Annotated in this window: 43 protein-coding genes, 5 tRNA genes and 2 rRNA genes (2 of these 50 cut by a window edge); 7 read left to right on the forward strand and 43 right to left on the reverse strand. The window is 38.6% G+C overall.

Annotated elements, in window-relative coordinates; translation table 11 throughout:
• The 5 genes from KKD45_04980 to KKD45_05000 all read right to left on the reverse strand — a co-directional run.
• A protein-coding gene (locus KKD45_04980) for an ABC transporter ATP-binding protein (protein MBU4309844.1) crosses the window boundary here: on the reverse strand, window positions 1-593 show its beginning. Its footprint begins 1,777 nt before the window's first position; the window shows 593 of its 2,370 coding nt (coding positions 1-593); the start codon lies at window positions 591-593; its stop codon lies off the left edge, out of view.
• A 134-nt stretch (window positions 594-727) separates the two neighbouring features.
• Window positions 728-10,204 carry a fibronectin type III domain-containing protein gene (locus KKD45_04985; protein MBU4309845.1) on the reverse strand — a complete coding sequence of 3,159 codons (9,477 nt, stop codon included), beginning with the start codon at window positions 10,202-10,204 and terminating at the stop codon, window positions 728-730.
• A 102-nt stretch (window positions 10,205-10,306) separates the two neighbouring features.
• Entirely contained in the window at window positions 10,307-10,720 is a 414-nt protein-coding gene (locus KKD45_04990) for a hypothetical protein (protein ID MBU4309846.1), read from the reverse strand.
• The gene (locus KKD45_04995) at window positions 10,717-11,262 is read right to left on the reverse strand and encodes a nucleotidyltransferase domain-containing protein (protein MBU4309847.1); all 546 of its coding nucleotides are present in this window, start codon (window positions 11,260-11,262) and stop codon (window positions 10,717-10,719) included. The genes KKD45_04990 and KKD45_04995 overlap by 4 nt, the downstream gene beginning before the upstream one ends.
• Before the next feature lie 275 nt (window positions 11,263-11,537).
• On the reverse strand, window positions 11,538-11,915 hold the full coding sequence (locus KKD45_05000; protein MBU4309848.1) for a response regulator: 378 nt from the start codon (window positions 11,913-11,915) through the stop codon (window positions 11,538-11,540).
• 164 nt (window positions 11,916-12,079) lie between these two features.
• Between KKD45_05000 and uvrA the strand changes: the two genes are divergently transcribed.
• Entirely contained in the window at window positions 12,080-14,977 is a 2,898-nt protein-coding gene (gene uvrA / locus KKD45_05005) for an excinuclease ABC subunit UvrA (GenBank protein ID MBU4309849.1), read from the forward strand.
• A 749-nt stretch (window positions 14,978-15,726) separates the two neighbouring features.
• Here uvrA and amrA read toward each other — a convergent pair.
• From amrA to KKD45_05070, 13 genes are all read right to left on the reverse strand, one after another.
• Complete coding sequence (gene amrA, locus KKD45_05010) at window positions 15,727-16,281, reverse strand: AmmeMemoRadiSam system protein A (GenBank protein MBU4309850.1); 555 nt, start codon at window positions 16,279-16,281, stop codon at window positions 15,727-15,729.
• A 64-nt stretch (window positions 16,282-16,345) separates the two neighbouring features.
• On the reverse strand, window positions 16,346-16,837 hold the full coding sequence (locus KKD45_05015) for a YfcE family phosphodiesterase (GenBank protein MBU4309851.1): 492 nt from the start codon (window positions 16,835-16,837) through the stop codon (window positions 16,346-16,348).
• A gap of 57 nt (window positions 16,838-16,894) precedes the next feature.
• Entirely contained in the window at window positions 16,895-17,464 is a 570-nt protein-coding gene (locus KKD45_05020) for a hypothetical protein (GenBank protein MBU4309852.1), read from the reverse strand.
• A gap of 24 nt (window positions 17,465-17,488) precedes the next feature.
• On the reverse strand, window positions 17,489-20,512 hold the full coding sequence (locus tag KKD45_05025) for a GspE/PulE family protein (GenBank protein ID MBU4309853.1): 3,024 nt from the start codon (window positions 20,510-20,512) through the stop codon (window positions 17,489-17,491).
• A gap of 17 nt (window positions 20,513-20,529) precedes the next feature.
• The gene (locus KKD45_05030) at window positions 20,530-21,507 is read right to left on the reverse strand and encodes a hypothetical protein (protein MBU4309854.1); all 978 of its coding nucleotides are present in this window, start codon (window positions 21,505-21,507) and stop codon (window positions 20,530-20,532) included.
• A 228-nt stretch (window positions 21,508-21,735) separates the two neighbouring features.
• On the reverse strand, window positions 21,736-23,139 hold the full coding sequence (locus tag KKD45_05035; GenBank protein MBU4309855.1) for a glycogen synthase: 1,404 nt from the start codon (window positions 23,137-23,139) through the stop codon (window positions 21,736-21,738).
• A 56-nt stretch (window positions 23,140-23,195) separates the two neighbouring features.
• A complete protein-coding gene (locus tag KKD45_05040) occupies window positions 23,196-23,789 on the reverse strand; it encodes a hypothetical protein (protein ID MBU4309856.1) in 594 nt (197 codons plus the stop codon).
• On the reverse strand, window positions 23,773-24,636 hold the full coding sequence (locus tag KKD45_05045) for a PHP domain-containing protein (GenBank protein ID MBU4309857.1): 864 nt from the start codon (window positions 24,634-24,636) through the stop codon (window positions 23,773-23,775). Before KKD45_05045 ends, KKD45_05040 begins: the two co-directional genes overlap by 17 nt.
• Before the next feature lie 99 nt (window positions 24,637-24,735).
• Window positions 24,736-25,755 carry a phosphotransferase gene (locus KKD45_05050; protein MBU4309858.1) on the reverse strand — a complete coding sequence of 340 codons (1,020 nt, stop codon included), beginning with the start codon at window positions 25,753-25,755 and terminating at the stop codon, window positions 24,736-24,738.
• Window positions 25,756-25,858: 103 nt separating this feature from the next.
• Window positions 25,859-27,031 carry a hypothetical protein gene (locus tag KKD45_05055; GenBank protein MBU4309859.1) on the reverse strand — a complete coding sequence of 391 codons (1,173 nt, stop codon included), beginning with the start codon at window positions 27,029-27,031 and terminating at the stop codon, window positions 25,859-25,861.
• An 89-nt stretch (window positions 27,032-27,120) separates the two neighbouring features.
• Window positions 27,121-28,587, reverse strand: coding sequence for a glycogen synthase (locus tag KKD45_05060; protein MBU4309860.1), 1,467 nt, complete (start codon window positions 28,585-28,587; stop codon window positions 27,121-27,123).
• Between the two features lie 32 nt (window positions 28,588-28,619).
• Complete coding sequence (gene ruvC, locus KKD45_05065) at window positions 28,620-29,114, reverse strand: crossover junction endodeoxyribonuclease RuvC (GenBank protein MBU4309861.1); 495 nt, start codon at window positions 29,112-29,114, stop codon at window positions 28,620-28,622.
• 2 nt (window positions 29,115-29,116) lie between these two features.
• A complete protein-coding gene (locus KKD45_05070; protein MBU4309862.1) occupies window positions 29,117-29,842 on the reverse strand; it encodes a YebC/PmpR family DNA-binding transcriptional regulator in 726 nt (241 codons plus the stop codon).
• Window positions 29,843-29,993: 151 nt separating this feature from the next.
• On the opposite strand from KKD45_05070, the gene KKD45_05075 reads away from it, so the two are divergent.
• The gene (locus tag KKD45_05075; GenBank protein MBU4309863.1) at window positions 29,994-31,061 is read left to right on the forward strand and encodes a polyprenyl synthetase family protein; all 1,068 of its coding nucleotides are present in this window, start codon (window positions 29,994-29,996) and stop codon (window positions 31,059-31,061) included.
• A gap of 93 nt (window positions 31,062-31,154) precedes the next feature.
• Window positions 31,155-31,868: a di-trans,poly-cis-decaprenylcistransferase gene (uppS, locus tag KKD45_05080; protein ID MBU4309864.1), complete on the forward strand. Its 714-nt coding sequence runs from the start codon at window positions 31,155-31,157 to the stop codon at window positions 31,866-31,868.
• 72 nt (window positions 31,869-31,940) lie between these two features.
• Here the strand turns inward: uppS and KKD45_05085 are convergent, their stop codons facing one another.
• Window positions 31,941-32,648: an NERD domain-containing protein gene (locus KKD45_05085; GenBank protein ID MBU4309865.1), complete on the reverse strand. Its 708-nt coding sequence runs from the start codon at window positions 32,646-32,648 to the stop codon at window positions 31,941-31,943.
• Window positions 32,649-32,734: 86 nt separating this feature from the next.
• On the opposite strand from KKD45_05085, the gene KKD45_05090 reads away from it, so the two are divergent.
• Entirely contained in the window at window positions 32,735-33,808 is a 1,074-nt protein-coding gene (locus KKD45_05090; protein ID MBU4309866.1) for an SIS domain-containing protein, read from the forward strand.
• Window positions 33,809-34,022: 214 nt separating this feature from the next.
• Window positions 34,023-36,239 carry a type I DNA topoisomerase gene (topA, locus tag KKD45_05095; protein ID MBU4309867.1) on the forward strand — a complete coding sequence of 739 codons (2,217 nt, stop codon included), beginning with the start codon at window positions 34,023-34,025 and terminating at the stop codon, window positions 36,237-36,239.
• A gap of 56 nt (window positions 36,240-36,295) precedes the next feature.
• Here topA and KKD45_05100 read toward each other — a convergent pair whose 3' ends face one another.
• Window positions 36,296-36,502, reverse strand: a complete 207-nt coding sequence (locus KKD45_05100; protein ID MBU4309868.1) for a hypothetical protein — start codon at window positions 36,500-36,502, stop codon at window positions 36,296-36,298.
• Between the two features lie 165 nt (window positions 36,503-36,667).
• On the reverse strand, window positions 36,668-37,021 hold the full coding sequence (locus KKD45_05105; protein MBU4309869.1) for a hypothetical protein: 354 nt from the start codon (window positions 37,019-37,021) through the stop codon (window positions 36,668-36,670).
• A 579-nt stretch (window positions 37,022-37,600) separates the two neighbouring features.
• On the opposite strand from KKD45_05105, the gene KKD45_05110 reads away from it, so the two are divergent.
• Window positions 37,601-38,785, forward strand: coding sequence for a hypothetical protein (locus KKD45_05110; GenBank protein ID MBU4309870.1), 1,185 nt, complete (start codon window positions 37,601-37,603; stop codon window positions 38,783-38,785).
• A gap of 84 nt (window positions 38,786-38,869) precedes the next feature.
• Here KKD45_05110 and KKD45_05115 read toward each other — a convergent pair.
• The 15 genes from KKD45_05115 to glmS form a co-directional block, all read right to left on the reverse strand.
• Window positions 38,870-38,942: transfer RNA gene (locus tag KKD45_05115), tRNA-Lys, on the reverse strand.
• A gap of 36 nt (window positions 38,943-38,978) precedes the next feature.
• Window positions 38,979-39,052, reverse strand: a tRNA-Met gene (locus tag KKD45_05120).
• A gap of 18 nt (window positions 39,053-39,070) precedes the next feature.
• Window positions 39,071-39,144: transfer RNA gene (locus KKD45_05125), tRNA-Arg, on the reverse strand.
• 201 nt (window positions 39,145-39,345) lie between these two features.
• Window positions 39,346-40,041: a class I SAM-dependent methyltransferase gene (locus KKD45_05130; GenBank protein ID MBU4309871.1), complete on the reverse strand. Its 696-nt coding sequence runs from the start codon at window positions 40,039-40,041 to the stop codon at window positions 39,346-39,348.
• Between the two features lie 74 nt (window positions 40,042-40,115).
• Window positions 40,116-40,310, reverse strand: a complete 195-nt coding sequence (locus KKD45_05135) for a hypothetical protein (GenBank protein MBU4309872.1) — start codon at window positions 40,308-40,310, stop codon at window positions 40,116-40,118.
• 43 nt (window positions 40,311-40,353) lie between these two features.
• Window positions 40,354-40,468 (reverse strand): 5S ribosomal RNA (gene rrf, locus KKD45_05140).
• Between the two features lie 75 nt (window positions 40,469-40,543).
• Window positions 40,544-43,583 (reverse strand): 23S ribosomal RNA (locus tag KKD45_05145).
• Between the two features lie 570 nt (window positions 43,584-44,153).
• Window positions 44,154-45,206 (reverse strand): type IV pilus twitching motility protein PilT, encoded by a 1,053-nt coding sequence (locus tag KKD45_05150; protein ID MBU4309873.1) that lies wholly within the window; start codon window positions 45,204-45,206, stop codon window positions 44,154-44,156.
• A 188-nt stretch (window positions 45,207-45,394) separates the two neighbouring features.
• Window positions 45,395-46,087, reverse strand: a complete 693-nt coding sequence (rnc, locus tag KKD45_05155; protein MBU4309874.1) for a ribonuclease III — start codon at window positions 46,085-46,087, stop codon at window positions 45,395-45,397.
• A 72-nt stretch (window positions 46,088-46,159) separates the two neighbouring features.
• Entirely contained in the window at window positions 46,160-46,639 is a 480-nt protein-coding gene (gene nusB, locus KKD45_05160; GenBank protein ID MBU4309875.1) for a transcription antitermination factor NusB, read from the reverse strand.
• Between the two features lie 24 nt (window positions 46,640-46,663).
• The gene (gene rpmF / locus KKD45_05165; protein MBU4309876.1) at window positions 46,664-46,864 is read right to left on the reverse strand and encodes a 50S ribosomal protein L32; all 201 of its coding nucleotides are present in this window, start codon (window positions 46,862-46,864) and stop codon (window positions 46,664-46,666) included.
• Window positions 46,865-47,104: 240 nt separating this feature from the next.
• On the reverse strand, window positions 47,105-47,800 hold the full coding sequence (gene pyrF / locus KKD45_05170; GenBank protein ID MBU4309877.1) for an orotidine-5'-phosphate decarboxylase: 696 nt from the start codon (window positions 47,798-47,800) through the stop codon (window positions 47,105-47,107).
• Window positions 47,801-47,936: 136 nt separating this feature from the next.
• Entirely contained in the window at window positions 47,937-50,909 is a 2,973-nt protein-coding gene (locus KKD45_05175; protein ID MBU4309878.1) for an ATP-dependent helicase, read from the reverse strand.
• A 140-nt stretch (window positions 50,910-51,049) separates the two neighbouring features.
• Window positions 51,050-52,270, reverse strand: a complete 1,221-nt coding sequence (locus KKD45_05180; GenBank protein MBU4309879.1) for an endonuclease Q family protein — start codon at window positions 52,268-52,270, stop codon at window positions 51,050-51,052.
• Window positions 52,271-52,358: 88 nt separating this feature from the next.
• Window positions 52,359-54,212, reverse strand: coding sequence for a glutamine--fructose-6-phosphate transaminase (isomerizing) (gene glmS, locus KKD45_05185; protein MBU4309880.1), 1,854 nt, complete (start codon window positions 54,210-54,212; stop codon window positions 52,359-52,361).
• A gap of 199 nt (window positions 54,213-54,411) precedes the next feature.
• Here glmS and KKD45_05190 point away from each other — a divergent pair, with 199 nt between their 5' ends.
• Window positions 54,412-55,110, forward strand: coding sequence for a 16S rRNA (uracil(1498)-N(3))-methyltransferase (locus tag KKD45_05190; GenBank protein ID MBU4309881.1), 699 nt, complete (start codon window positions 54,412-54,414; stop codon window positions 55,108-55,110).
• A 2-nt stretch (window positions 55,111-55,112) separates the two neighbouring features.
• On the opposite strand, the gene KKD45_05195 is transcribed toward KKD45_05190, so the two are convergent.
• From KKD45_05195 to rny, 7 genes are all read right to left on the reverse strand, one after another.
• Complete coding sequence (locus tag KKD45_05195) at window positions 55,113-55,502, reverse strand: hypothetical protein (GenBank protein ID MBU4309882.1); 390 nt, start codon at window positions 55,500-55,502, stop codon at window positions 55,113-55,115.
• Window positions 55,503-55,510: 8 nt separating this feature from the next.
• Window positions 55,511-55,849, reverse strand: a complete 339-nt coding sequence (locus KKD45_05200) for a phage holin family protein (protein ID MBU4309883.1) — start codon at window positions 55,847-55,849, stop codon at window positions 55,511-55,513.
• 97 nt (window positions 55,850-55,946) lie between these two features.
• Window positions 55,947-56,020, reverse strand: a tRNA-Val gene (locus KKD45_05205).
• Window positions 56,021-56,027: 7 nt separating this feature from the next.
• Window positions 56,028-56,111 (reverse strand) — tRNA-Leu (locus tag KKD45_05210).
• Between the two features lie 60 nt (window positions 56,112-56,171).
• Entirely contained in the window at window positions 56,172-56,543 is a 372-nt protein-coding gene (rplS, locus tag KKD45_05215) for a 50S ribosomal protein L19 (protein ID MBU4309884.1), read from the reverse strand.
• Window positions 56,544-56,810: 267 nt separating this feature from the next.
• Window positions 56,811-57,092, reverse strand: a complete 282-nt coding sequence (locus KKD45_05220) for an HU family DNA-binding protein (GenBank protein ID MBU4309885.1) — start codon at window positions 57,090-57,092, stop codon at window positions 56,811-56,813.
• Window positions 57,093-57,283: 191 nt separating this feature from the next.
• Window positions 57,284-57,671, reverse strand: partial view of a ribonuclease Y gene (rny, locus tag KKD45_05225; protein ID MBU4309886.1) — the 3' end only. Its footprint extends 1,130 nt past the window's final position; the window shows 388 of its 1,518 coding nt (coding positions 1,131-1,518); its start codon lies off the right edge, out of view; the stop codon is at window positions 57,284-57,286.

Here is a 57,671-nt window from a genome sequence, read left to right on the forward strand (position 1 = left end):
CTAATCTCTTTTCGACGCTCAATCCCAATTTTAAGATATTCTTCCCGTAAGCCTTCCTCGAAAACTTTTTGCACCCTCTTGACCAAGGGCAAACCATCATCATCTTTATAATCACTCGATTTAGCATTAAAAAATTTACTTGCTAATTTCTTGAAAAAAGAGGTTTTTTTCTTGTCGACTGTAGCCATCTGCGCTACACCTGCCGAAACATCAATCTTTTTTTCGACTTTTTGCTCAACCGCCTTTTCAACTTCTCGTTCAACAGGCGGTTTATTTATTTTAATTTTAAGTACTGTTGGCTCCTGAACTGAATCCGCATCTTCAATTTTAATATGAACTAGCCTAATCTTTTCATCATCCTTTACCACGGTCTTAACAGGAGAAGCCTTCATGTTGTCATTGCCACCAATTCTTTTTATAATCTCTGCCTTATCTTCAGCGTTAATAATAAAATTATCCTCTTGCACAATTTGCTTATATGGCAATAATAACCGCTCTTCTTTTGGCAGCGAAAAACAGAGCTCATCATTTGTTAATGGCTCTTTTCCGGCTAAATCGGAAGTGTTATCTTGTGTTCCTCCTTGATTAGTCATCAAAGCTAAAATATAGTTTTAAAAACTGTGTATATCAGATTATATTATAACATTTTTTTCTTTTTTTACAAAATAAAACCCGGGACTTTGCCCGGATTTTATTCTTAAATTATCTTATTTTTATTTCGCAAATTTTACTTCATCTTCAACCAGCCAAAGGTATCTTCAAAAGTCTTGATAATGATTTGCAGTACGGATTCCTCCTTAGATGGAGCAAGGACAGTGTAGTCTTTGGAATAAGAGACGTTGCCAGCCTCATCAATACTTCGTGCCTTGAAGGTATAAACAGTGGATGGCTTGAAGTCGGTGATGACAAGAACATGCTTACTAGTTAGACTACCACCATCTTTAGCAATGGTAAATTTATCATTACCAACACTAACCTCTTCAGTGGAGACTTTCTTCCCTGTACTACTGGCGGCATTATCAGTTGAATCTAGAGTTGGTAAATTTTTTGCGCCCCCTTCGGCATAAATAATCTCACTCGTTGATGGCTCATTAGTTTTCCAAGTAACCACCGCCTGGACGCTGTTTTGATCACCCTTGCTAATCAAGGCCATGTCGGTTTGCACGTATTCAATAATTGGAGCCTGGGTATCGATTAAGGTTGAGAATTCAAAACCCTTACTTTCGGTAGCTTGATCGTGTTTATCTTTACCCTTGATTTTAAAGGTATACCTAGTACCAGGAAACAAGTTAACTAATTTGATCTCATGGTCCTTGGTAAAATCACCTGACCTCATTGAATCAGTCACCTTGGAGGTAATATTGGTATATTCAATTTCCGAAGTAGACTCATTAGTTGTTTTCCAAGTGACATTTGCTGATTTATCGGTGATTTTATTAATACTATAAGTAAGGACATCAAATGAAGTTAGTGTCGTGAAAGTGTAGTCATCAGAAGAGATAACATCACCCTTTCGACTCGCCCCCTTGGCTTTAAAGTGATAAGTTTGACCAGACTTCAAATCACTCAATCTCAGGCTATGATTAACAACGGAGTTATTTGAATCTGCTTTAGCAGTTTGACCATAAGCCGGCGTGGAGCCATAATCTAATTCCGAAGTAGTTTCCGTATTAGAGAGCCAAGAAATTTCGATACTCGTATTAGTTATATTAGACATTGAAACTTCAGAAACAAACGGGATACCGGTAGTCTCAAATGATTTTTGATCAGAAGCACCAATATTACCAAGAGCATCGACACTTTGAGCCACAAAAACATATTTGCGTCCCGGCGCTAAGTTGGAAATATTAACAGTGTGATCCGTAACCAGGGCGGAATAATTACCAACTTGCTCCGCGCTATCACGGCCCATTGATTCGATGTAATAGGAAATAATACTATTAGACTTGCGATTTGTCTTCCAGGCGATAGTCACTGACTTCGCGGTAACATTGCTAATCTCAGGTCCGGCGCCAGAAATCATTGGCGGCTCACCAGTTTTTTGAATTGCTGCCCGAATATCTTCAGGATTAACCTTACCGGATGACAACAACTCATTAATCATTTCCTGAATCTTGGTTAAAGTATTTTCTGCATCCTTCTTTACTTCTGCCGCAACATCTTTCTTAGCCTCTTCGCCGGCCGCCAACGTAGTCAAGGCAAAGTCTGGTGATGCAGACATGTTACCCCAAGAGTCAGCAGAAACCGCCGAGAAATGATAAGTAGTATTTGGAGAAAGTTTTTTCAAATAAATTACATGATTCTTAATTCTTTTTAGATAACTCTGATAATCAGATTCGGCCGAATCATAATCAGACGACAAGCCATAACCGACCATTGAGCTCGATTCTTCATTTGTGCTCCAAACTATCTTAGCATAGACATCTCCTTGCTCAACTATTTTAACATTAGAAATAACCGGTGCCGTCTTATCGGTTTTATCAATAATTAAAGCGCCACCACCGCTCTTACTGTTAACAAGATTTAGTTGACTTTGCAACTCATTAATTTTGTTTATTTTTTCTTGTAATTCAGCATCTGTATGCATTCCAGCGGTAGCATTAGACAATTGCTCGCTCAAACTATTAATCTCAGCAATCCTTGCCTGCATTTCCACCTCAGTATAAGCTTTGTCCTGCAAACTTAATAATTGCAACTCAAGACTATCAATTAAATTTTGTTTTTCTGCCAAATCATCACCCGTGTATCTAATAGCTAATGTCTTAAAACTTACTTCATTTGATGTAAAATTCTTATTACCATCCTCTGAATCAATTGTTTTAGTTTTAATATAATAAGTAGTGCTAGCAATTAAATTAGTTAAATAATAACTATGGGTTCTTGTCGGTGTAAGAATCGTTAGTCCAGTACAAGTGTCCATATTGATACCGACCAAGGTTGAGTAACAAATTTTCGAAGTGGCCGTAGTGTTAGTATTTGGAATACTAACAATTGCCTCCGTATCTGATTGAATCACTGTCGGATCGCCAGGATTAACCAACTCTTCATGAGTTACTTGCGTGGCTAGCGTGGTAAAAGAATATTCTGAACTGGTAGCCAGATTGCCTCCACCATCTTGTGATTTAGCATAGTAATAATAAGTTGTACTCGCAGTTAGTCCACTTAATTTCAAAAAGTGTAAAGTGCTTAAGCGACTTGAGTTTTCAGAGACATACGGACCACCAGTTGTTTCGCCATAATGAACAACTGAGTCAGAAGTTTCATTTGTTTCCCAAAATATGGTAGCCGTAGTATCGGTAATTATAGAAACTTGCGGACTTGTTTCAATCACTGGCACAGTCTGGTCTGTTGTTGAAAATGTATAGACTGGTGATTCTTGCGAGTAGCCATCTTTAACAGATCGCACTTTATAATAATACACTGTACCGTCACTCAAGCTAGAAAGTGTAATAATGTGCGTTGTTGTTGCTGTAGCATCGGTTGAGAAATTACTACCAATAAAATTAGCATTGGTTGTATATTCAACTTGCGAAGTAGCCGCTTGATCCGTGTCCCAAGAAATAATAGTTGTCGTTGTGGCTGCACTGGCAAAAACATTAGTAATTTTTAAGTTACTGGTCTTGAGAGAATACTCCGCGCTGGTGGTTGCATTGCTATTCGTATCAAATGAAGTAACTCGGAAGTAATAATCAGTAAAGGCATTTAAACCGGAGATATTAACACTATGTGTTCTGGTCATAATATCGTCACTAGTGCTAGCAAGATAATTTGCCGTGCTCGTACCCCATTCCACTATCGAATTAGCTGTTTCGTCGGTCTGCCAATTAATTGTCGCACCATTACTACTGACATTGATTGCAATCACTCCGGAAATGACCGGTGCGATTAGATCGCCGGAAGTGAAATAATAAAGTGGCGATTGAGTAGTATAATTATCGGCGGTAGTGGAAATAACGCGATAATAATATTTTGTAGACTGTACCAATCCACTAATTTCTATTTCATGATTCTTAGTTGAGTCACTAGGATACATTGGCTCAAATGCACTAGTCAATGTCGGAAAAGCTGGATCGGAATTATATTCCACCTGTGAACTTGTATTCTCATTTGTACTCCAAGTAATTTTCACAGCCGTCTCGCTAGTTGTGGAGGCAATTACATCAGTCAAGCTGATTCCCTCGGTTGTAAATTCACCCGTTGTCGTCGCTGATACATTGCCACTGGCATCAACCGAGAATAATTGATAATAATAGGTAGTATCCGATTTCAAATTTGCAAGATCAACCAGATGTGTAGTCGTTAATATATCATTACTAATACCAATGGCGTAATCATTTGTACTGGTGCCATAACTAAATATCGATCTTGAAACTTCATCGGCTTGCCAAGTAACCACCGCACTTGTTCGTTTAACTTGACTATTGATATTAGTATTGCCTGGCGGAGTGGCATCACTGGTTGTCATATCGGAATAGTATTGACCAAGGTTGTTATCCTTGCCTGTGCCCGATTTAACATAAAAATAATATCTAGTACCTTGCTTTAAACTATTTAAAGTAACTGAATGGCTAGTTTCGGAATCATCCTGTCCCACCTCCACTGGTGCCGGACTAATCATATTAGGATCAAGAGAATAGCCAACAAACGAATTCGCTGGTATATCCGTCGCCCAGACAATCGTCATGCTATTATTGGTTTTGCCAGTGACAATAATAGTACTGGAAGCAATTTTCGGACCATCGAGTGTGGTAAAATGATAGGTCTCATCAAGACTAGAGCCCTCAGTGCCATCAGCACTTGTTGATTTAACCCGGAAATAATATTCAGTATTAGAGTCCAGACCGTCAATAACAACTCGATGTTTGCCCAAGCCATTATTATCATTCAACATGGTGGCAATACCTTTGAAAGGCGCATTGGCAAAACCAGCAAGCACTGGCACTGTGGTTGTAGCAATATATTCCACACTAGAATTAGACAAGACACTAGTATTCCAAACAATCTCAGCCTGAGTCGTTAAAATTTCTATAATCTCCACGCTAGTGATTACTGGCGGAACACCAACTGAAGTACCGCCGCCGCCCTCGCCAAAATCCTGGATTCCGTTTGGCACCCCGTGCATGACGATATTGGTATCGCTCTTACTGGTGTAGTATGAATAATTACCAACACCATCTTCGAGATAAACACGATAATAATAATGATAATCTTTTACAACATTACTATCGGTGAAAAAATTAACATGCCGATCCGTACTGATTCCAAGCGGCGCAAAATCACTATTTAGTGGCGTAAAATTTACTCCTGGGTCAGTCGCATACTCGGCTCGTTCCACGTGATAAGCTTTGAATTCGCCAACATTAACTCCCCCCACTGGCATCACTGACTCTTTCCAGGCTAGATACAGATGAACATCACTTGGCGTAATGTAAGTATTGGTTACATCTTGAACCATAATAGAGGTTACCCTCGGCGGAATTATTGCGTCATAAAAATTCTGATCAAAATTATTCAAACTATCTTTATATTGAATATAAACCGCTGTTGTGCTGGCTATAACCTTAATAGTCGTACTCGCTCCACTTTTAATACCATTATCCAAAATCCATTGACCGGAATCAATATTAAGACCATCCGCTAGCAATAAACCATTTACAGTTGAAGAGGATAAAGAATAACGATAATACGTATCAGAAATATCCGTCGCCTTAAACGTAATTTTCACTTCATCAGCAGCCATGGCTCCCGTTTGACGCGCGTCAACTTTGAGAACATTATATGAATCAGAATCAGTATCCACGGTTGGCGCCTTAGCATCAACTGGGAAAATTAGTGAACTGGAAGTGCCGATACTATTAGCTGCCTCTTTATCACTGGCCACAATTTGAATTTTAAAATCAATATCATTTTCATGATTATTAAATCCATCACCGGGATTCCAGATTAAGTTAAACGTGTGTGGCGTTGAGGTACTCACCTGATCAAGATAGTGCGTGCTAACAGAGTCACTAAGTAATCCCTGAACTGCCGAGGTGGCAATATCCGTCCAAACACCGGAATCATAATATTTCAAACTTACTTCAACCCTATTACGCATCGCTCCACCCGCATACGAGCCTTGGTCCGTATCGACATCAACAACGCTGGCATTTATAACCACAGAGCCTGCCGGCGCCAAAATATCTCCCTGTGGAGTCGTGGTTGTTGCGTTAGCAGTAAGCTGTTCAGCTGTAACACTAGACACCGTCGGTGCAGCATTAATAACATATATCATATTAACCGCTGAAATTGATGGTGCGCTAACACCGTCGGAAATTAAAGTAATCTTATACTGAAACCATTGATCATTGTCACCAGTTTGAAAATTAACTGGCATAATATCTAATCCATCATAATTAATAAAATAGGAGTCACTGGTTCCGTCCGGACCTTCCCAGCTTGTCCAAGTCCCAGGCACAATTCCGGAATTTGGAGCAGTTCGAATTTGAAATTTAATATCCGTCCCCGCCGGCTTACTGCCCTGTGCCCAAGTAATCTTACTTAACATATTCGTCGCATCAGAAGAGTTATATGGTGATGAAATTAAAGAGGCAGCTGTGGGGAAATTAATAAAGCCAATCGTCACATCATTTAAAATAGGTGTCGCCGTTTCGTCTGTCGATGAAAAAGCCGCTTGATATTGAATGTAGCGATCGCCACTATTAACACAACCCCCTGTCGATAAATTTTGACCGTTAACTATAGACGTACAAGTAGTCCAAGCTGTCGCTCCAGCACAATCACTGGTCGCACACGATCTAGCCTTCATGGCAATAGTCTGACCATTCGGTGTCGCATTCCAACCAAGATTGCCCCAAGCATTGTTTTTTTGGCCAGTGTTAATAAAACCAGAAGTAAAAATACCAGAAGTTTGATATAAAATATCTAATAATGACGAAGCAATAACGGAATTAAGGGTGAAAATTTGACCATAATCACTCAGTGATAGTGCAGTTTGACGAGATCCGTCGGCGGACATAGCCACAGATTTCCAATTTCGAGCTGAATCTTTCGCGGTCCAAGTATTGCCATAATCTGTGGAGATATAAATTTGACCATTGTCAACGACTGCCGTTTGACGAGAGCCGTCGGCGGACATAGCCACGGAAGACCAATTTCGAGCTGAATCTTTCGCGGTCCAAGTATTGCCATAATCTGTGGAGATATAAATCTGACTACTCAAAGCAGTAGCCGTTTGGCGAGAACCGTCGGCAGACATGGCCACGGAAGACCAATTTCGAGCTGAATCTTTCGCGGTCCAAGTATTGCCATAATCTGTGGAGATATATATTTGACCACCATTAACGACTGCCGTTTGGCGAGAACCGTCGGCAGACATGGCCACGGAAGACCAATTTCGAGCTGAATCTTTCGCGGTCCAAGTATTGCCATAATCTGTGGAGATATAAATCTGACTACTTAAAGCAGTAGCCGTTTGACGAGAACCGTCGGCAGACATGGCCACGGAAGACCAAGCATTGGTAGCAATTTTTTCTATCCAGTTTTTGCCGTAATCAGCCGAAACATAAACTTTGTCGTTTGCGGCAACTGCAGTTTGATAAGATCCATTAGCAGACATTGCGCTGGCTTGCCAAGACTTGCCACCCTTTTTTACTGCCCACGTATTTCCATAATCAGCAGAAAAGAGAATGTTTTTATTAAACATACTGCCAACCGTAACTTGCGTCGCCCCATCTGACGTCATAGATATTGATGTTAAATAGCTAATATTTTTTGTCGTCCAGGTGTTGCCATAATCAGTTGATATTTGCATTTGTGCCCCATAGCCCACTACAGTTTGACGAGAGCCGTCGGCAGATATATCAACAGAACGCCAAGTTCCGGATAAACCTTTCGCTGTCCAAGTATTACCAAAATCAGTGGAGATATAAATTTGACCATTGTCAACGACTGCCGTTTGACGAGAGCCGTCGGCGGACATAGCCACAGATTTCCAATTTCGAGCTGAATCTTTCGCGGTCCAAGTATTGCCATAATCTGTGGAGATATAAATTTGGCCATTCAAGGCAGTAGCCGTTTGACGAGAGCCGTCGGCGGACATGGCCACGGAAGACCAATTTCTAACGGAATTTTTCGCAATCCAGGTGTTGCCAAAATCGGTGGAAATATAGACTTGACCATTGTTAACTACGGCCGTTTGCTTGGCACCATCTGCCGACATAGCAATAGCCGACCATTTATTTTTTAAGCCTTTAGCCGTCCAGGTATTACCATAATCATCAGAAATATAAATTTTATCATCATATGTTACCGCTGTTTGGTAGGACCCATCAGCTGACATTGCCACAGAAGTCCAATATGCATTGACACCTCTTTTAGCCCACGTATTACCAAAATCACTAGACGTATAAATCTGACTTCCATAAGCCACTGCGATTTGGCGAGAACCATCACCGGAAATTGCAACCGAGGTCCAGTCAAAATTTGGCTCATTTGAGCTCAAATTATTAGTATAATTGCTAGTTCTATCATAATCTCCCGAAAAATTATTAGATTTTAAAAACACCCGACCGCTTCCGCCGGAACCATTTTTTATATGATCACCAATACCGCCCGCAACATTGACACTGCTCACTGCTAAATTTAGCGAATTACCGGCTAAATAAATTGAACCGCCACCACCACCTGCACCTGTGGCTAGCGTTGTTCCATTGGCCGACACAGAACTAGTCAAAGAAATAGCATCTGCCATTATGTAAATAACTCCTCCACCGTTGCCACCGCTTGTTACTGGCGTACCGGAATTAAAACCTCCAGCACTTCCCAAATAAAGCTTGGTCAGACTATCATCTCCATAAACACCTCCACCGGTATATAAGGCATCACCAACAATCTCGCCAACATTGCTATGACTACCGCCACCAGCCAAATAACTATACACCGTCCAGCAATCAAATTCGTCACACTCGATATAACTCTTATAATAACTTCCGCCACCGCCTAAATTATTGAAGCCATCTATGCCGCCGCCTAAACCGCTATAAGATTCTCCCTGTCTCGTTGTTAAATCACCACCTCGATATCCCTTTCCAGACATTGTAATACTCCCGCCACCCTGGACGTTCACCGCCCCATTGGCAAAAAAAGTTAAAGCACCACCATTAACACCATTCCAATTATTAGCTGTCAAGCTACCACCGGACTGAATAGTAACATTGGAATACTGCGGAATCCGCTGTACAATTAATTTTTGATTAGTAGTCGCTGTTCCAATATTCGTATCACCATTTATCTTATTGCCGTAATATTTCTTCTTATTACTAGTAAAGGTAATAATATTAGTCGATATTGATTGTATGCTAAGAATCTCATAATTTCCGACATTATCGATATTAACGCCATCCCCTTGAATATTTAAAAGCATTATTTTATCACCAATGGCATAACAACCAGCCGTCGGCGTAGCAGAAAGCGTAACCGTCGTCGTTGACACAGCAACAGCATTATAGCTAACACCATCAGCACAGACTCTTCCCCCATTGCCATTGCTATCAACATTTATATTTTTTGCACTTAAAATTGTCCATGATCCATCCACGCCATTTCCACTTTGCCCTGGTAAAACTGATAATTGTACACTACTTGTCGCACCCACGGTCCCCACCGGCAAAACACTAACCTTACCAGAATCAGTATCAACACCCGCTAAATTAAATCCAGTAGTCGTCGTACTATTATTTGTCTGAGTTATCGAATTAGTCGAAGATGCTAAAGAAATCTGCCCTGCCCCAGCCATAATTCCCGCCTCCTTTGATGAATATTTTGTCCAGCCACTTTGACTAAGTGCATGACTAGCTAAAGCCGCTGGATCTTCAGTCAACCACCCACCCTGACTAAAATCATAAGACGCCGCAAACGAGCTCAGCACCGGTCCGGTCGACAGATTAATAATCAGCGCTGCAATCACCGTTGTCGTCACTACCGTGCCTAAACCAAGAGAAATCTTGCGTAATTTATCCTGAAATTGGCGCAAAGCAGAATAGGAATCAAAGGTAATATCGCAATGAATCTTACCGCTCTCGTCTTTTTTATAAGATTCAATCCGGTAATAATTATAGTGTGTTGATTTAAAAATAAGATGAAAATAATCTACCATCTTGATTTTAAGCTTATTCAGCTTAAGCATTAAACTCTCCTTAGACATAGGAATTGTCGCACAATCACGCCATCATTGCTCACCTGGGGAGGAGTGCCAATTTGCGAGTTGTGAAGGTTATGTTATTTTATATAAATTTTAAATTATATTTTAAAGAAGTTTAACTACTCCTTTTTTCTGATTCAAGAAATCCTCAGCCTTACTAAAAACATCCTTCACCCAATTACAGTATTCACGTGCTTCTTTTTCTGAAACCACCAAGCCACCACTATACAAATCAAAGTTTCTTTTCTTTCTCATTTCATTACCGATAATGCTAACATCTGGCTCATGCAAAATTACCGCCAATTTATCAACCAACTCAATATGATGCCCAGCTTTTGACTTCACTCGCAAACCTTCGTGAGCGCAAACAGTAATCGCTAATTTCAATAATGCATCATAGCTAAATTTAAATTGCACATCAATAATATCAGAGCCAATGGCAATTTTTAAATCCCTTTTGGCCGAAAGAAAATATTTCTCGGTTTGACTTGGCTTAAATTCAAATTTCTCAAATGTCATAAGATTTTGATTATTTTATTTGCAAAAATATTGCTTATAAATTCATCTTTGTTGCTTTTTTTCTTAATCAACTCTTTCTTGGTTAAATTAACAATATTTATCTCCCGTCCAATCTGCTTTTCAATCTTGGCTAATTTTTTCCGCGCTCCGATTGCCGATTGATCACCGACCAATAATAAATCAATATCACTCTCGTCGCCAAAGCCACCTTTGGCATAAGAACCAAAAATATAAACCTCTTTCACTCCATCAACCTCCATGATCGCATCGGCAATAATCTTGCCAAAGCCGTATTTAAAATTATAAAGCCGTTCGACTTCTTTCAGTAAGGAAAAATCTTTGTTTAAAAAGTAGTATTTCTGATTACCCCTTAATTCGCTAGCCAAAATACCCTCTCGCTCCAATTCCTTCAACTTCTTATCAATATTTCCCGGATCAATCTCTAATATTTTCGCCAATTCATTGATGTAATTCTGCTTATTGCGATTCAAGAAGAAATAACCCAATATTTTGACCGTTACCTGTGATTTTATTTCAAACATATTATTGTAATTGTTTACTATAATTATAGTTAAATCTTACCATAATATTAATATTTGTCAATGGATTATGGGTGGTGATAAATTGTCATCTCCCTTCAGTATCAACCGGTCACAATTTGTGACCACTTCAGTTTCTATCAATTTTTTAGTCAGTTCTATCTAGGGACAATTTGTCCCTAGATACTTATATGCAATAAAAAAACTAAAAACAATAATAAAATTTCTTTTGATAAAAATTTACTTTTGTTTTTAGTTTTTATTTTTAGCTTTAGTTTTTACTTTAGTATTTCCTCTATTTTTTTCACCAAATCACTGGGCGTCATCGTTGTTTTCAATAGAAACAAATCTGCACCCAGTTCCATAGCTTCTTTTTTGTCCTCCTGACTATCCAGATTTGAAAAAGCAATCAAGGGAATTGCGGAAACATTTTTGTCTTTTTTGACTTTTTCAATCAAATAAAAACCATCATACCAAGGCATGACAATATCTGTGATAATCAAGTCTGGTCTCTGAGCTAGAATTTTTTTGTAGCCCTCCTTGCCATTATTTGCTGAGATTACTTGAAACCCGGCAAAAAATAATCCCTTTTTATACAAATCTACTATTAAAAGATCGTCATCAACGATAATAATCTTTTTTTCTCGATTGCTCATAGATTAGTATTTAAATAAGTTATTAACACTTTAGTATATTATAACATTTTTTCACTTTTTTTTGAAATTTTTTAAATCGGCAGAGCGCGCTCGCCCTTGCCTTATCCCTTTTTATTATGTATAATAATTTTGTTCTAAAAAATTTTATTCAATTACTATAAAATATGGCTAAGAAAACTATAAAAGAGACAGAAGTCGCTTTGACAAATAGCACACCAGGAAATTTTATTCGCGTCAAAGGTGCGCGTGTGCACAATCTCAAGAATATTGATATCAATATCCCCCGCGACAAATTTGTCGTAATTACCGGCCTATCCGGTTCGGGCAAGTCTTCTTTGGCCTTTGACACTATTTACGCCGAAGGACAGCGCCGTTATGTCGAGTCTTTATCTGCTTATGCCCGTCAATTTGTCGGTCTCATGGACAAACCTGATGCGGACTCTATCGAGGGTCTCTCCCCTGCGATTTCCATTGATCAAAAAACCGCCCCTCACAATCCTCGCTCAACCGTCGGCACCATTACCGAAATTTACGACTACTTACGCTTATTATACGCCCGCATCGGCGTCCCGCACTGTCCAGAATGCGGCAAAAAGATTGAGCAATTCACCATTGATGAAATCAACGAACAAATCACCAAAAATTATTTAGGCAAAAATATCATCATTTTAGCGCCGATTATTAAGGACAAAAAAGGCGAACACAAAAATCTTTTGACCAGCATTGAGAAAGCCGGCTACTCCAAGGTCCGTTTTGATAATGCTATTTATACTATTGAAGAATTTGCTGACAAAACAGTTGACAAGAATAAGAAACACACTCTGGAAATCGTCATTGACCGCCCGACCGTCTCCAAAGACAAGGAAGATAAGGCGCGTTTGGCGGAGGCAATTGAACATGCGACTAAATTCGGTGAGGGCTTGGTCAATGTTTTAGACGTTGATACTGACAAAACACGCACCTATTCTCAATTATATGCCTGCCCGACTTGCGACATCAGCTTGCCAGAATTGGAACCCCGCAATTTCTCTTTCAATTCTCCCCATGGCGCATGTCCTGAATGTGGTGGCCTGGGCACAAAACTAGAAATCGAACAAAAACTGATTTTCAATCCCAATTTAACCATCGCCCAGGGCGGCATCAAACCTTGGTCGCACAATAGTGCTTCGAATCAAACCTGGCTCATGCGCATCCTAGGCACTGTTGCCCAAAAGAATGGTTTTGATTTAAATACACCCATTAAAGATCTAACCAAAAAACAATTAGAAATCGTGATGTACGGCACCGGTGATAAAAATTATGATATTGAATACGAGAGTAACCGCTTCTCCGGCGAAATGGCAACTAGTTTTGAAGGTGTCATTCCTAATCTTGAACGACGTTACAAACAAACCGAATCGGATTACACTCGCAAGGAAATCGAGCAATATATGCGCGTCTTGAAATGTCCTGAGTGTAATGGCAAACGTTTGAAGCGCGAAATCCTCGGTGTTAAGGTGGCCGACTTGTCTATTTCCGACGTCAGTGGCATGCCCTTGGGCGAGGCAAAAACTTTTTTCGAGACCTTGAGCGAATCAACTACCCTATCCGCCCGTGACAAGAAAATTTCGGTGCAGATTTTCAAAGAAATTATCTCTCGTTTAGAATTTTTACTTAACGTTGGTTTGAGTTATCTAACATTAGATCGTTCCGCCAATACTCTATCCGGCGGTGAAGCCCAACGCATCAGATTAGCCAATCAAATCGGCACAAAACTAGTTGGTGTCTTATATATTCTCGACGAACCATCAATCGGTCTCCACCAACGAGACAACCAAAAATTGATTCAAACCATCAAAAACCTACGTGATATCGGTAACACCATCATCGTGGTCGAACACGATGAAGATACTATGGAAGCTTCTGACTGGCTCATCGACATCGGACCTGGCGCTGGCGTTCACGGTGGCGAAGTAATGGCGCAAGGCACACCGGCCGAAGTCATGGCCAACCCCAATTCCATCACTGGCCAATACTTATCTGGCAAAAAATCTATTCCCGGACCAAAAACTTATCGCCCAGGCAATAAAATGGCCATCAAAATCACCGGCGCGCGCGAACACAATCTTAAAAATATAGATGTCAGTTTTCCATTAGGTAAATTTATTGCTATCACTGGTGTTTCCGGCTCAGGTAAATCAACCTTGATGACTGACATCCTAGCCACTGCCTTGAATAAAAAGTTCTACCGTGCCAAAGCCGAACCGGGAGCCCACACCAGCATCGAAGGTTTACAATATATTGATAAAGTAATCAATATCGATCAATCCGCCATCGGCCGCACTCCCCGCTCCAACCCAGCGACTTACACCGGCGCCTTCACTCCAATCAGAGATTTATTTGCGAGCCTACCCGAAGCCAAAATCAAAGGCTACAAAGCTGGTCGCTTCTCCTTCAACGTCACTGGTGGCCGCTGCGAAGCTTGCGCCGGCGATGGCATGGTCAAAATCGAAATGCAATTCCTGCCTGATGTTTACGTCGAATGCGATGTTTGCCATGGACACAGATACAACAAAGAAGCCTTAAGCATCGAATACAAGGGCAAGAATATTTCCGATGTCCTTAATATGACCATCGAAGAAGGCATGCGCTTCTTCAAAAATATTCCCGCGATTCACCAAAAATTAGCGACACTAAATGAAGTCGGACTTGGTTATATTAAATTAGGACAATCAGCCACCACTCTGTCTGGTGGTGAAGCCCAACGCGTGAAGCTCTCCACTGAGTTAGCCCGCCGCTCAACCGGCAAGACTTTATATATTCTCGATGAGCCCACTACCGGTCTTCACTTTGACGATATCAAAAGATTATTAGAAGTTCTAAATAAATTAGTTGACAAGGGCAACACCGTCCTCGTCATCGAACACAATCTCGATGTTATCAAATCTGTTGACTGGGTCATCGACATGGGTCCGGAAGGTGGCAACAAAGGTGGCTACATCGTCGCCCAAGGCACGCCGGTTGACGTGACGAAAGTGAAAGAGAGTTATACGGGACAATATTTGAAAAAGGTCATCAAGTAATTCCCTCTCCTTGCCAGGAGAGGGTTAGGGTGAGGTAGATTTTCGGCGAGGGAGAAATCTAATCCTCTACTTATATAATAAAAAGCGCGATTTCCCAGTCGCACTTTTTTGTTGGCAATTTTGCAAAAAAAAGAAGGCTATATGAGATTTTCGAAAAAATCTCATATAGCCTCTTGCAAACGGAAATCGTGTTTTAGTTACCGGTGTTGAGTTTTTTGTCAACACCTAGCCAAAGGTACTTCGGCCACGCATGCGGAATTTTCCGGTCATTTTTTTTGGCCTCTTGGTGGGCTCTTGTCCAAAATGGACGTGTATGTTTTTTCCGGCCCCCTCACTACTCGGTCAGCTGTACTAAAACACATTCTTACTACTGGGGCCGAGTTCTTCATGTCGGCCAGGCGGTTGCCGATCAGCCGGCGACGCAGGTCAGGGCGGTGCGAGTCAGAGCATCATCAATAAGGGCGCACTTGGCGCTTGCGGTTACGACTACGGGCTTTCCTTTGTTTCGGGGCATCGTTCGTCCTCCTGGTGAATTTTTACCGTTCCGGTCGTCGGCACGGTTACTGCATTCTACTTCTTTTTTATTGTCAAAAATCAACTTCGTAAAAACATCATAGCACACAACAAAAAACTTGTCAAGCCTTTCGGCGACAAGTTTTATTTTTGTATCTAATATTAGGATAATTTATCAAACTTTCCCCTCACCCCGACCCTCTCCCGCCGGGGCGAGGGAGATTACTTATTCTCTTTTAATTTTCTTCCCCAAACACTTCCGCCTCAAATACTTCAATCACCGCCTCCGAATCTTTATAACAATCCTTTCCTAGTCCAGCTTTCTGTTTACACAATTCTTCCAAAAATTTCTTCCGACCCCAACCCGTTTCCGTGGCTACTTGGGGCAAAAACAGACCGGCGCAAGTGCCTTTACGAATTATCACGCCATGTTTACCTAGTTCAATCTTTTTCCAATCAGCAATTCTGGTCGGCGCAGATAAAACACTAACTTCATAATGCAACTCTACTAACTCATCGACTGCCACTGGATCAAAACGTGAATCTTCGCAACAAGCCGCCATCGCCATCTCGCTCACAACACGCCAAAGCGGTTTTTCTGAGGCAATAATTTGACCGATGCAGCCGCGCAATTTTCCATTTTTTGACAATGTTACAAAAGCCCCCTTCCATTCCTTCAAACCTTCATCGGTGATTTTAAATTCAGCCACCTTACCATCACGCACCAAGCTCTCAGCCGACGCGCGCGCAATTCGTAATAATTCTTTTTTTTGAGTTTTATTTAATTTCATATCCGTCGTCTATTTTCCTAAACGCCCCCTCACCCCAACCCTCTCCCGCGGGGCGAGGGAGACTTTAAATTTGTTCCAAAATTTTCAATTCAAATGTCCCAGTCTCTATTTCCCAATAAGCAAAGGTGGCCATAAAGAAGTTACCCCCCAGTGTTCCCGGATTTATATATTGAGTATTGCCTTTTTTTTGAATATGCGGTCGATGCGTGTGCCCGTAAAAAACTAAGTTACAAGTGCACATTTCTTCCGTTTGACTAAAAAATTCCGGCTCATGGCACATGCCAATATTAAATCCCTCCAATACAAACTTACCAAAACGACCATGGTCGGTATAATTTTTATAATATTCCAATTCCTCTTCATAATAAATATCCGCATTACCTCGGATAATGTGGATATTATTTTTGAAACCTTCTGATAAATATTTTATTGTTTCACTATTAGCTACATCACCACAACAAATAAGCTGATCGATGGTATTGTCACGGCACCACTGCAAACATTTTTCGAGATTAGGGATATTGTCGTGAATGTCGGAGATGATGACTATTTTCATGTGGCATATAACCCGAATCCGCCGTGGCGGATCCAAATATTACAAATAATTATGTGACTATTTTCTAAGATTAACTTCGTAGGCAACTTGCTCAATTTTGCGCAGATTACCTTTTGCTTGATCATATTTTGTTCGCAAATAACCAGTCATGTCAAATTCTACCAATTCGGCCATAATGTCATTAATAATATTTTTAATCTTATCGACTTCTTTAAAATTACCCTTAGCCGCCTCATTTACTGCACGTCGCACCAGCTCACCAGTGGTGTCACAAATGCCGCCTAAGTAGCTATCATATTTTATACTTAATCCCTTGATCTTGTCAATCTTATCACCGGAAATAATCAAGTAGTACATTTTGGCCTCCACATACTCCTCCATCCCCGCCTTATATGATCCTTCCTCTAGTAATCTAGTAAAGCTAAACTTTTTTTCCAAATTCGCCAAGATTTTTTCAATCTCAGTTAAGCTCTCATTAGCTTTCTTCATATCACCACGATGCATTGAAAAAATTGCTCGCTTTGAATCATGTAAAACCACATTGGCTAAAGCAATAATTTGTCTGCGCTGACTATTCTGATCATCATATTCTTTTTTTAACTTCTGAATGAATTTCTTGTTTATCATTTTCTTATATCTTAAATAAATTAATTATCGTGCCACACGCAAAACCTCCTCTACCGTTGTCTCGCCTTCTAGCGCCTTAAGAATACCATCTTGAATCATCAAGACCGTTCCATTTTTAACAGCGTTCTCTTCAATGTCAGCATTAGTCACATTATCAATTTGAATAATTTTTTGCATTTCGTCATCCATGCTAATCGCCTCATAAATACCAATTCTACCCTTATAGCCAATCCCACTACACTCAGGACAGCCCTCACCTTTATAAAATTTCAACTCAGTCGGAATCTGAATATTTAAATCCTTATTAATACCAGCCAAAATATTCTGAACTTCTTTCAAAAGAACTTCATCTAACTCAATTTCTTTTTTGCATTTTTGACAAACCCTGCGCACTAATCTTTGACCAATGGAACACTCCATGGAGCTGGCTAAGGCTTGGCGATCCATGCCCAAGCCGACAAAACGAGCAATCGCACCCGCGGCACTATTGGCATGGATCGTGGACAAAACTAAATGTCCAGTCAAGCTGGCCTCAATAGCCACCTTGGCTGTTTCTGCATCCCTGATTTCTCCCACCATGATAATATTTGGATTTTGGCGCATAAATGACCGAATTGCCATCCCAAAAGTATAACCACCAGCACTATCAATTTGAGTCTGCAAAATGCCATTCAAGTGATATTCAATCGGATCTTCAATGGTCATAATTTTCACATCAGGACTATTTAATTTATTCAAAGCACTATATAATGTTGTTGTCTTACCAGATCCAGTCGGACCAGTGGTGATAACAATGCCCTTACTCTTGTGAATTGCCTTATTAATCTTTTCTAATGAATATGGCCTAATACCCAAATCTTCCATTTTTAATTCAGCTGCTTGGCTAGTCAACATTCTAATTACAACTGTTTCACCATAGGCACCAGAAATTATCGACAAACGACAGTCAATATTTTTTGAATTGAACGTAATACTAAAACGTCCATCGATGGTTGGTTGCTTAATATTTGTAGCAATACCAGCTGTTGATTTTATTTTAGATAAAATTTGAATATAATTCTCCTTTGTTACATCAGAAACATCGGACAAAATACCATCAATTCTAAAACGCACCTTAACGCCGTTTTCTATCGGCTCGATATGAATATCACCTGCCTCCACCTTTATCGCTAAAGCTAAAATGTAATTTAACATCTCGCCAGAAGAGGAGTTTTTGATAATACCCCCTGACTTTAGAATATCGCTAGACACTCCGCCCATTTTTATCAATGTCTCGTCTGACAAAACAAAGCCCCGTCCAAGTGTCTTGGATACAACTACGTCATACAAGGCATCAACATATTCAAACTTGCCAATCACACGATAAACTTCTTCCAAACTAGTAACACCGTCCATACACTTCAAAACTCCGTCTTGCAACATCGTCACCATTCCATTCTCAATCGCCTGATACAATATCTTAAACGCCGGCGCCCCATTATCAGCCAGTTCCTTAACATCATCACTCATAGTCAAGATTTCATAAATACCTATTCGCCCCTTATAGCCTGTCCCGCCACATTTCTCACAACCAGCTCCCGCCTTAAAAATCTTTGGCAATTCGTTGGGAATATTCACTTCCGCTTTCGGAGATATTACCGCTAATATTTTTTGTACCAATTGCTTCTCTTCCGCCGTTAAGACATGTTCAACTTTGCAATTATTACAGACCTTTCTAATCAATCTTTGTCCGATTAAAGCATTAATAGATGGCGTCAAAAAATAAGATTTAACTCCCATGTCAATCAAGCGTGGAATTACACCGGCTGCGTCATTAGTGTGCAAGGTCGACAGAACCAAATGCCCGGTCAAGCTCGCCTGAATGGCAATCTCAGCTGTTTCTAAATCACGAATTTCTCCAACCATCACCACATCCGGATCTTGACGCAAAACCGAACGAAGACCATTTGCAAAAGTATAACCCTTCTTTTCATCAATCTGACTTTGGTTAATACCCTTCAATTGATATTCAATCGGATTTTCCAAGGTAATAATCTTTGTATTCTCTGTATTTAAAGTATTTAAAATCGCGTACAAGGAAGTTGTCTTACCAGAGCCAGTCGGACCAGTAGTCAAAATCATTCCATTCGGCTTGACCATTTCTTTTTTTAAAATTTCAAACTCACGCGCACGTAAGCCTAATTGCTCAAAACCAAGCGTAACTGAATCAGAAAACAACAAACGCATTACCACGCTCTCTCCATAAGACGTTGGCAAAAAAGAAGCACGTACGTCTATCTTTTTTTCATTCAAAAAAATCGTAAACCGTCCATCCTGTGGTTTGTTTTCAATATTTATTTTCACCTTTGCCAATAACTTCATTCTAGAAATTATCTTTTTCCATTTATCCTTATCAATCACCGCTGCATCATGCAACACCCCGTCAATTCTATAACGAATCACAATGCCTTTTTCTTCTGCCTCAATGTGAATATCACTGGAGTTCATTTTTATCGAAGCTGCTAAAATTAAAGTAACAACATCAGAAATATTTACTTCATTGATTTTTTTATCTAAACTTTTATAATCATTTATCTCTTGTTCGAATTTTTCTACATCCGCACCCTTAATTTCTACACCATTAACTAATTTTTTTATTTTAGGCAAGCTGGCATATTGCTTTAAAGCATAAATCAAACTATTATCAGAAATCAAATAAATCGCCCCTTTACTATATTTTTCTGCACAGATTTCTTCCATTTTTTTAAGTACTACCGGATTGTCAGGATTGGTTGCAGCAATGCGGATATTTTCACCATCATAAAAAAAACAAACTATCTTTTCTTGGATAGCTATTTTCTCGTCAATCAGGCTCAAGGCCTCGGCACTGATTGGAAAACCGAAGAGATTAATGTAGGGCACGCCAAGACCGACGGCCATCTGTTCCGCGACTCTTTCTTTTTCTTTTATTTTCATCCCTTTTTGTTTCTTAGCAAAGACACCCTCTGTGCTATCTTCGTCAACAAAACCACCGCTCGATGATGAAATTAAATCTTCAATTGATTGCATATTGTCTGATTAACTTATTATCTCGTAAACATTCTCACTAATTTACTCTTTGCACCCTTGCCAATTAATTCGACGAACAAAGAAGTCCAAGCAGAAATCTGAAAAGTGGCCACTAATGAGCCGGTCACAATTAAAAAAGCAAAGAAGAAAATAATGCCCACACCGATAATAAACAAGAACATACCAGTCATAGACAATCCTGAAGCCAAGAAAGCCAACAAGGCGAAAGGGGTCGCAAAAACTAAAACAACTATAATAAATAATAGCGCAATCACAATGTTCAAAAAATACAAGATGAACGCCATTTCTAAGCTAATCAACCAATTTTTTCTAAAAAGCTCCCAGCCAGATTTAAAGGCATTAACGAATTCAACATTATTAATTACGGAATAACCAATACTATATTTCACGATAAACGAAAAAGACATTGCAACCGGAATAAACAATAAAATAACAAAAGTATAAACAATAAGAGACATGGTTGATCCCAAATTATTACCCATAACCACAATAAAAGAAATTATCGCCAATGAAATTATCGTAATAAGCTTGGAGACAAAATTAAAGCCAAAAACTGGCCAAAACTTTTTCATTCCACTCTCTAATGCCTCCCTAAAAGAAGTCTGCTTATTATCAATTTTTAATAAAGTATTATTAACCAAGGCAGCCTGCGAAACATTAACCAGCCAAATTACAAACGCAAACAAGGCTAAGAAAATAACTAGCACCAAAAGGGCCACAATCACTGAAATCGGCTGTGTGATTAACAAATTACCAAAATTGCGTAATCCCTGCCAGGAAAAGACACCAGTCTGAGCAATCATCCTAAAGCCAGAAAAAAAGTCATTGTTAAAATTCCCAGATAAAGCTCGGAATAAAATTTCATACTCACCACCATTGCCCAATAAAGCTGCAAACAACCCAAAAAACCAAAGATACTTACTCTTCCAGGTAACATCCAGGGCTTGTTTTATAATTCCTCGATATAGTTGCATAAATTTAAATTTGTAGAATTTGAATTTTTTAATAATCCACTTGCTCGCCAAGTGCGAGAATACTACAAAATAATAATGAAGTTAATTTATACAATTATTATAACATATTATTTTATAAAAGCCAAAGACTTTTTGAGTATTTAATTTAGCTATAACAGATTCCGTAACTGCAAAAAACAAAAAACAGGAATAACTAATTTGTATTCCTGTTTTAAATAATTAAATTCTCTATTTTAGGGCCTTTTTATACAATTCTATATACCTCTGGGCTGAATGATTCCAAGAAAAATCAGTTGTCATGCCAGTCCGTTGAATTTTTTTCCACTCATCACTATTGGAATATAAGGCTATTGCTCTTTTTAATGCATCTTTCAGGCCTTTTATCGTCATTGTCTCAAAAGAAAAGCCATTCATCTGACACCTTACATGCCTTGCCTCACATTCAAATACCGTATCCACCAAGCCACCGACTGCGCGCACGACGGGCACAGTCCCATAGCGCATCGCAATCATTTGGCCTAAACCACATGGCTCAAAGCGTGACGGCATCAAAAATATGTCCGAACCGGCATAAATAAGCTGGGCTAATTTTATATCAAATTTATTTTGTACACTAACCTTTTGTGGATATTGTTTTGCTAATTTTTTCAATAAGTCTTCGTATTTTTTATCACCAGTTCCTAAAAAAACAAACTGACAATCAAGATTGATAATTTCCTCCGTAATTAATCCCAACCCCTTTTGTTCCACAAATCTTGAAATAAGCCCAACAAGGGGCTTGCTCGACATCTCAAGTCCAACCAATTCTTGAAGCTTTGTTTTGTTTATTTTCTTACCAGTCAAATTATCACTTGAATATTTTTTTGCAATCAATTTATCCTTGGCTGGGTTAAAGAAATCCATATCAATGCCGTTTAAAATACCAGATACTTTATTTTTATTTTTTAGCAAAAGTTTTTCAAGCCCAGCTCCGAATAGCTTTCCAAAAATTTCTTTGGAATATGTCGGACTCACCGTGTTTACTTGATTGGCATAGACAATACCCTTTTCCATAAAATTTAAAGTCTTCTCCCCTACATCACGATCCAGTCCAATTAATTCTAAAACTTTTTGACTTGTCTTGCCTTGATATTGTAAATTATGAATAGTTAAAACTGTTTTGATGTTTTTAAAATATTCATAATTAGAGGATTTTAACAAAAGCGGTATCATGGAAGTGTGATAATCATGACAATGAATAATATCAGGCTGGAATTTTAAAACTGGCAAGACATACAGACTAGCCTGTGAGAAAAATAGATATCTCTCTGCATTGTCGTCGTGGATATAAACATCTTTTTTCCCAAAATATTTTGAGTACTCAATAAAATAAACCTTAACACTTTTAAAACTAGTTTCCCAGACATTAACTTTAACCATCTTGTCCGCAAAAGGCACGGCAATATTGGCAAATTTTTTTTGGATATTATATTTCTCCTTGTCAATTAAACCATAAAGAGGCATGACGATGCGCACATCGCAATTATTTTTTTTCAAAGCCATTGGCAAGCTTCCCAAAACATCTGCCAGACCACCTACTTTAGCAAATGGCGCCATTTCCGCGGTCACCATTAAAATTTTTAATTTTTTCATAAAAGTAAATAACTAGGCGACCAGCTAACTGGGCAACCAGAATAATAAGTTAATTATTATTGCTCCCCAATCCAATGTAAAATGTCTTGCACTAATTTATCATCGGGCAGGGTATTTGTTTCCACCACCAATGATGGCAGTCGAGACTCCTTAACAGCTTTTATATATTTGTGTTGCTGTTCGATATACCAAGTGGCACTATGTAGAATATTTTTATAATTAGGATAAATATTCAAACGATCCTGAATTCTTTTTTCCAAAATATTTTCATCCTCCGGAAATTTGATTAAAATTATTTTAAAATCTAAATTTTGCAAACGATCTTCCACCAGTGAATAATCCAGCTCTAAATTATTATAAATCTGATTATAAACCTTGTCGGAAATATGCAATTTTTCTACGATTAAATTTTTTTCTCGCAGTTCTTCAAAGATGCCCAAATAGCCATCAATCACTTTTTGGCCATGTCCTGTTCCGTAAACTCCAATGTCGCAATTAAACCAATGACAACCATCCAAAATATTTTTATTTTGGTTATACTTTGGCTCCAAGTGATTATAAACCTGGCTCATCAACCAGCTCTTACCAGCCAATTCCGCGCCTTCAAATATTAAATGTTGAGCCATATACAATTTATTCAATAATTTCATTAATTTTTCGTAATTTAGATGAATCGATTTTAAAATAATTCCAAGAATTTTGAATTCTAAAATTATTACCTTCATGACGATGAAAATCAGAACCACCAGTTTCAATCAAATCAAACTCACGAGCCATTAATTGCGCGTACACTACCGCGCCATAACTATGATGTGGTGACAAAACCTCAATACCATCGATTCCCATGTGCTTCAAATCCTCCAATACTGGTTTTCGAAGTTGGTTGTACTTGCCCGGATGATTAAAAATAATTTTTCCCCCTAGATCTTTTTTCAATTTTAAAATTCTTTCCAAGCTGACATAAGTATTATCCAAAAAACTAGTTTCCTTGTTGTAAAAATATTTATTAATAACTTCATTTTCACGTAAAATATTAGTTTGCATTTCCGCCATCACCCTGGCAGCATTTTCCGGAACGGCTAAAAAGCGGTCAACAACTTGATTGACGGGAATATAATGATTGAATTCGTCCAAGATATTGTCAACGTCAATTTCAAAACCCTTGACCACTAATTTATTCAAGGCTTCACGAACTTTTTTACGACGTCGCACCTGCGTATCGCGCAACAACTTGTGTAATTGCGGGTTACGATCATCAAAATTATACCACAAAAAATTCAAGCGCTTATTTTTATGCTTCACGTACAACTCCAAACCCGTAATTGGCTTGATACCTTTAGCAATACAGGCAGCGCGAAATTCATCCAAGCCACCGACGGTGTTATGATCAGTCAAAGCCGCCACCTTGATACCCTTGGAATGAATAAAATCCACCACCTCGGTTGGCGTTAAATATCCATCTGAATAAGTTGAATGAAGTTGTAAATCAATTAACATAAATTTTGGAATAACCAGGAAACAATAACCAATAATCACAAAGATCATTTATTAGTTATTGAAATTTGGTTATTTATTATTAATAAAAAATTACACGAATTATATATTTAAATTCTGTTTAACTCTATCAATTAGGATTTGCGCCCTCTCTGGATTAGGGTCGTATTTCAATAAAAGAAAAGTGGCAGTTCTGATTGCCGTCCAGTTATAATAATTATCAATTCTTTTTTGTAAATCTTCTGTTAGTTTTACTCTGCTACTCTTGAAATAACTATCCAAAAATAAATTTTTAATTTTTTTCTGGTAACTCTCGTCGGCAATTTTTCGACTACACATATACTCTAGTTGTTGTGAAAATGTTCCTAAGTCTCTTGCGAAATCTGTAAACGATAAATCCGTAAAATCGATAACCCCAATTTTTCTCTTGCCCATTCTAATTACATTCTCTGGGTGTGCATCACCATGAACCAGCCATCGCTTACTTGTTGACGATAAAAACTCTTCTTCATTTTTTACAAAAATTGCATACGCCTTTACATAAAAATCATAATATTCCGGAAAATCATTTTGTATTCTTTCTAGTGTATGCTCTACACCCGGATACACTGTCTTGATACGACTATTATCTTCGTTGAATCGTTGTTCATCAGAAACTTTTAATTTGTGCAAACGAGAGAACCACTTAGCTGTCTTGGGCACCATATCTTCAATGATTGGAAAATTACTCTCTCTAATAAAATAATATAAATTACTGCCTTTAACGCCGCGATAAAATGTGGCTCGAAAATAGTCGGAGTAATAAAGTGGATGCGGGATACTTAAATAGCCGTCGCCAAATCCATGACTCCATAGAAATTTCAAATTATCATAAACATTCTTTCGAGGCTCAGTAGAATGAGCTGTACAAAAAATTGGTAGCTCACGGCGCTTACCTTTTTTATCAACAAACGTAGTTACAAACTCAATCACCACATGATACGTAGTTTCCCAAATAAGCTTTTTCCAAGGTTTAATAACTACTTTTTTAATATCAACAAAATCTGGATAACTTGGCAAAATCCTTTTTTTTAAATATGTAATAACATATTCATCATCCAATAATTGATTTATTCTATTCATAACTTTCCAGTATCGCTATTCCCGCTCTTGCGGAAATACAGGTACCACGTCTTATATTTTAATTAAATTATTTTTTAAACAAAGAGCCCGACAAGAAGATTGATTAATTTTTTTTCCAATGGTACTCCCAATGCTCATGCCAAATCATATGTTTTATTTTTATATAAAGCTTTTCGCCTTTTATTTTCACACTCCTAGTTTCCACATTATGCAAGGATCTGATTGCGCGAATAAACTCATTAACACCGCGCTCAACCTCATCCGGATTCCAGGAAACAGAGCCAAATAGTTTAAAGTCGCGTCCCGATGCCCACCAAAAAGTACAACTTGCCAAACCCAGAGTATAGTGTCTTTGCGCCCAAATAATATTTTCATCCTCAGCATTGTTCTCAATAACCTCATTAGCCAAATTGGCTAAATTCCAAAGCTGTTTGTGTATTTTATTTCTAGGATCTAGCCATAGTGCATAAGGCACGCTTTTGGTGATTTCTGACTCCGTTGACTCCCAATTACAAGGAGTGATTTTTACTTTCACCGCGGTTTTATTCTGAAGATGCTCGGAAATTGTCAACGTTTTTAAATCAGCTCTTTTTAAGAGTTTTTCAAATTCAGCCGTATGGTCAAGATGTCGTAAGCCATAAAGCTCAGCATCCGTCGCCGTAATATATAACTCATGTTTATTTTTATAATCCAACAGTTTTTGGTCATTACCCAAAATATCCGGCACAAAGTTTTGCGACAAGCCCCTCATCCGAAACACAACCTTTAGTCCACTATTCTCATCTAGATAGTTTTTAGAAAAATCAACATTACCAAACTGTCCACCATGAGCGATTTCATCCACGATAATCCACTCATAGCCCAAGCTCTTTACCAGTTTGGCTGCCTCCACACCATAAGCCATTTCTGGGAAAAAAAATCCCCTGGGCTTGAAGTCGGATCCAAAATGCTTTTGCAAAATAATCTCATTTTCTTTAATTTGCCTTTCCACCTCCTCAAGCGGTATCAATGGCACTAAGGGATGATAGGCACAAGTCCCGGTGAGTTCTACCTGCCCTTTTTTAACTAATTTTTTAATTCTCCCAATTAAGTCACCCTCATTTAACGCCTCCCAGTGCGCGAACAAACAACCTTGAATATTTAAAGTAAACTTAGTTTGCGGATTTTCCTCCAAGGCTCTTACAATTCTCCGATAGCTCATGTCAGTTGCTTCTTGAATAAAATAAGCATCCTTGTTGGCTGGTTGATATAAATGTAAAAAATTAATCCAAAGCATAACAGAATAATTAATAACCAAGTTACAATCACCATAGATTGAGCATCTTGATATTTATTAATATTATATAAATTTTCTTTAAGTAAATATTATTTCAACTTCAACGCCTTCTTGTATAGCGCCAAATATTTCTTCGCTGGTATTTCCCAGCTATTTGATTCTTGCATACCGCGCACCACTAAATCCTTCCATGTTTCTTTGTCTTTATACACTTCTAGCGCCCTAATGATCGCTCCATACAATGAAAATTTATCAAACCCGGCAAAAGAAAAACCAGTTCCTCTTTTTACTGTTGGGTTAAAATTACGCACAGTATCATTCAGACCACCGATTTTGCGAACGATTGGCACACAGCCATAACGCATGGCGATTAATTGGTTAATACCACAAGGCTCGTGATGTGACGGTAATAAGAAAAAATCTGAGCCAGCATAAACCAAGGTCTCATATTTCTGATTCTCCTCGTGCGAAGGTATCACGGCCAACTTGTTAGGGTATTTCTTGGCAACTTTTTGCAACTCCTTGATGTATTTTTTATCACCAGCGCCAATCACGATCATTTGCAAATTCAACTCCATTAATTGCCAGATAATTTTTAGTATTAATTCAAAGCCTTTCTGAAAGGTCACACGCGACGTTGAACAAATAAGTGGAACATCGGGATCAATTGTTAAGCCAAATTTTTCCTGAACAAATAATTTATTTTCTTTTTTGTTCTGACTTTTTTGATAATCATATTTCTTGTGTAATCCCGGATCTTCTAATGGGTTATAAGCCTTATAATCAATACCGTTCACAATGCCAAACAGGCGATCTTCTCGATTTTTCAAAACACGATGCAAGTCCTGCCCAATATTCTTTGTAATTATCTCTTCCCGATATTGCTCACTTACCGTGTTTACCATATCAGCTGACAAAATTGCTCGCTTGGCAAAATTAAGATATTTAATATCCGGATCAGTGATATGGGGAATTTTTTTACGCCCAAAGTCCTTTTTCTCTATTGGCACCTCCCACCAATTCATTCCCAGCTGAAAAATTAAATTGTGAATTGTAAATATAGTCTTTGCGTTGCGCAATGTTTTGGAATAGCGGAAATCTGTTTTTAAATAAAATGGGATTAAACCAGTCTGCCAATCATGACAATGAACTATATCAGCTTCAAACTTTAACATTGAAATCAATTTTAAAGCCGCTACATCAAAAATCAAAAAACGCTCATTTTCACGATCAGACCCATATAGGGTTTTTTTCTTGGAAAAATATTTCGTATTCTCAATAAAATAAACTGGCAAATTTTTCAATAAATAACCCTTCCAATAATTAACAACCACTTCCTCTTTTGAATTTAAAGAAACTTTTACATTTTTATAAAGTAGTTTTAAATCATATTTTTCTTTATCAATCACTTGTCCATACAAGGGTGTAATGCAAATAATCTCATGACCCAGCCTGGACAAGGCCTTGGGTAAACTACGAGCCACATCAGCCAAACCACCAGACTTAGAAAAAGGCGAAAGCTCTGCAGATATTGAAACTATTTTTAATTTATTCATACAACGAATTTTGATTTATTTTTTATAAACAATTAGACTGTGTCCAGGTGCTGATTGCACGCACAAATCGCGACGGCAAGAGCATCAGCCGCATCATCGGGCTGAGGAATATTTTTCAAATTCAACAACATTTTTACCATTCTTTGCACCTGCGCCTTGGGCGCTTTTCCATAAGAAGAAACTGCCTGCTTTACTTGTAGTGGTGTAAACTCAACCACGCGCACATTTTGCTGTCTTGCTGTTAACAAAATAACACCGCGAGCATGTCCAACCACAAGCGCGGTTTTTACATTCTTATTAAAGAATAATTCTTCGACTGAAATTAAATCCGGTTTATACTTTTTGATAATATCGGCAAGCGCGCGATTTAAAATTTCTAAACGATCTGTCAGTGGTGTGTGAGCGTCGGTTTTTACTGAACCATAATCAAGACATTTGATTTTACCTTGCGCATCTTTGGAAATAACACCAAACCCAGTGTCGGCAATGCCAGGGTCAATGCCAAGTATAATTTTAACTTTTTGCATTTTTAAATATTCGCATTAGTATAATAATCAGCCACATCATCCGAATAATCCAAACTATCAATAAAATTTTCCACTTTCTCTTTGTCCTCATCACTTAATTCCAATTGCTCCTTAGCCACAAATTCAATTTCTGCCGACTCGGTCGCAACGCCCTGACTTTCCAAAAATTTCTGTACTACCTGCAAATCACCCATTGTTGTATAAATAGTCACACCACCTTCTTCGCTCACAATATCATCCGCCCCCGCTTCAATTAAATCTAATTCCAAATCATCTATCTTAATACTTTTCTCTTTCAAGCTTTCGGCTGAAACACTAATCACGCCCCTCTTGTCGAAATTCCACATTACAGAACCCAACGACCCACCAATTTTGGTAAATAAATGACGAATTTGCGCCGCACTCCGATTCTTATTATCTGTCAATGTCTTGATAATAAACTGCGCATTCGCTGGACCAACGCCTTCATAATACAACTCCTCTATCACCCCACCGTCCAAAGCCCCGGTTCCTTTTTTAATCGCCCGCTCAATATTCTCCTTCGGCATATTCGCGGCTTTGGCCTTATCAACGGCCATACGTAAAGTGAAGTTTGTATCGAGGTCACCTCCCTTTTCCCGCGCTGCAATTGTAATTAAATTCGATAATTTTGTAAAAATAGCACCTCTTTTAGCATCAACCACCGCTTTGGCTCTTTTAGTTGTCGCCCATTTAGAATGTCCTGACATATATTTAGCTTTAATTATAATTCACTCTCCTTATAATGACACGGATGGAATAAAAAATCAAGTTTTTATTTTTTTTTCATCACAAAATTACCTTGATTACTTAAATAAAAAATGTTAAAATTAACACATTAATTATCTTAAAATAAATCATATGGATGCCAAAAAAGCTTTATTTGAATATAAACAAAAAGTTGACGTCGAATTAGAAAGTTTTTTTCAAAAAGTCATTAGCGAAAATGAAAAAATCGACGTTGATATTGCCGGTGCAATGGATTATGTTCGACAAATCACCATGGCTGGCGGCAAACGTGCTCGAGCTGCTTTTATGTATTACGGATATTTAGCGGCGGGCGGCACAAGAAAAAAAGATATAACCAGAGCTAGTATTAGCACTGAGATCATGCATTCTTTTGCCCTAATCCATGACGACATTATTGACCAAGACAGTCTTCGTCATGGTATTACCACGACACATGTTCACTACAGCAAGATGGCTAAAAAATATTTCAAAAATAAAAATGCTGCACATTTTGGCGATTCTATGGCCATTGTCGTTGGTGACATGATAAATGCTCTAGGAAATCGTGTTTTATTAGAGGCAAATTTTTCACCACACCTAGTCGCTAAGGCAGCGCACCGTCTGCAAAACATAATTTTTATAACCATTGTCGGTGAGACTGAAGATATTTTAATTGAAAATCGTGGTCAAGCAACTGAAAAAGAAATTTTGCAAATGTATAAAAATAAAACTGCCACATACACCATTGAGGGTCCATTACACATAGGGGCAATTCTGGCTGGGGCTGATGAAAAATTTTTACTAGCCCTGAGCAACTACGCCATCCCCACGGGCATTGCTTTTCAAATTCAAGATGATGTTTTAGGAATCTTTGGAACAAAAAGTAAAACAGGAAAATCCATTGATTCGGACATTAGGCAAGGCAAACAAACTATTTTAGTGGTCAAGGCCCAAGAAAAAGCTAACAAAAAACAAAAAACTATTCTTAAAAATTGCCTAGGCAACAAGAATTTAACCGAAACCGATTTAGCTGATTTTAAACAAGTAATCATTGATACTGGTTCATTGAAATACGCCCAGGCTATGGCAACGAAATTAATCACCAAGGCAAAGAATGAAATTACTAATCAAAAAATATCCAAAGAAGCTAAGGACTTCTTAATAAATATTGCCGACTACATGCTTAATCGTGAAATTTAAATCATTTGTCATCACCGTATCTACGTGGTGCGCCTCTATAAATATAATAAACCAGGAACTTAAAATAACAATTATAAAATTAAATATAACTACATGACCAAGGAAAAATTAAACAGACCAAAACACCTCGTTATCATTCCCGACGGCAATCGTCGCTGGGCCAAGGCCCTGGGTCTCAAACCATGGGATGGACACGAAGCTGGGGCTAAGAATACCGAAAAACTCTTAACATACGCCTTGGAAAACAATATCGAATGCGTTACCATCTGGGGTTCTTCAATCGACAATATTAAAAAACGCCCCTTAATGGAAAAGAGGGCGCTCTTGAAAATTTACGAAGTCTATTTCAAAAAACTTTTAACTAACCCAGCCATCGAAGCCGAACAAGCCAAAGTCAGTTTTCTCGGCCGTTGGGAGACACAATTCCCCAACTCCCTTAAAACGACCATCTACGCCCTGATTGAAAAAACCAAAAATTACGACAAGAAAATGCTCAACTTTATGTTGGCATACAGTGGCGACGACGAAATGCTCGACACGATTAATCGCATTCATGATAAATATAAAAAAGGTACCGAGATCACTGCCAAGATTTTAAAAGAAAGTCTCATGACCTCCCAACTACCACCAGTCGACTACATGATCCGCACCGGTGGCGACGCCCACCTCAGTGCCGGCTTCATGATGTGGGATACGGCCAATGCTCAACTTTTTTTCGCTGACGAGAAATTCCCCGACTTTGATACTAAAAAACTTGCGGCCGCTCTAGTTGAATATAGCAATCGACAAAGACGTTTTGGAAAATAACAAAAAGAGAGCCGACGCACTGGCTCTCTTTTTGTTATTTATAAATAAATCTAATTACCCCTCAATCAGTAATCACTCGACATTTCTACACCTCTTGATTGTCTTATATATCGCTCCTACTTCTTCTGGGCTAAGTTTCCCTTTTTGCTCTTGTAAAATTTTTGCTAAATATTTTGCCTGCACTACAAGGACATTGTCTCGCTCAATGCCTCTAAATAAATCATCAGAATAAACTCCATGCACGCTCGATAGCACGACTGTTGCCTTCACCCAATAATTTTTCTTCAAATTTGCTGATAAAATTTTATTTATTTTTAAGGCTTTAATTTTAATTTTTTTTAAAATTTTTTCATCAAACTGATTATTTTTCTTATAAATCTTGCCGCTCAAATTCCTAAATCTCCCTAAATAATTTTTTATTTCAATCGCAGATATTCCCGTTGGGCCGATAACAACTAAATCAATATCCCCATATTGATCAACCACTATATTTGATAATAATTTATAATTACTCGGCAATTCTGTTAACAACCTACGCGACACCTCATTTTCACCTCTCAGGCCAGACCGATAATTCCTAAAGCCTTTCACTGATTTCACAAACACCTTAAAAGAAAAATAAAAAAAGATAAATAAATAGATAACTATCACCGATGGATCCACAATCAAATATTTCCTAATTAAATATAAGCCAAACAAAAAACTCACCAAAGTTAAAATCGGACTAAAAAAATACATCACTATTTTTCGTTCAATATATTTGGAATTAATTTTTACCATAAAAAATTTAATTTTAATTATTTACTACTATTTTAGCATAATAAAAAAATATGCTATAATTAATACATTACAATTAATATTATCTTATGAATCTAGACAATATCAAAGATGTCAAAAAATTAGACACCGCGCTCGTGTCTGAATCAATCGAGGCTCTACCGAGACAAATTAAACAAGTGTTAAAAGAAGCCAACAATATTAAGATTCCAGCGGCTTATAAAAAAATAAACAAAGTAGTCGTCAGTGGTATGGGTGGCTCCAATTTAGGTGCGCGCATTATCGAATCGGTTTTTAGTGATCAAATTAAGGTACCAGTCATCATCTTGGCTGACTATACCGTGCCGGCGATGGTTGATAAAAATACGCTTTACATCCTTTCTTCTTACTCGGGCAATACTGAAGAAACTTTGAGCACTTACTTTGAAGTGAAAAAACGCAAGGCCAAGATTATTGCCATCACGGCGCATCATGAGAAAAACTCTTTGCAAAAGTTAATGGCCAAGGATAAAATTCCGGGTTATGTTTTCAAACATGATCACAACCCATCAGATCAACCGCGTCTTGGCTTGGGCTATTCTATTTTTGGAATGATTTCGCTAATGAGCAAAGCGGGTGTTTTCAAACTTGGCAAAAAAGAAGTTGAGCAAATGGTCGCTAAATTAGAACAATGGAATAAGACCTTAAACACTGATAGTAAATTAATCAAAAATACGGCTAAGAAAATTGCAACCAAGCTCAAAGGCAAGGAACCAGTTTTGGTTGGTGCCGAATTTTTACACGGCAACCTACACGCCTTACGCAATCAATTTTCGGAAACCAGTAAAAACTTCGCCAGCTTCTTAATCTTGCCTGACCTTAATCACTTCGCCATGGAAGGCCTGGCCCACCCTATCAGCAACAAAAAAGATTTCGTCTTCTTGTTTTTTGACAGCACTCTGTATCATCCCCGCATCCAAAAGCGAGCTCACCTAACTAAACAAGTGGTCAAGAAAAATAAGATTCAAGTTTTGGACTATCAATTAAAAGGCTTAACTAAATTAGAGCAATCTTTTGAAGTTTTACAACTCGGCACCTGGATTACTTATTATCTAGGACTCTTAAATGAAATCAAACCAGGACAAGTTCCTTTTGTCGACTGGTTTAAAGCCCAATTAGGTTAAAATTGACCAATATTAGAAATATTATTTCCCAAAAACATAAATTGTTGTAAATTTCACGTAACCGCGTTAAGTTTACAACAATTTTTTGTTTTTACGAAGAAAACTTGACATTTACCCCAAAATCATTACACTATATATATTAAATATTAAAAAAGGAAACCACCTCACCCTGCCCTCTCCTGGCCAGGAGAGGGAGTAATCTTAGTTAAAATACATGAATTTAGTTATCGTTGAGTCACCTACCAAGGCCAAAACTATTACCAAGTTTTTGGGCAAGGAATACAAAATTGAGTCCTCTTTTGGACATATTCGCGATTTACCTAAAAGCGTGATGGGTATTGATACTGAGAATAATTTTGAACCAACCTATATCATTCCAGAAGATAAGGAGAAAAATTTAAATAACCTAAAAAGACTCGCCAAGACGGCTGAGAACATCATACTAGCAACCGATGAAGACCGAGAGGGAGAAGCGATTGCTTGGCACTTGGCGGAGGCTTTGGAAATTCCCGAAGAAAAACGTAGCCGAATTGCCTTTCATGAAATTACCAAGACGGCGATCTTGGAAGCCTTGAAACATCCACGCAAGATTGATATGGAAATGGTGAATGCCCAACAAGCACGCCGAATTTTGGATCGTTTAGTTGGTTATGAATTATCACCGTTTCTTTGGAAAAAAGTGGCTCGTGGTCTTTCTGCTGGTCGTGTCCAAAGTGTCGCTGTCCGTTTAGTAGTTGAAAGAGAAAGAGAAATTAAAGCTTTCAATATTGATGAATACTGGACAATTGATGCCTTATTAGAAAATGACAAGAAAGAACCGATTGAGGCACGTTTAAATAAAATTAATGGCAAAACCGCTGACAAATTAGAGATCAAGACCAAAGAAGATTCTGAAAAAGTTTTAGAAACTTTAGCTAAGGCAACTTACGAAATTTCCAATATCGAAAAAAAGAAAGCAATTAAAAATCAACCAAAACCTTTAACCACTTCCACCTTGCAACAAGCGGCCAATCGCTCATTAGGATTCTCCGCGAAACAAACCATGATGTTGGCGCAGAAGCTTTACGAATTGGGTCATATCACCTACATGAGAACTGACTCTTTGAATTTGTCGGAAAAGTTTTTAACCGAAGCACAAACATATTTAAAAACCAACGTTGGTGAACAATATGCCCTAGCACAACCAAGGGTATTTAAAACAAAATCAAAGGGTGCGCAAGAAGCGCATGAGGCGATTCGTCCGACTGATCCGAATAATACCCCAGAATCATTAACACTAGAAGATAAACAACAAAGACTATATAGATTAATTTGGCAAAGAACTTTGGCGAGTCAAATGCCAGAAGCCATTTTTGATGCAACAACTATTGACGTCGTAGCCAAGGGCACGCCTTATGAATTCCGTGCCAGCGGACAGGTCATGCAATTTGATGGTTATTTGAAAATTTGGCCTGAAAAAAGCAAGGAATTAAATTTGCCAAATGTGTCCGCGCACGAAATTTTAAAACTAAACGAATTAAAACCCGAACAACATTTTACCAAACCACCCGCTCGTTACTCTGATGCTGGCCTGGTCAAAAAAATGGAAGAATACGGCATTGGTCGTCCTTCGACTTATGCGCCAACTATTGCTACTATTGAAGCGCGTAATTATGTAGCGCGTGATGAGAATAAAAAACTCGAACCTACTGATATTGCCTTTGTCGTAACTGACATGCTAGTAAATCATTTTCACACCGTCATCGACTATCGCTTTACCGCTCAGATGGAACACGATCTAGACCGCATCTCCGAGGGTAAAATTGAATGGCAACCGGTAATCAAAGATTTTTACAACCCCTTCCATAGGAATTTAGAGGAAAAATCAGAAAATTTGAACAAGGATGATATTTCTCCTGTCGAAGAGTCGGACGAAATTTGTGAAAAATGTAATTCCAAAATGATAGTCAAAACTGGACGCTACGGCCGTTTTTTGGCTTGCTCCAATTATCCAACCTGTAAAAATATCAAAGGTATCGACAAAAAACCAGGCACGACCGCAAGTCCGGAAATGACTGAAAAAATGAAAGAGATGCAAGACAAATACAAAGACGAGAAATGTGAAAAATGCGGTGAACCGATGGCGGTCAAAACTGGTCGCTTCGGACCATTTCTAGCCTGCACTGGCTATCCAAAATGCAAGAACATCAAAAACACCGGCGACAGCAATTCCGGCACCGGCGTCACCTGTCCGAAATGTAGCACTGGCGAAATCGTCGCCAAAAAAAGTGCCCGTGGCATCTTCTATGCTTGCAACAAATATCCTGATTGTAAAAATGCTTACTATGGCAAACCGACCGGCGAGAAATGTCCAGACTGTGAAGGCTTATTGATCGAATGGAAAGAAGGCGCGGTTAAGTGCTCGACTAAAGGATGTAAGTTTAAGAAATAAAATTCATTAAAGCATAATAAAAAAGCGTTCACACTGTGAACGCTTTTATGTTTTATTCAAAAAACATCTGTTTCGCGTAGCCTTTGCTGCCACTTATCCAAGTCCAGACTTTCTCTAGTTGAAAAAGAACCAACCTTTCTTTCGACCACCTTTTTCACAATTACCTTGTGACCATCTGTGCTAACTTCCGGATTTACCGTGACTAATTCGTGCACGTTTTTACCATCATCTAAGGTTTTTTTAAATCCTTTTTGCGCAAACACAGATCAACGGCCGGCATCATTACAAATCTTACGAAAACAATGAAACAGATTGTAATAATAAAAGGAACTTCTACTGCGGAAAAGATTGCCCTTAACCAACTTAGAGCCAAACCCACAAAAGAACTAATAATATTCAATAGATCATCCATACGTCCTCCAATTGTTTTAAAAATCTTTATCCCCGTTTTTTTTCAGACCTCGTTTAAAAACAACACCTCTTCTTCTGTCTAATTCATTGTAATACTTCTTTCTCTCTTTTTCGTTTAAAAGAAATAGCAATTTTACATCAACAGATAAGGAATAATGATTCTCATTTTTTCCTGCATAATAACTATGCAGCCAAAACCTCAATTGGTATAATTTTTTAGTCAGCCATTTAATCATTAACTCTCCCCTTATATAAATGATTAGCAAAGCTAAGCCAACTATATAGATAAAAATTATCAATCCAGGTGTTGTTGATATAAAAATCAAAAGGTCATTTTTTATAGAAAGAACTAATTGTAATAATTTATCCATGACAAGCTCCTTATATTTAGCTTATTTTGATAAGATTACTGCATATAAGATAACAAAAAAAACAACATTAGTCAAAGCAAAAAATAAACCTAAAAAACCATGATTGACAAAAACACTTTTTTCATCTAAGCTAATATTATGAAATATAATATTAACCAACTAAATAAAAATATTTGGAGCACCGTCAATGGATTGCCCTATTTTTGCATGCCTGCAAAAACTTTTTATTTAGCTGTCTTTATGTAAAGAAAAACCAAATTGGTAATTTCAATTAACATACTCTTGCAAAATAATCTCGGCTAAATAAAGTCGAGATTATTTTTTTAAATAAACAAATATGAATAAGATAAAAAACCACAAATTTACTATAATTATGCCGACCTGTTTTTTGATAGTCTCTTTTGATGTTCCGCAAGAGGCTTACTTGTATCAAATGCTTTTATATAGTCGCAGCTATTTTATCAATATGAAAAATAATAGGTGAAAAATCACTTAACTATTTCTCGATAAAATAACTCCGGCTGGATAAAAGCCGGAGTTATTTTATTAAACGCTAATTAACTTAACAAGGAGTAAAAAATGGAAAATTCACAAACTGATCGTAACATTAAATTATTCAAAATCTTTAAAATGTTTAGCGGCCCTCTTTTTTGGGGACCAGTGCTAATCTCGTACATTGTCAATGTTGGGAAAATGAGCTTGGCAGACATATATACCATGGAAGCAATTGTCGTTACTGGTATGATTTTTATGGAAGTATATTCGAGTGGTTGGGCCGATCTCTTGGGCCGAAAAAAAACGGTCATCCTTGGCTCTGCCCTGCAAGCCATAGCTCTTATTATCTTTACCATCGCTGCATCGCCAGCATCAATCTGGATTGCAAATATCTTAATCATGATTGGCGGCGCCATCATATCCGGAGCTGATGAGGCCTTCTTAGTTGACACCCTCAAAGACGCTGGTCGCTTTGACGAGTTAACTAAAATTAACCGTGACATCGGCAACAAAGTCTTTGCCATGATCACTTTCAGCTCAGTCGCCGCTGGCTATCTCTATTCCATCAACCCACGCCTTCCGATGATTCTTTCAATTCCTGGTGTACTGCTTGCTTTTGTTGTTACGTTCTTTTTTTATGAACCAAGGACAACGGAAAAATCTGGACATAGAGAACATTTCGATTTAATCAAAATGAGTGTACTCTTTGTTGCCAATAACAAAAAAGTAAAATGGATTATTGCTTACATCGCCCTGATTGCCGTGGCTTCAAAAATATGGTTTTTTTCCTATAATCCATATTTTGAACTAACCATGATCAGTCCTAAGTATTTTGGGTGGATATTTTTCTCCCTAAATTTTGTCGCCTGGCAGGCAAACAAACATGCCCATGTCCTCGAAAATAAGTTTAGTGAGAGAACAATTATTACCATTCTCGTACTCCTGATATCAGTACCAATAATTCTCTTTGGTAACTTCGTCGCCCAAATATCAATTCTCTTTTTATTTGGCGACAGTATTGTTAGAGGGTTTAAAAGAGCTTTCTTTTCCCGGCTCATCAATGAGCACTTGGATTCCAAAAACCGAGCCACTGTGCTCTCAATCCAATCTGCCTCCGAATCAATTGTGGGCGCCATTGGCCTCTGGATTTTCGGCATCGGTTTAAAAATATTTTCATTACCAAGCGCCTTGCAAATACACGGCCTGGCAATGTTAATTATCGGCCTTCTAATAATTTCACAATATCGAAAAATTTTTCGGTCACAATAAAAAAAGAGGGTGAATAAATTTTCACCCTCTTTTTATTTTAAAATCAAAAAAATAGCTCCAATTAATCGGAACTATTTTTCTATGTGCGCCCAACAGGATTTGAACCTGTGACCGTTTGCTTAAGAGGCAACTGCTCTACCAGCTGAGCTATGAGCGCATGTATATGACATAAAATTACTCTTATGTATTTGTGTGGCTGAGGAGAGACTTGAACTCTCGACCTTAGCGTTATGAGTGCTACGCTCTAACCAGCTGAGCTACCCAGCCCTATATTTCTGCTCTATGTGCACCTGACAGGATTCGAACCTGTAACCTCTTGGTCCGAAGCCAAGCACTCTATCCAGTTGAGCTACAAGTGCAAAAAAGAATAATGCAAAAAACTCCTCAAAGGAGTTCTTTTAAATATTAGCATATTTAAAAAAATAATCAACCCCCAGAACAACAAATATTTAATTAGTGTTTTTGTTCAATATTAGCCACTTTTTATCCACGAGGCATTGACAAGCTATTTTATTTATGTTGATATTTATAAATATTTTTTGAACAAAAAAACTTGTTTATTACTTCTTTAAAACCAAATAATAATTATACTCATCCTTATACAACTTCTCAATCTTCAAGCCTGACTTTTTCACCAATCGCGTCAATTCCCATTTTGTAAACGCATGATAATATCTTTTCTTCGAAACATCCTCCGCTTCATTTTTCCAGTGAAATAAAATATCACCGAAATCCATTTTGTTTTTACCAATTAATTTCAAAAAGAAATACTTCCAAATTAGCTTTTTATTTTTTTTATTTGCCCACAAATTCCATGCTGAGATTATAATTCGCCCATCATCCTTAATCTTGTTTTTCATCTGACGCAAGGCGTTAATGCGTAACTCTTGATCTGGCAAGTGATGTAATACAGCAATTGAATAAACAAAATCAAAATCTAATTCATTAATCTTACCCAAATCTAAAATATCAGCCACGGCAAATTCAGATTCAGGATACTGCTTCTGTGCCAAGGTAATTAAATTTTCACTTTGATCAATGCCTAGATACTTTATTTTCTTACCAGCAAACGCCTCTAACAGGCGTCCATTGCCACAACCAGCATCAAGCATCTTGTCACCGTCTTTTACGTCTCTGGTCAGATTTAACAACTCTGGCCAAATGCCTTTCTTGCGCGTCTCATCAAACTCCGCCGCAATACTTTCATAATTATCTTTAACGATGGTTAGCAATTCTTTTTGTGTATTTTTATCCATATATTTGTTTTAATTAAAGCATTATTATTTAAAAAAATAAAGACCCACTCATCCATGAGTAGGCCAAAAAATTTTTAGAGAGAAAGGACAGAGGGATATTCACCATTCCTCATATCACGCCACATCCGTCGATTTATCTTACCATTCCATAGACAAGTAGTGGTTTTAATCCGTACCACCAACCTTGTTAGTCTCCTTGGTGGGCATGGCCACAATAAATCGTAAACAAAAAGAACAAATCGAATCTTTCTACTTTCTAGAAGTTTCATATTCCTTCCTCCTTTCGATTATTGAGTAATAAAAAAATCATTGTTCTGGCGGCGACCTACTTTCCCAGGGCTCAGGCCCAAGTATCATCAGCGCTGAGAGGCTTAACTTCTGAGTTCGGAATGGGATCAGGTGTGACCCTCTCGCTAGTGCCACCAAAACAATGATTTCTTTATCAATGTGTAATATAATATTATTCAAATAACGACCAGAAACTTACTTTAAACCCAAAATTGTGAGAAAATCATACGGTATATTAGTACTCCTCGGCTGAATCCATTACTGGACTTACACCTAGAGCCTATCAACGTCGTAGTCTCCGACGAACCTATGAAACCTAATCTTGAAGACAGCTTCGTGCTTATATGCTTTCAGCACTTATCTTAACCGAAGGTAGCTACCCAGCGATGCCCTTGGTAGGACAGCTGGCACACTAGAGCTTCGTGCATCCCGGTCCTCTCGTACTAAGGATGCGCCTTCTCAAGTTTCCACGACCATAGTGGATAGGAGACCGACCTGTCTTACGACGGTCTGAACCCAGCTCGCGTGCCGCTTTAATGGGCGAACAGCCCAACCCTTGGGAGCTTCTTCACCCCCAGGATGCGACGAGCCGACATCGAGGTGCCGAACCACGCCGTCGCTGTGGACGCTTGGGCGTGACTAGCCTGTTATCCCCGGAGTAACTTTTATCCGATGAGCTTCCGCCATCCTATATTGGACGGTCGGATCACTAAGTTCTGCTTTCGCAACTGCTTGACTTGTAGGTCTCGCAGTAAAGCTGGCTTTTGCCTTTACACTATCTCCCGGGTTTCCATTCCGGGATAGCCAACCTTTGTAAACGCCTCCGTTACATTTTGGGAGGCATCCGCCCCAGACAAACTACCCACCAGATACTGTCCCTCGACCTGCTTCAAGGTCTGAGGTTAGAAATAAAAATATACAAGGGTGGTATCTCACTGTTGCCTTGCGGCTCCCACCTATACTGAACATGCATACCTCTAAATCAATACCAAGCTATAGTAAAGCTTCACGGGGTCTTTTCGTCCGACTATGGTTAACGAGCATCTTTACTCGTCTTGCAATTTCGCCGAGTCCTTCGTTGAGACAGTACTCAAATCGTTGCGCCATTCGTGCAGGTCGGAACTTACCCGACAAGGAATTTCGCTACCTTAGGACCGTTATAGTTACGGCCGGCGTTCATCTGCGCTTCAGTTCAAGGCTACGTACCGAAGTATTACACCCATCCCCTTAACGTTCAGACACTGGCCAGGCGTCACCCTCTATACATCAGCTTACGCTTTAGCAGAGAGCTATGTTTTTGATAAACAGTCGCTTGAGTGTCTTTAGCTGCGGCCCCATTGCTGGGGCAGGCCTTATCTCTAAATTACGGCCGCTATTTTGCCTAGTTCCTTAACGAAGGTTCTCTCGTACACCTGAGGCTACTCGCCTCGACTACCTGTGTTGGTTTACGGTACGGTTACTACTAACTTAGCCCTAGAAGTTTTTCTGGACAATTTTATCACCAATTTGATTCGGCCGAAGCTTCATCTTTAGTCAATCTCATCATTTAACGGAATCCGGATTTGCCTAGACTCCATGACTTAACCAACAACGCTCATACCATTAAAAACGTATTGACTCAAAAACTGCGTCCCTCCATCGGAAATTAGCAGTAGTGCTGGAATATTAACCAGCTCTTCCATCGGCTACGCCCCCACTACAGAGGCCTCGTCTTAGGACCGACTAAACCTGGGTCGATTTACGTTGCCCAGGAACCCTTAGTCTTACGGTGGGCAAGGTTCTCACTTGCCTTTGTGCTACTCATGCCAACATTCTCACTTCCTGTCGCTCCACCGTGCCTTACGACACGACTTCAGTGCTGACAGAAACGCTCCTCTACCACTCCAATTATAAATAATTGAAATCCATATCTTCGGTAATACACTTAGCCCCGATAAATTTTCGGCGCGCGGCAACTTGACTAGTGAGCTATTACGCTATCTTTAAAGGATGGCTGCTTCTAAGCCAACCTCCTAGTTGTCGCAGTCGCGACACCACCTTTTACACTTAGTGTATATTTTGGGACCTTAGATGATGGTCTGGGCTGTTTCCCTTTCGACCAATGGAGCTTAGCCCCCATGGTCTGACTGCTGAATTATACCTACCGGTATTCGGAGTTTGATTAAGGAGGATACCCTTGCGGGCTCCGACCTCATCCAGTGCTCTACCCCCGGTAGTCAACATTCAACGCTAGCCCTAAAGCTATTTCGAGGAGAACCAGCTATCGCCGAGTTCGATTGGAATTTCTCCGCTAACCACAACTCATCCCCTAGTATTGCACGACTAGTGGGTTCGGTCCTCCATTCATCTTTCGATGAACTTCAACCTGGTCATGGCTAGATCACCCGGCTTCGGGTCTTGTCCATGCGACACTTACTAGTTAATCAGTAGTTTAGCAATAAATTGCTAAACACTAATTAACTAGCAGACGGGCTATTAACCCTCGCTTTCACTACGGCTCCGTACCAAACGGCACTTAGCCAAGCCACATAGAACAAACTCGTTGGCTCATTCTTCAATAGGCACGCTGTCACCCCAGTAAACTGAGGCTCCAACTCCTTGTAAGTATATGGTTTCAGGTACTATTTCACCGCCCTCACCGGGCTGCTTTTCACCTTTCCCTCACGGTACTCGTTCACTATCGATCATAAGAAGTATTTAGCCTTGGATCATAGTCGACCCAGATTCGCACGGGATTTCACGTGTCCCGAACTACTTGAGAATATTTACAACGAAGATTAAATTTATTTCACTTACGGGACTATCACCCGCTCTGGTTGAGCTTTCCAACTCATTCAATTATAAATTAATCTTTTTTACTTCGCTCTGCTAAATTTGAGTAGCAAACATAAACATCTCGCAACACCACTTAAACATATGGACTCAAATCCTTCTAATCCAGTCTAGTAAACTAGACTGAACTGCAGTTTATGTGGTTTAGGCTCTTCCCCTTTCGCTCGCCACTACTTAGGGAATCTCTACTTGATTTATTTTCCTTCGGGTACTAAGATGTTTCAATTCCCCGAGTTGTCCCCTCACTAGCCTATATATTCAGCTAGCGGGCACCCTGTCTTCAACAGGGTAGGTTCCCCCATTCGGAAATCTCTGGATCAAAGGTTGCTTGTCACCTCCCCAAAGCTTATCGCAGACTGCTACGTCCTTCATCGTCTTCTTATGTCAAGGCATCCACCATACACCCTTAACGCGATTTTCTCACAATTTTAAATTTAACTTTAAAATTGCAAATGCATCTCTGCATTATATTAATTTTTGGTTTCTCTAATTATTATGTTGAATAACATTATTCAGTTGTTAAAGTACTATCCCCGACACTTCGTAACACTTGCAGGCATCCCTTCGCTTGGCAGCTCCAGAACAGCAAATTTCACAAATAGTATCATAGATACTAATCAGGAATTAAGGATTAAGGAATTTATCAAATTTCTGAATTCTTAATGACTGATTTATCTTTTTTAGGAGCAAAAAAACCGCTTAAAGCGGTTCTAGACAAAACTCTAATAAGAGCTGACTGGTTAACCGCTTACATACTTAAGATTTACTATAAAATTTATCATAAAATATCTTTTATCAAATCTGAAATTTATTATACAGTAATAAAAAAATCTGTCAAGAATAGGACATGACAGCCCATTATTGGCAATCATTAATAATATTTTAGCTTATATTAAATAAGAAAATAAAAAATACCGATAAATAATTTTATCGGTATTTTTGGCAAAAAATGAGATATTAACAATTTTTCAACTTTTAAAAAATTTTTATAATTAAAATAGCTTAATCCTGTCCAATATTTCCGGATTATCCATATAACTTCTTGCCTCTTCCTTGCTAATCCGTTTTTCTACATAAAGTCGCTTAATATCTTGATCCAGGCTTACCATGCCTTCACGAGAGCTCGTTTCAATTACGGTGCGCATTTGGGTTACTTTGTTCTCACGGATGATATTAGAAATTGCCGGATTGTTAATCATTATTTCGCGAGCTGCTACGCGCCCTCCATCAATTTTTTGCAACAACCTTTGTGAAACAACACCCACCAATGTCATTGACAACTGGGCCCTAATTTGATTTTGTTGATGAGGGGGGAATATGTCAATAATACGATCAACAGTTTGAGCTGCGTTGTAGGTATGCAGGGTTGCAAAAACCAAATGACCCGTTTCTGCCAAAGTGATTGCGGTCCCAATTGTTTCCAAGTCGCGCATTTCGCCCACCATAATTACGTCCGGGTCTTGTCGCAAAGCATGACTAAGTCCTGAGCTAAAAGTTAACATATCGCGCCCTAACTGTCTTTGCATTATTAAAGACTTTTTCGCAAAAAATAAATATTCAATCGGATCTTCCAGGGTAATGATATTGCAAAATTTATTAAGATTAATATGATTCACCATCGAAGCCATAGTGGTTGACTTACCACAACCAGTAGGACCAGTTACTAAAATAAGTCCCTGCTTAACATCTAATAAGCTGTACACCACTTTTGGCAAAGCCAAATCTTCCATGCTTGGAATATTAGTACTAATAACCCTCGCGACCAAACCAACTCTATTTTTTTCAAAATGAAAATTTACTCTAAAGCGAAAATCGTCTTGGTCATAACTCACATCTAATTCTTTTTCCGCAATGAATTTCTTTTTTTCCTCTGGGGAAACTAGAGCATCCAACATATCATCCATCTCTTTTACTGTTATCTCTTTCAAACCTTCAATAAATTTAAGCTCACCATTAATTCTGAGTGCGGGTGGCAAATTAACAAGAATGTGCAAATCCGAAGCCCCTTCATCACAGGCCTTTTTTAATAATTCTTTTATAGTCATATGGTTTATTAATTTTGAATTTTAAATTTCTAATTTTGAATTAATTTTTCAATAATCTATTTTTTAATTATTAAGCACACCTTCATTCAAAATTCATAATTTAGAATTTAATTATAAGTAATATCCACATTATAGCACAAAAAAACAGAACTGCCCAATAAGCAGTTCTGTTTATAATTATATAGACTTTACCAACCCCTCGCCTTAATTCCCCTGGCTGCCGCATCTACTTGCGCTTCTTGTTTAGAAGAGCCAGTTCCTTTAGCTACCAATTCTTCACCCAAGTATAAACCGACTTCAAAAATTTTCTCATGATCCGGTCCACTTTCTTTTAGCACTTTATAATGAGGTGTAACTTTTTCAAACTCTTGAGACTTTTCCTGGAATTTTGATTTTGGATCAAGGTGTAAGTCATTGGACAAAATATGTGCTAGCTTCGAAATGATATGACTATGAATGAATTTCGCTGCCGCCTCCGTGCCTTGGTCTAAGTACATCGCGCCGATTAAAGCCTCAACGGCATTCGCCAAAATATATTGACGCGCTTTTGAACCAGCGTCTTTCGCTTCGCCTTTTGATAAGTACAAATAATCATCCAAGCCAACTTCAGATGCGATTAGAGCCAACATCTTGGAATTTACCAAACTTGCCCGCCAGTTTGTTAAATCACCCTCTGGTGTTTCTGTAAAAGATTTATACAAATACTCCGTCACGATAATTTCCAAAACGGCATCACCAAGAAACTCCAAGCGCTCATTATGCGGGAGTTCAAATTTTGGATGTTCATTTAAATAAGACCGATGAACAACCGCTTGTTTTAATAAATCCTTATTTTTAAATTGAAGACCAACAATCTTTTCCAATGTGGAAAAATCTTTCATATTTTTTGATTGCTGTATTATTGCATTGTTACATCCATGATGAAACAATGAAATAATGAAACAATATTTAAATTATTCTAATTCTATTCCTTCTTCGGATATTGTAATTGGAACTTTGGCCTCTGCCTCTTCTTTAGAATGATCCATATCCTTATAAATCGCCCCCAGTACTCCATTTACGAACTTACCAGATGAATCTCCACCATAAGTCTTGGCAATTTCAATCGCCTCATTAATGGCTACCTTGGATGGAATCTCATCATTAACTTTTAACTCATAGACACCGATACGCAAAACATTTCTATCGACAAGAGTAATCTGGTCCAACGGCCATTCAGTCGCATATTTGGTAATATACTCATCAATCATCGCCACATTCTCAACAACACCCTTAACCAAACTCTTCACAAAGCCTTGATCATCAAAACTCGGTGCAAAATTCAAAAAAACATTATCCACGATTTCTGTTAAATCGTTTCTCTGTTTCTCCTCAAAATCCCAAAGGAACAATGTTTGCATGGCAAGCGTTCTTGCCAAATGTCTATTAGACATAGTTTATTCTATTAAAATGAAATATTATTTAGCTTCTTTCGCAGTCTTAACTTTGATAGTTAAAATTTCTTTACCCTTATAGTTTCCGCAAAAACTGCAAGCAGCGTGAGCCTCAACAGCCTTGCCACATTTTGAACATTTTGCTAAAACTAGCGCATCTAATGCATGGTGTGATCGTCTGTTGCGAACATGACCCTTTGTTCTCTTTTTCTTTGGTACTGACATAGTATAACGATTATGAACTGCCTCCGCCGCAGCGGATCGAATTCCGTAAATTAATAATTTTAGTATAACTTAAAAACCTAAAAAAAGTCAAGGACCTTCCAGCGACTTTTTTCTATAAATATATTTATATCATATTTTTGGATAATGTCAATAACCCTCAAAATATCCTCAAATTAATCAAAAAATAAAAACGGCTCAATAATGGAACCGTTTTTTTAAGGTTTTGGCCAAGGCTGAATTTTATTTTTCTACTATGGCCAGATTTATTTCTTTCTGTGTTTCCAACACTGCTTCAACTGGATTGGTCGCCATGGTTATCGGGCGACCAATAACAAGATAATCTGCGCCCATTTTTACCGCATCATAGGGCGTGGTAATTCTGGACTGATCATCATTGGGATCAAGATGCCACTTTGGACGAATACCGGGAGTCACTTTCTTCAATTTATTCAACTCGGGAAACTGAGACAGAAACTTAAGCTCCATTGGTGAGCAGACAATTCCATAAACCCCGGCGAGTACAGCATTTCTGGCAAATTGCAAAACTTTTGCCTTGACAGGCATGCCGTAATTAATATTACACTCTTCTTCATTCAATGAAGTTAAAACTGTAACAGCCAGAATTTTTGAATCGCCAGCCGCTTCCACGGCCGCCCTCATCATCGCCACACCACCAGAGGCATGAACCGTTATTAAAGACGGTTTATAGAAGATATGCTTTTTAACACGATTCTTGACCGTATTGGGAATGTCGTGAAACTTGGCATCATCCATAACCTCAGCATGTCTGCTAAGCACTTCAAGGATTGTAACCCCAAGACCTCCATCGAGTAAATCGTTGGCCTTAAGAATTACACCGGTGCCTTCTAGGTTTTTTGCCAAAACCAATGCATCTTCGGTATCCATTCCATCTAATGCCACAATAATTTTCGACATCTTTATTCCTCCCTCATTGATTTGATATTTATGGATTTATAAAAATCCGACTTAAACGAACAAAATAAAATAACCACTAAGGGTTATTTTATTTTTTGATATTACTACATATTTCTTAAAAAATCAATAGGCATAACTACAACTTCCGAAACTCACAAATATCATTAAAATCACAATACTTACACAAAATCGACGGCTTGGCCGGGAATTCGCCTTTGTTTATTTCTTTGATATTCTTCACGATATTTTCTTTTAGCTTTTCTATTTCTTTGTCCGTGCCGAGGAATTCCATTTCGGTGTTGTCGTCGAGATAATAGAAGACGAGGGAGTCGACTTTGTAGCCGAAGATTTCTTCGGCGGCGATTTGGTAGATGAAGAGTTGAGCCTTGTCTTCGAAGGTTAGTTTGTCTTTGGGATTACCGGTTTTGTAATCAACGATGCGGACTTTGCCGTCGACGGCATCGACGCGATCGACAACGCCGCGGATGGTGTAGATGTCCTCATCAGATTTCAATTTTATATTGAAACCTTTTTCTAAATGTTTAATGCTTGGCCAATTGTCTTTATGTTTGGCGTAAAAAGTTTTTAGAATTTCTTTGCCCTTGGCGCGATATTCTTCCTTTTGTTCCGCGTCATTATACCAATCATCAATCCAAGATTCTTCGTAAATTTTCAGCACCTCTTCCCAAGTTACATTCTCATCGCCCTTCTTGGGCTCGGTAAATAAATCTTGTTGCCCAAAACCTTTTTTCTCTACCACTAATTCAAACAGTTTTTGTAAAGTGCTGTGCATGGTGCGACCGAAGGAGAAAACGCCTTTGCCTTGGCGGGGGATTTTTAGGATATGGGCAAAGCGATATTGGTAGGGGCAACTTGAAAAGGCGGTTAGTTGGGTGTAGGAATAATGCTTCGGAGGTATGTAGTCAATTTTATCATTCTTCGATGACGCCCCCTCACCCCGACCCTCTCCCGCGGGGCGAGGGAGTTTTAATAGATTATCAATAACTGGTAATTCTTCTGCCACCGCCAAATCTTTTTTCGTTTTTTTCACTTCTTCTTTAACCAATCCTGCTTCAAGCAAAAATCGTGATGGCTTTTTATCACGCGCACCACCATAATTCTTGCTCCATGAAAAATATAAACCAGCTTTCGCGCGCGTCGCGGCGACGTAAAACAAACGACGTTCTTCTTCGATATGCATATCGCCTTGCGGTAAATTTTCTTTGATCAGAGCGTCAGGGATCAAGATTTTGTCTTTACGTTCGATAGTTGGGAAACGCTTATCAACCATGCCGACGATGAAGACATATTTAAACTCAAGACCCTTGGAGCCGTGGATTGTCATCACCTTGATTGTCTCTGGTCCAGCTTCGACATCCGGCGTCACTGAGCCTTGCTCGCCTGACTCTAATTCCATGCGGAATTCACTTAAGAAATTTTTAACACTTTTGTCATCATTGGCAACTTCAAAAGTTAAGACGCGCTTGATAAATTTATTAAGATAACCAATCTGTTCACGGCTTTGCTTTTCTGGTAAATCCATTAAGTGTTGTAAATAACCAGTCTCATTTATAAAGGTCACCAATACTTCACGTACTGGTTTTGTTTTAACTAATTGTGTATGCTTGCTGATATTTTCTAAAACCACCCCTACTCTTTTTATAAAATCAACTCCAAAGTTTAGTTGGTTGGCATTTTTTAAAGCTTCGTATAATGACCAAGATTTTTTATTAGCTAGGTGATTAAGATCAACTAATTCCTTATGAGTAAATTTATAAATCGGAAAATTTAAAACACGATAAAGATAAATACTCTCGTGATAATTATCTAACATCCGTAAATACGCCACCGCATCCATAATCACTGGCTTGTTATATAATCCGCGTGATGCGTAAAAAACATAAGGTAGGTTCGCTTCTTCCAAGGCAACACACACATCATTAGCACTATCGTTGGCCCGCACCAAAATACCAAAGTCACCCCAATTCGCCTCCGCGTCCTTCACTTTCAAATCAGCCATCTTCTCCACCACCAAACGAATCTCATCTTCCAAGTCAGTCCCTTCTAATAATTCAATCTCACCCGTCTCGCCGATATTCGCTTTCAGCTTCTTACTCAATTTCCCATCACCCTGTTGTTGCAATTGATATTCCAATCGATTCGGATTGTTGTGTTGAATAAAATCATAAGACAAATCCAAAATATTTTGCTTATTGCGATAATTATTGGTCAGCACTAATTCCTGCGCCTGCGGATAGTCAGTTTTAAAATGCAAAATATTCGCTACTGAACCGCCACGGAATTTATAAATCGATTGATCATCATCGCCCACGACTACTAAATTAGAATCGCCGGCCGCTAATAATTTTATCAATTCATACTGCGCCAAATTCGTATCTTGAAATTCATCCAATAAAATATACTTAAACTGATTTTTATATTTCGCCAAAATATTTGGTCGCTCTCTAAATAATTTCAAACAATAATTAATCAAATCACCAAAGTCCAAGGCACTGTTATCCAAAAGTAATTGTTGATAAACTTTATAAGCGTTCGCCACCTCGGCAATGCGTTTAATTTCTTGCTCGTCATCATCTTTTAACTTACTCGCAAAAGCAACATACTCCTCCGCAGTAACATCTTCGTCTTTAGCACGTGAAAAATGTTTCACCAAATCATGAATAAACTTCGTCGGATTCCCAAGCGGTCGATAATATTCCAAATTAAACTTATCCAAGTTTCGACGCACCATCGCCCACTGTTCATATTCATTCAAGAGCTTGAAATTACCCGGCAAGCCAATCTCAATTGCATGCTCGCGCAAAATGCGTTCACCAAAGCTATGAAAAGTGGATATCCACAAATCTACATAACCAAAAGGCAATAATTTATCAACGCGCTCCTCCATCTCCTGTGCCGCCTTTTCGGTAAAGGTTAACGCTAAAATCTCGTCCGTCTTTGCCCAGCCTTGCTCAATGATATAAGCAATCCGCTTCGTCACCACCGTCGTCTTACCAGTTCCAGCCCCCGCCACAATCAATAAAGGACCGCCGTTATGAGTAACCGCCTGTTCTTGTTCTTTATTTAAACCTTTTAATAGTTCTGACATAAGATTAATTTTCGAATTTTAATAAAAAGATAACTACATAATTCCCTCTCCTGGATAGGAGAGGGCAGGGTGAGGTAGATTTTCGGTGACGGCTCCCTCACCCCGACCCTCTCCCGGCGGGGCGAGGGAGAAGCCTTGAATTAAAAAATCTTAACGACCCCATATTGTCCATCAAACCCAGGCGCCACTGTTAATTCTCCCGCGCGCATTCGGCGTATACCTTCCGCAATTTTATCAGTTGTCACCGCCGCAATTTTCTCAATCGGTGCATCAAGTAAAATATCAATTTCACTAGCTTGTAATTCACTAATTAGCTTATCGTATTCTACTAAAACTTTTTTAGCTTGTGGTGATTTCACTCCCACCGCCTCAGCGATAATTTTATTCAAGCCTACTAATTTTTTAAAACTCGGCTTGCCTTTTAACTGCTTCCCAACCTTACGATTTGCTAATTCATTCACGCGATAATCAACACCAATTGTCAGTGCCCGGTTACAAACTGGACACAATCCCTTTTTCTCTTTTGTCTCAACCGGAGACAAGCACGCACCACAAGCCCGATGTCCGTCCCAGTGATACATACCTTCTTCCGGATAAAATTCAATCGTATAATCCAAAAATGATTTTTTATTTTCACCTTTAATTATTTGATAAATCGCATCATAGGTCACCTCTTCATTAAACTCAAACACATTTGCTTCGCGCGCTAAATTTTGCAATGAATGCGCATCTGAATTAGACAACAAAGTTAATTTATCCAAAGCTGACACGCGCCAATTCATTTCAGGGTCCGATGACAAACCGGTCTCATAAGCAAAAATTTGATTAGTATATTCCCCAAAACATTCTTCCAGCGAATCAAAACCCGACTTCGAACCAAAGACCGAAAACCACGGTGTCCAAATGTGCGCCGGATAAATCAAAAATTTCGGATCAATCGAAAAACACAACTGACACAAAGTCGGTACACTCATTCCCAAAATCGGACGACCATCCGAACGAATATTATAATGCTTACCCAAAAAATCATTCAGCTTTTGGACCGCTACTACATTCGGCGCATGAATCACAATATGAATCCGTCGCGCTCGTCCGCCCTGCTTATAAATCAAAGCCACCTCGGTGCTCAAAATAAACTTCACACCATTATCATCTTCCTGTAATTTATAAAGACCGCTACTCCCAATCTCAACCAGTTCATCCTTAATCGATTTGAACCAAGCGGGATGCGTAAAATCGCCCGTCCCCACAATATCAATTCCTTTTATCAGGCACGTTTTAGCAATATTAGCTAAGGTTAAGTCCCGCGAGCAAGCTCGGGAATATCGAGAATGAATATGAAAATCAGCTATTTGACGCATAAAAAATTGGTTCAATTTACCTATTTAATATACCACTTACATTATTAAAAATCAAAAACCCCTGTCAAATTCGACAGGGGTTGTTTTTCTACTCCACGGTAACACTTTTCGCCAAGTTTCTTGGATTATCAACATCTCTACCCAAAATTACCGCCATGTGATAGGCAAATAATTGAGTCACGATGGTTACGAGAATGGGATAAAGAATATCCAATGTTGAAGGGATAAATACTACATCATCAACCAATTCAATAATATCCTCATCACCTTCGGTAGCAATAGCAATAATTTTGCCATCACGGGCCTTTATTTCTTTGATACTGCTCTTGTTTTTTGCATACAGAGCATCACGCGGAATAATTGCCATCGTCGGAAAGTCATTGCAGATTAGAGCAATCGAACCATGTTTCAGTTCTCCAGCCGGATAACCTTCAGCGTGGATATAAGAAATCTCCTTCAACTTCAAAGCTCCTTCGAGGGCAGTCGGGTAATTAAACCCTCTGCCGATATAAGCAAAGTGTTCTGTTTGATTGCCATTTTCAGTTCGGCTATATTTTTGCGCCAAAGCCCTAACGGCATCATTCAGCTCCAGCACAACCTTCACCTTCTCAGGAATACTTTGCAGTTCGTGAAAGATATTTTGCGCTTCAACCGCTGTCATCTTTCGCTGACGGGCAAGATAAATTGTCACCAAGACCAAAATGGCAACTTGTGACGTAAAGGCCTTTGTTGAAGCCACTGATATTTCCGGACCAGCATGATTGTGCACACCAGCTTTCACCTCACGATCAATCAACGAGCCAACAACATTTACTATGCCGACTGTTAAGCAGCCATGCTGATTTGTCTCATTAACAGCAAACAAAGTGTCTGCTGTTTCACCGGACTGGCTAATGACCAATACAAGCGACTTGTCATTCGTAATCATCGGGCGATAGCGGAATTCCGAAGCAGTAACAGTCTTAACCGGAATGCCCGCAAGGCTTTCAATCATATACTCACCGATTAGACCGGCATGATAAGCCGTGCCACAGGCAACGATTAAAATATTATCAACCTCTCTCAGCTGATCATTATTATCCTGAAAGCCACCAAACACCGCTATGCCATCATCCATATTCATCCGCCCGCGCAAGGCGTTTGTGATTGAATTCGGCTGTTCCATTATTTCTTTGAGCATAAAATGAGGAAAACCACCTTTCTCAATATCGCTAATTTCGAGAGAAGTATGTTCTGTGTCTCTTTCGACAGAGATGCTATCGAGACTGAAGATTTCATATCTTCCCGCCTCAACAATTGCAATTTCACCGTCCTTGAGACGCAAAATCTTCCTGGTGTACTGCACAATCGCCTCTTCTCCTGATGCGATAATGCTTTCATTATCACCAACTCCGATTACCACCGGACTGCCGTGCCGAGCTACAAAGATTTTATCCGGTTCGCCATTGCAAATCATTACGATTGCGTAGGCGCCGACCAAATTCCTAATCGCTTTTCTGAAAGCTGTTGTAATGTCATATTTGACGAGATACTCCTCAATCAAATGAGCAATAACTTCCGTATCGGTTTCGCTCACAAAAATATGACCGGCTACTTCGAGCGATTTTTTCAGTTCTTGATAATTTTCAATAATACCATTGTGAACTAAAAAAACATTCTTCTTGCAATCAAAATGCGGATGCGCATTTTTTTCTGATGGCGCGCCGTGAGTTGCCCAACGCGTGTGACCGACACCAACAAAACCTTCGAGACATCCTTTGATGGTTTCCGTTTTCTTAATAAGACTCGCCACTCGACCAACCTCTTTGACACACTCAATGCCATTCGAAGTCACAACTGCTAATCCAGCCGAATCATAACCTCGATACTCCAACCTCTTTAATCCATCTAAAATAATTTCACGAGCCTGTCTTGGTCCGATATAACCCACAATTCCACACATAACCATTCTCCTTTTTTTATAATTTCAAAGATCGAAAATTAATTTCTAAAATTCAGTAAAATTTTAAAAACCTCTACTCAAATAATAAACTAATACGCAAAAAGGTCAAGCTATTTGGCAAATTATTTCCCAAGCACTCGGGATTGAAATTTCTGCTCAATCAGCTATAATGGAAGGTAATTAATCCTAAAATTATTTTATGAAAAAATACCTCTTTATTGGCAATTTCAACTTCGACAATAAAACATTAATCATCAAAGATAAAGAATTTACCAACCAAGTTAAAAATGTTTTGCGTTTCAAAATCGGCGATACTATTTTCCTGGGCAATGGTCAAAACACAGAAGCTAGAACAGAAATCTTGGAAATAAAAAAGGATGAGGTCGTGGTTAAAATCATCAGCATTGAAGCGAACAAGAATGAATACACTAAAGACGTCACGCTTTATCTCGCTATTCTAAAAAGAGAAAACTTCGAGCTCGTCATTCAAAAGGCCACCGAGATCGGCATCAAACAAATCGTCCCCGTCATCAGTGAGCGCACTATCAAAACCGGTCTCAAAACTGAACGCCTCGAAAAAATCATCAAGGAAGCCAGCGAACAATCCGGCCGCGGCATTCTACCTACCATCACCGAACCAATGAAGTTTAAAGATGCCCTCGCCCACGCCCAAGCCAACCAAGTCAATCTTTTCTTTCACCTTGACGGCGAAGCGCTAAATAAAATCAAATTGACAGAAAATAAAATCGGCCTCTTTGTCGGCCCCGAAGGCGGCTGGTCTGCTTCTGAAGTTGCTGAAATAAAAAAAAGCGACACCTTTAAAAAAGTATCGCTTGGCAAGTTAACTCTCCGTGGCGAAACCGCCGCTATCGTCGCCTGCTATTTAGGATTACAATAAAACTAAAAATCAATCTGGTCCTCATTGCCACTTACGTATAACGAAAAACGTGATGCTCTATCTTTGTCATTTGGACTAGTGTCCTTATGTTCAGTACCGAACAACATTAAACATAACTGATTATGAAATATTCTTCTTTCGCTTTCACTAATTCTTCTAATTCTTGGGACTGTTCTCGCTAATACTGAAACATCAGTGCGAAGAAATTCCTTGGCATAACCTTCGCTAATTGCTACCAATCTATCATAGGCTGGTGTGCCCACGTTGGGCAATTTTGCTTTAATTCCATATTTAAGAGCCGCCTCCTCTATAACATCATCCTCAACCTCTACATCATTCTCGGCGTCTACGCCTTTGGGTATTTCTTGTTTAAAATTAAAATTTTCTTTCATAAATATTATTACTTAATTAAAAATTGATTTAATAAATAACTAATCACTGACAAAACCATACTAAACAAAACCGCCACCCAAAATCCTTGCACCGCAAAACCCTTAATAATACTCGACGCCAATAATACCAACAAGCCATTGATCACAAAAGTAAACAAACCTAAGGTAAAAATATTTATCGGCAAAGTTATCAAAATCAAAATCGGCCTGATAACTGCATTAATTAAACCCAAAATAAGAGCCACCCACAAAGACGCCCAAAAACTCGCGATTTGAATACCAGGAATTAATTTAGCTGTGATTATTATCGCCAAGGCGGACAATAACCAACGAAGTAGAATTTGCATAAATTTTACAATTTAATTAATTATCTTTATTTAATTATATCATAATAATAAAAAAAACAAAAAAAGAGAATCTTAATTAAGATTCTCTTTTTATCTGTGGGTGAACAAGGATTCGAACCCTGGACCCTCTCGGTGTAAACGAGATGCTCTAACCAGCTGAGCTATTCACCCAAATTTGTGTCGCAAAAGGGATTTGAACCCTTACGTCCTTACGGACACCAGCCCCTCAAGCTGACCTGTCTACCAATTCCAGCACTGCGACATCATCCTAGTAGACCAGATCTATCCAAATTATAACCTATCAACGAAACTAAATCAAATTTTATTTCTTAGTAGAAATAATTTTCTCCTTAAATTTCTTTTTGTAACCATCTCTCAAGAAGTTCAACTTTGCTCTTCTAACTTCAGCAATTCTCTTCACCTCAATCTTTTCGATTGTTGGCAAGTTTAAAGGGAAGATTTTCTCAACAGCCACGCCGTCAGAAATTTTTCTTACTGTAATTGTGCCACCGATCTCTTTACCATGTTTCATGCCAATAATCATGCCTTCGAAATACTGAGTTCTTTCTTTTTCCTCACCCTTAGTATTTAATTCTTTGATTTTTTGAAAAACACGAATAGTCATGCCTGGTTTTAATTCCGGGAATTTTTCGGTTGTTGCCTCTTCTTGAGTTGTTTTTGCATTGTCTGCCATATATTTAAAATTAATTTTAGCAATTTATAAAAAGCCAAAGGCTTTTTTGTATGGTTAGGAGCTAATACTCCATAACCATAAAAATAGAACGCTTGTGTTCTATTGATAATCTCGATATGAATTATAGAATATATATTATAACATTATTCAAAATAAGTCAAGATTGAAATAATAGTAAATTTCCAAATAATATTTACCCAATATTAGCTAAATAGCAATAAGCCACTCTGGAAAGAATGGCTTATCTTATATTTCACGAAAATTATCTTACGCTGCCTTCAAAGCATCCTTCAAAGTCTTACCAGTCTTAAACTTAGCCACTTTTACCTCTGGAATAGTAATTCGCTCAGTTGGCTTCTGAGGATTAACACCACCTCTTGCGTGTCTGATTCTTGGTGAGAAAGTACCAAAACCAGTAATAGTCACTTCATTGCCAGCTTTTAGTTCGCTAATAATGATATCAACCAAAGAATCAAGCATGCCTTCGGCATCTTTTTTTGAAACGGCTGATTGAGTAGCAATGCGCTCAATTAATGCAGCTTTGTTCATATTTTTATATAAGTAAGGATAATAAGAAGATTAAGATATCAACCTATATTATTCCTACTATTAATTAACGATTTTAATTACTTAATAGCAGTATAACAAATAATAAAAAAGTATGCAAATAAATATACTAATGTTTGCACAAATAAAAAAGATAGCCATGATGGCTATCTTTTTTTGTTCAATAAATAATTTTAGCGTGCGTATTCAGTTACTTTCATTTCTCTAATCACGGTTACTTTAATTTCACCCGGGTATTTCAAGTCTGATTCAATCTTCTTGGCCACGTCACGAGCTAGGTCATGCGCTTGTAGGTCATTGATATCTTCTGGTGTTACAAACACTCTTACTTCACGTCCAGCTTGAATCGCGTAGGTTTTCTCAACGCCTGCAAAGCCATTAGCAATGTTTTCCAATTCTTCTAAGCGTTGCAAATATCTTTCATATGAATCGCTACGGGCGCCTGGGCGCGCTGAGGAGATGGCATCCGCTACTTTCACAATCACAGAGATCAAACCTCTTGGCTTATCATCATGATGAGTTTCAATCGGATCAATAATCTCTTGTGGCAGACCGAACTTC

The organism is Patescibacteria group bacterium (assembly GCA_018897195.1).
Taxonomy (GTDB): domain Bacteria; phylum Patescibacteriota; class Patescibacteriia; order Patescibacteriales; family UBA12075; genus JAHILH01.

Coding starts and splice junctions, on each gene's coding strand:
- KKD45_04985 (MBU4309845.1), bottom strand. CDS start 10,204: ATGTCTAAGGAGAGTTTAATGCTTAAGCTGAATAAGCTTAAAATCAAG.
- KKD45_04990 (MBU4309846.1), bottom strand. CDS start 10,720: ATGACATTTGAGAAATTTGAATTTAAGCCAAGTCAAACCGAGAAATAT.
- KKD45_04995 (MBU4309847.1), bottom strand. CDS start 11,262: ATGTTTGAAATAAAATCACAGGTAACGGTCAAAATATTGGGTTATTTC.
- KKD45_05000 (MBU4309848.1), bottom strand. CDS start 11,915: ATGAGCAATCGAGAAAAAAAGATTATTATCGTTGATGACGATCTTTTA.
- uvrA (MBU4309849.1), top strand. CDS start 12,080: ATGGCTAAGAAAACTATAAAAGAGACAGAAGTCGCTTTGACAAATAGC.
- amrA (MBU4309850.1), bottom strand. CDS start 16,281: ATGAAATTAAATAAAACTCAAAAAAAAGAATTATTACGAATTGCGCGC.
- KKD45_05015 (MBU4309851.1), bottom strand. CDS start 16,837: ATGAAAATAGTCATCATCTCCGACATTCACGACAATATCCCTAATCTC.
- KKD45_05020 (MBU4309852.1), bottom strand. CDS start 17,464: ATGATAAACAAGAAATTCATTCAGAAGTTAAAAAAAGAATATGATGAT.
- KKD45_05025 (MBU4309853.1), bottom strand. CDS start 20,512: ATGCAATCAATTGAAGATTTAATTTCATCATCGAGCGGTGGTTTTGTT.
- KKD45_05030 (MBU4309854.1), bottom strand. CDS start 21,507: ATGCAACTATATCGAGGAATTATAAAACAAGCCCTGGATGTTACCTGG.
- KKD45_05035 (MBU4309855.1), bottom strand. CDS start 23,139: ATGAAAAAATTAAAAATTTTAATGGTGACCGCGGAAATGGCGCCATTT.
- KKD45_05040 (MBU4309856.1), bottom strand. CDS start 23,789: ATGAAATTATTGAATAAATTGTATATGGCTCAACATTTAATATTTGAA.
- KKD45_05045 (MBU4309857.1), bottom strand. CDS start 24,636: ATGTTAATTGATTTACAACTTCATTCAACTTATTCAGATGGATATTTA.
- KKD45_05050 (MBU4309858.1), bottom strand. CDS start 25,755: ATGAATAGAATAAATCAATTATTGGATGATGAATATGTTATTACATAT.
- KKD45_05055 (MBU4309859.1), bottom strand. CDS start 27,031: ATGCTTTGGATTAATTTTTTACATTTATATCAACCAGCCAACAAGGAT.
- KKD45_05060 (MBU4309860.1), bottom strand. CDS start 28,587: ATGAATAAATTAAAAATAGTTTCAATATCTGCAGAGCTTTCGCCTTTT.
- ruvC (MBU4309861.1), bottom strand. CDS start 29,114: ATGCAAAAAGTTAAAATTATACTTGGCATTGACCCTGGCATTGCCGAC.
- KKD45_05070 (MBU4309862.1), bottom strand. CDS start 29,842: ATGTCAGGACATTCTAAATGGGCGACAACTAAAAGAGCCAAAGCGGTG.
- KKD45_05075 (MBU4309863.1), top strand. CDS start 29,994: ATGGATGCCAAAAAAGCTTTATTTGAATATAAACAAAAAGTTGACGTC.
- uppS (MBU4309864.1), top strand. CDS start 31,155: ATGACCAAGGAAAAATTAAACAGACCAAAACACCTCGTTATCATTCCC.
- KKD45_05085 (MBU4309865.1), bottom strand. CDS start 32,648: ATGGTAAAAATTAATTCCAAATATATTGAACGAAAAATAGTGATGTAT.
- KKD45_05090 (MBU4309866.1), top strand. CDS start 32,735: ATGAATCTAGACAATATCAAAGATGTCAAAAAATTAGACACCGCGCTC.
- topA (MBU4309867.1), top strand. CDS start 34,023: ATGAATTTAGTTATCGTTGAGTCACCTACCAAGGCCAAAACTATTACC.
- KKD45_05105 (MBU4309869.1), bottom strand. CDS start 37,021: ATGGATAAATTATTACAATTAGTTCTTTCTATAAAAAATGACCTTTTG.
- KKD45_05110 (MBU4309870.1), top strand. CDS start 37,601: ATGGAAAATTCACAAACTGATCGTAACATTAAATTATTCAAAATCTTT.
- KKD45_05130 (MBU4309871.1), bottom strand. CDS start 40,041: ATGGATAAAAATACACAAAAAGAATTGCTAACCATCGTTAAAGATAAT.
- KKD45_05135 (MBU4309872.1), bottom strand. CDS start 40,310: ATGAAACTTCTAGAAAGTAGAAAGATTCGATTTGTTCTTTTTGTTTAC.
- KKD45_05150 (MBU4309873.1), bottom strand. CDS start 45,206: ATGACTATAAAAGAATTATTAAAAAAGGCCTGTGATGAAGGGGCTTCG.
- rnc (MBU4309874.1), bottom strand. CDS start 46,087: ATGAAAGATTTTTCCACATTGGAAAAGATTGTTGGTCTTCAATTTAAA.
- nusB (MBU4309875.1), bottom strand. CDS start 46,639: ATGTCTAATAGACATTTGGCAAGAACGCTTGCCATGCAAACATTGTTC.
- rpmF (MBU4309876.1), bottom strand. CDS start 46,864: ATGTCAGTACCAAAGAAAAAGAGAACAAAGGGTCATGTTCGCAACAGA.
- pyrF (MBU4309877.1), bottom strand. CDS start 47,800: ATGTCGAAAATTATTGTGGCATTAGATGGAATGGATACCGAAGATGCA.
- KKD45_05175 (MBU4309878.1), bottom strand. CDS start 50,909: ATGTCAGAACTATTAAAAGGTTTAAATAAAGAACAAGAACAGGCGGTT.
- KKD45_05180 (MBU4309879.1), bottom strand. CDS start 52,270: ATGCGTCAAATAGCTGATTTTCATATTCATTCTCGATATTCCCGAGCT.
- glmS (MBU4309880.1), bottom strand. CDS start 54,212: ATGTGTGGAATTGTGGGTTATATCGGACCAAGACAGGCTCGTGAAATT.
- KKD45_05190 (MBU4309881.1), top strand. CDS start 54,412: ATGAAAAAATACCTCTTTATTGGCAATTTCAACTTCGACAATAAAACA.
- KKD45_05195 (MBU4309882.1), bottom strand. CDS start 55,502: ATGAAAGAAAATTTTAATTTTAAACAAGAAATACCCAAAGGCGTAGAC.
- KKD45_05200 (MBU4309883.1), bottom strand. CDS start 55,849: ATGCAAATTCTACTTCGTTGGTTATTGTCCGCCTTGGCGATAATAATC.
- rplS (MBU4309884.1), bottom strand. CDS start 56,543: ATGGCAGACAATGCAAAAACAACTCAAGAAGAGGCAACAACCGAAAAA.
- KKD45_05220 (MBU4309885.1), bottom strand. CDS start 57,092: ATGAACAAAGCTGCATTAATTGAGCGCATTGCTACTCAATCAGCCGTT.